Origin of the sequence: Pseudomonas sp. GD03875 (assembly GCF_029840585.1) — a bacterium.
Taxonomy (GTDB): domain Bacteria; phylum Pseudomonadota; class Gammaproteobacteria; order Pseudomonadales; family Pseudomonadaceae; genus Aquipseudomonas; species Aquipseudomonas paralcaligenes.
Genome location: NZ_JAOCCV010000016.1, coordinates 57672 through 111896, shown reverse-complemented (window position 1 = coordinate 111896; position 54225 = coordinate 57672). Strand labels below are relative to the sequence as shown.

56 protein-coding genes are annotated in these 54225 nt (G+C 66.8%); 31 read left to right on the top strand and 25 right to left on the bottom strand.

What is annotated here, in order from left to right:
- Positions 1 to 45 precede the first annotated feature (45 nt).
- The 3 genes from N5D30_RS15640 (at position 46) to N5D30_RS15630 (ending at position 1417) form a co-directional block, all read left to right on the top strand.
- Positions 46 to 603, top strand: coding sequence for a nitrous oxide reductase accessory protein NosL (locus tag N5D30_RS15640; RefSeq protein ID WP_279909681.1), 558 nt, complete (start codon positions 46 to 48; stop codon positions 601 to 603).
- A 29-nt stretch (positions 604 to 632) separates the two neighbouring features.
- Positions 633 to 797: a twin-arginine translocase TatA/TatE family subunit gene (tatA, locus tag N5D30_RS15635; protein WP_279909680.1), complete on the top strand. Its 165-nt coding sequence runs from the start codon at positions 633 to 635 to the stop codon at positions 795 to 797.
- 167 nt (positions 798 to 964) lie between these two features.
- Positions 965 to 1417 carry a transposase gene (locus N5D30_RS15630; protein WP_279909679.1) on the top strand — a complete coding sequence of 151 codons (453 nt, stop codon included), beginning with the start codon at positions 965 to 967 and terminating at the stop codon, positions 1415 to 1417.
- 92 nt (positions 1418 to 1509) lie between these two features.
- Here the strand turns inward: N5D30_RS15630 and N5D30_RS15625 are convergent, their stop codons facing one another.
- Together N5D30_RS15625 and nirK are read right to left on the bottom strand one after the other, a co-directional pair.
- A complete protein-coding gene (locus N5D30_RS15625) occupies positions 1510 to 2232 on the bottom strand; it encodes an SUMF1/EgtB/PvdO family nonheme iron enzyme (protein WP_279909678.1) in 723 nt (240 codons plus the stop codon).
- An 11-nt stretch (positions 2233 to 2243) separates the two neighbouring features.
- A complete protein-coding gene (gene nirK, locus N5D30_RS15620) occupies positions 2244 to 3329 on the bottom strand; it encodes a copper-containing nitrite reductase (protein WP_279909677.1) in 1086 nt (361 codons plus the stop codon).
- A 167-nt stretch (positions 3330 to 3496) separates the two neighbouring features.
- Here nirK and N5D30_RS15615 point away from each other — a divergent pair, with 167 nt between their 5' ends.
- From N5D30_RS15615 to N5D30_RS15605, 3 genes are read left to right on the top strand one after another with little or no spacing between them, the layout of a single operon-like run.
- Positions 3497 to 4204, top strand: a complete 708-nt coding sequence (locus tag N5D30_RS15615; RefSeq protein ID WP_279909676.1) for a Crp/Fnr family transcriptional regulator — start codon at positions 3497 to 3499, stop codon at positions 4202 to 4204.
- A 49-nt stretch (positions 4205 to 4253) separates the two neighbouring features.
- Positions 4254 to 4937: a Crp/Fnr family transcriptional regulator gene (locus N5D30_RS15610; RefSeq protein WP_220815379.1), complete on the top strand. Its 684-nt coding sequence runs from the start codon at positions 4254 to 4256 to the stop codon at positions 4935 to 4937.
- 4 nt (positions 4938 to 4941) lie between these two features.
- Complete coding sequence (locus tag N5D30_RS15605; protein ID WP_279909675.1) at positions 4942 to 5130, top strand: protein DnrP; 189 nt, start codon at positions 4942 to 4944, stop codon at positions 5128 to 5130.
- A gap of 25 nt (positions 5131 to 5155) precedes the next feature.
- On the opposite strand, the gene N5D30_RS15600 is transcribed toward N5D30_RS15605, so the two are convergent.
- Positions 5156 to 5968 carry a helix-turn-helix transcriptional regulator gene (locus tag N5D30_RS15600; protein WP_220815339.1) on the bottom strand — a complete coding sequence of 271 codons (813 nt, stop codon included), beginning with the start codon at positions 5966 to 5968 and terminating at the stop codon, positions 5156 to 5158.
- A 48-nt stretch (positions 5969 to 6016) separates the two neighbouring features.
- On the bottom strand, positions 6017 to 6937 hold the full coding sequence (gene glsB, locus N5D30_RS15595; RefSeq protein ID WP_220815338.1) for a glutaminase B: 921 nt from the start codon (positions 6935 to 6937) through the stop codon (positions 6017 to 6019).
- A 278-nt stretch (positions 6938 to 7215) separates the two neighbouring features.
- On the opposite strand from glsB, the gene N5D30_RS15590 reads away from it, so the two are divergent.
- Both N5D30_RS15590 and N5D30_RS15585 read left to right on the top strand, forming a co-directional pair.
- Complete coding sequence (locus N5D30_RS15590; protein ID WP_279909674.1) at positions 7216 to 8664, top strand: alanine/glycine:cation symporter family protein; 1449 nt, start codon at positions 7216 to 7218, stop codon at positions 8662 to 8664.
- Positions 8665 to 8781: 117 nt separating this feature from the next.
- Positions 8782 to 9774, top strand: coding sequence for an asparaginase (locus N5D30_RS15585; RefSeq protein WP_279909673.1), 993 nt, complete (start codon positions 8782 to 8784; stop codon positions 9772 to 9774).
- Here N5D30_RS15585 and N5D30_RS15580 read toward each other — a convergent pair.
- From N5D30_RS15580 to N5D30_RS15545, 8 genes are all read right to left on the bottom strand, one after another.
- Positions 9744 to 10880, bottom strand: coding sequence for an acyltransferase (locus N5D30_RS15580; protein WP_279909672.1), 1137 nt, complete (start codon positions 10878 to 10880; stop codon positions 9744 to 9746). The two genes, N5D30_RS15585 and N5D30_RS15580, sit on opposite strands and share 31 nt — an antisense overlap.
- 87 nt (positions 10881 to 10967) lie before the next feature.
- Complete coding sequence (locus N5D30_RS15575; protein ID WP_279909671.1) at positions 10968 to 12389, bottom strand: hypothetical protein; 1422 nt, start codon at positions 12387 to 12389, stop codon at positions 10968 to 10970.
- A gap of 8 nt (positions 12390 to 12397) precedes the next feature.
- Entirely contained in the window at positions 12398 to 13261 is an 864-nt protein-coding gene (locus N5D30_RS15570) for a class I SAM-dependent methyltransferase (RefSeq protein ID WP_279909669.1), read from the bottom strand.
- Positions 13262 to 13289: 28 nt separating this feature from the next.
- The gene (locus N5D30_RS15565) at positions 13290 to 14459 is read right to left on the bottom strand and encodes an acyltransferase (RefSeq protein ID WP_279909668.1); all 1170 of its coding nucleotides are present in this window, start codon (positions 14457 to 14459) and stop codon (positions 13290 to 13292) included.
- A 12-nt stretch (positions 14460 to 14471) separates the two neighbouring features.
- Positions 14472 to 15329, bottom strand: a complete 858-nt coding sequence (locus N5D30_RS15560) for a class I SAM-dependent methyltransferase (protein WP_279909667.1) — start codon at positions 15327 to 15329, stop codon at positions 14472 to 14474.
- Positions 15326 to 16774, bottom strand: coding sequence for a glycosyltransferase (locus N5D30_RS15555; RefSeq protein WP_279909666.1), 1449 nt, complete (start codon positions 16772 to 16774; stop codon positions 15326 to 15328). Before N5D30_RS15555 ends, N5D30_RS15560 begins: the two co-directional genes overlap by 4 nt.
- Entirely contained in the window at positions 16771 to 18222 is a 1452-nt protein-coding gene (locus N5D30_RS15550; RefSeq protein WP_279909665.1) for a glycosyltransferase, read from the bottom strand. Before N5D30_RS15550 ends, N5D30_RS15555 begins: the two co-directional genes overlap by 4 nt.
- 192 nt (positions 18223 to 18414) lie before the next feature.
- A complete protein-coding gene (locus N5D30_RS15545) occupies positions 18415 to 18978 on the bottom strand; it encodes a gamma carbonic anhydrase family protein (protein WP_279909664.1) in 564 nt (187 codons plus the stop codon).
- Between the two features lie 122 nt (positions 18979 to 19100).
- Here N5D30_RS15545 and prlC point away from each other — a divergent pair, with 122 nt between their 5' ends.
- Genes prlC through N5D30_RS15530 form a run of 3 tightly spaced genes read left to right on the top strand, consistent with a single transcriptional unit; the run spans position 19101 to position 22654 of the window.
- Positions 19101 to 21149, top strand: a complete 2049-nt coding sequence (prlC, locus tag N5D30_RS15540; protein ID WP_279909663.1) for an oligopeptidase A — start codon at positions 19101 to 19103, stop codon at positions 21147 to 21149.
- Positions 21146 to 21406, top strand: coding sequence for a YheV family putative zinc ribbon protein (locus N5D30_RS15535; protein WP_279909662.1), 261 nt, complete (start codon positions 21146 to 21148; stop codon positions 21404 to 21406). The genes prlC and N5D30_RS15535 overlap by 4 nt, the downstream gene beginning before the upstream one ends.
- Before the next feature lie 48 nt (positions 21407 to 21454).
- The gene (locus N5D30_RS15530) at positions 21455 to 22654 is read left to right on the top strand and encodes an acyltransferase (RefSeq protein ID WP_279909661.1); all 1200 of its coding nucleotides are present in this window, start codon (positions 21455 to 21457) and stop codon (positions 22652 to 22654) included.
- A gap of 2 nt (positions 22655 to 22656) precedes the next feature.
- Here the strand turns inward: N5D30_RS15530 and N5D30_RS15525 are convergent, their stop codons facing one another.
- A complete protein-coding gene (locus N5D30_RS15525; protein WP_279909660.1) occupies positions 22657 to 23457 on the bottom strand; it encodes a helix-turn-helix transcriptional regulator in 801 nt (266 codons plus the stop codon).
- 80 nt (positions 23458 to 23537) lie between these two features.
- On the opposite strand from N5D30_RS15525, the gene N5D30_RS15520 reads away from it, so the two are divergent.
- The 4 genes from N5D30_RS15520 (at position 23538) to N5D30_RS15505 (ending at position 27044) form a co-directional block, all read left to right on the top strand.
- Positions 23538 to 24533, top strand: a complete 996-nt coding sequence (locus N5D30_RS15520) for a bile acid:sodium symporter (protein WP_279909659.1) — start codon at positions 23538 to 23540, stop codon at positions 24531 to 24533.
- 54 nt (positions 24534 to 24587) lie between these two features.
- Positions 24588 to 25094: a hypothetical protein gene (locus N5D30_RS15515; RefSeq protein WP_279909658.1), complete on the top strand. Its 507-nt coding sequence runs from the start codon at positions 24588 to 24590 to the stop codon at positions 25092 to 25094.
- A gap of 65 nt (positions 25095 to 25159) precedes the next feature.
- Positions 25160 to 26221 carry a PA0069 family radical SAM protein gene (locus N5D30_RS15510; RefSeq protein ID WP_220815328.1) on the top strand — a complete coding sequence of 354 codons (1062 nt, stop codon included), beginning with the start codon at positions 25160 to 25162 and terminating at the stop codon, positions 26219 to 26221.
- 97 nt (positions 26222 to 26318) lie between these two features.
- Positions 26319 to 27044, top strand: coding sequence for a carbonic anhydrase (locus N5D30_RS15505; RefSeq protein ID WP_220815327.1), 726 nt, complete (start codon positions 26319 to 26321; stop codon positions 27042 to 27044).
- Positions 27045 to 27122: 78 nt separating this feature from the next.
- On the opposite strand, the gene N5D30_RS15500 is transcribed toward N5D30_RS15505, so the two are convergent.
- Positions 27123 to 27770 (bottom strand): hypothetical protein, encoded by a 648-nt coding sequence (locus N5D30_RS15500; RefSeq protein WP_220815326.1) that lies wholly within the window; start codon positions 27768 to 27770, stop codon positions 27123 to 27125.
- A 374-nt stretch (positions 27771 to 28144) separates the two neighbouring features.
- On the opposite strand from N5D30_RS15500, the gene coxB reads away from it, so the two are divergent.
- Genes coxB through N5D30_RS15480 form a run of 4 tightly spaced genes read left to right on the top strand, consistent with a single transcriptional unit; the run spans position 28145 to position 32359 of the window.
- A complete protein-coding gene (coxB, locus tag N5D30_RS15495; RefSeq protein ID WP_220815325.1) occupies positions 28145 to 29269 on the top strand; it encodes a cytochrome c oxidase subunit II in 1125 nt (374 codons plus the stop codon).
- Positions 29270 to 29273: 4 nt separating this feature from the next.
- Positions 29274 to 30866: a cytochrome c oxidase subunit I gene (ctaD, locus tag N5D30_RS15490; RefSeq protein ID WP_220815324.1), complete on the top strand. Its 1593-nt coding sequence runs from the start codon at positions 29274 to 29276 to the stop codon at positions 30864 to 30866.
- A gap of 13 nt (positions 30867 to 30879) precedes the next feature.
- Positions 30880 to 31458, top strand: coding sequence for a cytochrome c oxidase assembly protein (locus N5D30_RS15485; RefSeq protein ID WP_279909657.1), 579 nt, complete (start codon positions 30880 to 30882; stop codon positions 31456 to 31458).
- A 13-nt stretch (positions 31459 to 31471) separates the two neighbouring features.
- On the top strand, positions 31472 to 32359 hold the full coding sequence (locus N5D30_RS15480) for a cytochrome c oxidase subunit 3 (RefSeq protein WP_220815322.1): 888 nt from the start codon (positions 31472 to 31474) through the stop codon (positions 32357 to 32359).
- Between the two features lie 9 nt (positions 32360 to 32368).
- Here N5D30_RS15480 and N5D30_RS15475 read toward each other — a convergent pair whose 3' ends face one another.
- Entirely contained in the window at positions 32369 to 32572 is a 204-nt protein-coding gene (locus tag N5D30_RS15475; protein ID WP_220815321.1) for a twin transmembrane helix small protein, read from the bottom strand.
- A 77-nt stretch (positions 32573 to 32649) separates the two neighbouring features.
- On the opposite strand from N5D30_RS15475, the gene N5D30_RS15470 reads away from it, so the two are divergent.
- From N5D30_RS15470 to N5D30_RS15450, 5 genes are all read left to right on the top strand, one after another.
- A complete protein-coding gene (locus N5D30_RS15470) occupies positions 32650 to 33405 on the top strand; it encodes an SURF1 family protein (protein ID WP_279909656.1) in 756 nt (251 codons plus the stop codon).
- Positions 33380 to 33955 carry a hypothetical protein gene (locus N5D30_RS15465; RefSeq protein WP_279909655.1) on the top strand — a complete coding sequence of 192 codons (576 nt, stop codon included), beginning with the start codon at positions 33380 to 33382 and terminating at the stop codon, positions 33953 to 33955. The genes N5D30_RS15470 and N5D30_RS15465 overlap by 26 nt, the downstream gene beginning before the upstream one ends.
- A 282-nt stretch (positions 33956 to 34237) precedes the next feature.
- A complete protein-coding gene (locus N5D30_RS15460) occupies positions 34238 to 35308 on the top strand; it encodes a COX15/CtaA family protein (RefSeq protein ID WP_279909654.1) in 1071 nt (356 codons plus the stop codon).
- A gap of 14 nt (positions 35309 to 35322) precedes the next feature.
- Positions 35323 to 36222: a heme o synthase gene (cyoE, locus tag N5D30_RS15455; protein WP_220815317.1), complete on the top strand. Its 900-nt coding sequence runs from the start codon at positions 35323 to 35325 to the stop codon at positions 36220 to 36222.
- A gap of 59 nt (positions 36223 to 36281) precedes the next feature.
- Entirely contained in the window at positions 36282 to 36917 is a 636-nt protein-coding gene (locus N5D30_RS15450) for an SCO family protein (RefSeq protein WP_220815316.1), read from the top strand.
- A gap of 211 nt (positions 36918 to 37128) precedes the next feature.
- On the opposite strand, the gene N5D30_RS15445 is transcribed toward N5D30_RS15450, so the two are convergent.
- The 7 genes from N5D30_RS15445 to N5D30_RS15415 all read right to left on the bottom strand — a co-directional run bounded on the left by N5D30_RS15445 (position 37129) and on the right by N5D30_RS15415 (position 42939).
- Positions 37129 to 37911 carry a MetQ/NlpA family ABC transporter substrate-binding protein gene (locus N5D30_RS15445; protein ID WP_279909653.1) on the bottom strand — a complete coding sequence of 261 codons (783 nt, stop codon included), beginning with the start codon at positions 37909 to 37911 and terminating at the stop codon, positions 37129 to 37131.
- Positions 37912 to 37979: 68 nt separating this feature from the next.
- Complete coding sequence (locus N5D30_RS15440) at positions 37980 to 38648, bottom strand: ABC transporter permease (RefSeq protein ID WP_279909651.1); 669 nt, start codon at positions 38646 to 38648, stop codon at positions 37980 to 37982.
- Positions 38648 to 39655, bottom strand: a complete 1008-nt coding sequence (locus N5D30_RS15435) for a methionine ABC transporter ATP-binding protein (RefSeq protein WP_279909650.1) — start codon at positions 39653 to 39655, stop codon at positions 38648 to 38650. Before N5D30_RS15435 ends, N5D30_RS15440 begins: the two co-directional genes overlap by 1 nt.
- A 203-nt stretch (positions 39656 to 39858) precedes the next feature.
- Entirely contained in the window at positions 39859 to 40812 is a 954-nt protein-coding gene (locus tag N5D30_RS15430) for a hypothetical protein (RefSeq protein WP_279909649.1), read from the bottom strand.
- A gap of 50 nt (positions 40813 to 40862) precedes the next feature.
- Positions 40863 to 41651, bottom strand: a complete 789-nt coding sequence (znuB, locus tag N5D30_RS15425) for a zinc ABC transporter permease subunit ZnuB (protein ID WP_220815311.1) — start codon at positions 41649 to 41651, stop codon at positions 40863 to 40865.
- Positions 41651 to 42442 (bottom strand): zinc ABC transporter ATP-binding protein ZnuC, encoded by a 792-nt coding sequence (gene znuC, locus N5D30_RS15420; RefSeq protein WP_279909648.1) that lies wholly within the window; start codon positions 42440 to 42442, stop codon positions 41651 to 41653. Before znuC ends, znuB begins: the two co-directional genes overlap by 1 nt.
- Positions 42442 to 42939, bottom strand: coding sequence for a Fur family transcriptional regulator (locus N5D30_RS15415; protein WP_279904031.1), 498 nt, complete (start codon positions 42937 to 42939; stop codon positions 42442 to 42444). The genes znuC and N5D30_RS15415 overlap by 1 nt, the downstream gene beginning before the upstream one ends.
- A 64-nt stretch (positions 42940 to 43003) precedes the next feature.
- Here N5D30_RS15415 and N5D30_RS15410 point away from each other — a divergent pair, with 64 nt between their 5' ends.
- A complete protein-coding gene (locus N5D30_RS15410; RefSeq protein ID WP_279909647.1) occupies positions 43004 to 43912 on the top strand; it encodes a zinc ABC transporter substrate-binding protein in 909 nt (302 codons plus the stop codon).
- 37 nt (positions 43913 to 43949) lie between these two features.
- Here N5D30_RS15410 and N5D30_RS15405 read toward each other — a convergent pair whose 3' ends face one another.
- Both N5D30_RS15405 and N5D30_RS15400 read right to left on the bottom strand, forming a co-directional pair.
- A complete protein-coding gene (locus N5D30_RS15405) occupies positions 43950 to 44900 on the bottom strand; it encodes a homoserine kinase (protein ID WP_279909646.1) in 951 nt (316 codons plus the stop codon).
- A gap of 48 nt (positions 44901 to 44948) precedes the next feature.
- Positions 44949 to 45233, bottom strand: coding sequence for a DUF2782 domain-containing protein (locus N5D30_RS15400; protein WP_279909645.1), 285 nt, complete (start codon positions 45231 to 45233; stop codon positions 44949 to 44951).
- Positions 45234 to 45307: 74 nt separating this feature from the next.
- Between N5D30_RS15400 and polA the strand changes: the two genes are divergently transcribed.
- Positions 45308 to 48079, top strand: a complete 2772-nt coding sequence (polA, locus tag N5D30_RS15395; RefSeq protein ID WP_279909644.1) for a DNA polymerase I — start codon at positions 45308 to 45310, stop codon at positions 48077 to 48079.
- Positions 48080 to 48347: 268 nt separating this feature from the next.
- Here polA and yihA read toward each other — a convergent pair whose 3' ends face one another.
- Positions 48348 to 48986 (bottom strand): ribosome biogenesis GTP-binding protein YihA/YsxC, encoded by a 639-nt coding sequence (gene yihA, locus N5D30_RS15390; RefSeq protein ID WP_279904035.1) that lies wholly within the window; start codon positions 48984 to 48986, stop codon positions 48348 to 48350.
- 204 nt (positions 48987 to 49190) lie between these two features.
- Here yihA and N5D30_RS15385 point away from each other — a divergent pair, with 204 nt between their 5' ends.
- From N5D30_RS15385 to N5D30_RS15365, 5 genes are all read left to right on the top strand, one after another.
- Positions 49191 to 49490 (top strand): c-type cytochrome, encoded by a 300-nt coding sequence (locus N5D30_RS15385; RefSeq protein ID WP_220815303.1) that lies wholly within the window; start codon positions 49191 to 49193, stop codon positions 49488 to 49490.
- Positions 49491 to 49536: 46 nt separating this feature from the next.
- On the top strand, positions 49537 to 50160 hold the full coding sequence (locus N5D30_RS15380) for a c-type cytochrome (protein WP_220815302.1): 624 nt from the start codon (positions 49537 to 49539) through the stop codon (positions 50158 to 50160).
- 143 nt (positions 50161 to 50303) lie between these two features.
- The gene (locus N5D30_RS15375) at positions 50304 to 50933 is read left to right on the top strand and encodes a thiol:disulfide interchange protein DsbA/DsbL (protein WP_279909643.1); all 630 of its coding nucleotides are present in this window, start codon (positions 50304 to 50306) and stop codon (positions 50931 to 50933) included.
- A 10-nt stretch (positions 50934 to 50943) separates the two neighbouring features.
- The gene (locus tag N5D30_RS15370) at positions 50944 to 51789 is read left to right on the top strand and encodes an endonuclease/exonuclease/phosphatase family protein (protein ID WP_279909642.1); all 846 of its coding nucleotides are present in this window, start codon (positions 50944 to 50946) and stop codon (positions 51787 to 51789) included.
- 25 nt (positions 51790 to 51814) lie between these two features.
- Positions 51815 to 53683 carry a GGDEF domain-containing protein gene (locus N5D30_RS15365; RefSeq protein ID WP_279909641.1) on the top strand — a complete coding sequence of 623 codons (1869 nt, stop codon included), beginning with the start codon at positions 51815 to 51817 and terminating at the stop codon, positions 53681 to 53683.
- Positions 53684 to 54225: the final 542 nt, after the last annotated feature.

Here is a 54225-nt window from a genome sequence, read left to right as displayed (position 1 = left end):
CCCGCCAGACATAACCATCTACAACGACTCAAGGAACCGCATGCAATGAACCACCTGTACCGCACCAGCGCCACGGCGCTGCTCGCCACCGTCCTCGCCTTCGGCCTGGGCGGCTGTGGCGAGAAGGAGGAAACCCGGCAGTCGCTGGAGCCGGTGGCCTTCCACGCCAGCGACGAATGCCACGTTTGCGGCATGGTCATCGCCGACTTTCCCGGACCCAAGGGCCAGGCCGTGGCGAAGAACGGGGTGAAGAAGTTCTGCTCCACCGCCGAAATGCTCGGCTGGTGGCTGCAGCCGGAGAACCGGCACCTCGACGCCAGGCTGTACGTGCACGACATGGGGCGCAGCGTCTGGGAACACCCGGACGACGAGCACCTGATCGACGCCACCGGCGCCTACTACGTGATCGGCACCTCGCTCAAGGGCGCCATGGGCGCGTCGCTGGCCAGCTTCGCCAGCGAGCAGCAGGCGCAGCAACTGGCCGCCGAGCATGGCGGCCGCGTGCTGCGCTTCGCGGAGATCGACCAGGCGCTGCTGCAGGAGGCGGCGAACCAGCAACATGGCGGCGCCCCGGCGCATGGCCACGGTCACGCGGGTCACTGACCCGCCGTTCACCCAACGAGGTACGTGAAATGATGGGTCTCAGCGTCTGGAAAATCCTGATCATCGCCCTGCTGGTCGCCATGCTGTTCGGCACCAGCCGCCTGCGCAACCTGGGCTCGGACCTGGGCAGCGCGATCAGCGGCTTCCGCAAGTCGATGCGTGAGGGAGAGGAAGATACGAAGCGGATGAAGTAGGAGCGCACCCCCCACCCCTTGTGGGAGCGGCCTTGGCCGCGATGCTTTTCTGCTGGTCCTATTCGCGGCCAAGGCCGCTCCCACAATTGAAACTCTTGCTGGCTTGCCCGCGAACAAGCCCCCCTCTGTGCTATACCGAAACACCCACTTTCCCCTGAGGCAAAGGAATGCCCGCCGAATCCCACCGCCTGCGCCTTGGCCGCCATTCGGAGCCCGGCCGCCCCTACCTGCTGACCACCACCACGCATCGGCGCCAACCATTCTTCAGCGACTTCCATCTGGGCCGCCTGCTCGTAACGGAATTACGCGCCGCCAACGATGACGGTTGGGTCACTTCGCTGGCCTGGGTGGTGATGCCCGATCACCTGCACTGGCTGGTCGAACTGCACGACCGCCCGCTGGACAGACTCATGCGGCGGATCAAGAACAACAGCTCGCGACACATCAACCGGAGCATCGGATGCTCGGGTGTGCTGTGGCAGCAGGGCTTTCATGATCGGGCTTTGCGCCGGGAGGAAGACCTTCGAACAGTTGCCCGCTACATCATTGCCAATCCATTGAGGGCGGGCCTGGTAGAGCGTATCGGCGATTACCCGCTTTGGGATGCCTGTTGGCTCTGAGGCCATCGGCTGGAAGAGCATCGCGGACAAGTCCGCTCCCACAGGGAGTGTGCTCATGACTTGTGGGAGCGGCCTTGGCCGCGAACAGGCAATCACTCACGTACCAGACGAAACCCCAGATTGCTCGGCGGCACCCCCACCGAGCAGGCGCCACTGACGGGATCGCGGACGAAATCGGACAGGCCGCTTGGATGCTGCCCGGCGGCGACGCGGATGCCGCAGAACTCGCCCTGGCCGACGCAGCTGTCGGTCCATTCCCAGACGTTGCCGGCCACGTCGAGCAAACCGTTGTCGTTGCGGCCCTGGCTGCCGAATGCCAGCGGACGCGGGTCCAGCGGCTTGCGCCGGGACTCGCGGTCGTATTCCGCCAGCCAGCGTTGCGCCGGATTGCGGGCATCGTCGAAGACCTGGGGCGGCTCGTCCTCGAAGGCCTCGCCGGCCGCCAGCACCCACTCGGCATAGCGCGGCAGGCGATGCGCCACGCCCGTGCGCCGGGTCATCCACTGGGCGTAGGCGCTGGCGTCCAGCCAGCTGATGCCCACCGCCGGCAGGTCAACCGCCGCGGCCTCGCGCAACGCGCCGTCCAAGGGCATGCAGGCCTGCGCCGCGACGCACGCCGCGTACTCCGCCTGGCTGACCTGGCGGCGCATGATCGCGAAGCCGTCGCTGCGTTCCTCGATGGCGGCGCCGCTGGCGTCGACGGCCTGGTAATGGGCGGTGCCGGCGGCGATCCGCACCCATTCGCCCTCGTCGATGTCGGGGGCCGGCATACAGCCACCGAGCACCAGCAACCCGCCTGCCAGCAGCGCTCTCATCGCCATCGCCCCTACTGGGAAGTGATCGGGCCGGGGGCCTTGATCTGCTTCATCAGGTCGTCGTTCCACTCCCCCTCGACCTTGACGTGGCCGGCGGCGCCCAGCTCCATCGCCTCGATCAGGTTGTGGTTGACGTAGGCGTACACCCCGGGCTGCTTGAAGGTGTACAGCGCCGCGCCCGCCGAGCCGCCACGGATGAACCAGGTCTCCAGGTTCTTCTCCGGCGCGTTGGCGAACTTGCCGGTCTCCCAGACCCAGTCGCCGTGGCCGCCGATCAGGTGCGGACGGGTGTCGCGGTTGGCCTGAGAGTGGATGAACAGCACGGTCTCGCCGACCTTGGCGGTCATCGCGTTCTCGCCGGTCAGCGAACCCACCTTGCCGTTGAACACCACGTGGGTCGGGGTCAGGGTGCGCATCACGTCGCGGGTGTCGGCGTAGCTGGAGGCGAGGTCCGGGTAGTCCTTGTACTTGCCGTCGGCGTCCTTCGGGATGTACAGGTCGAACTCGCCGATGGTGTAGGCGCGGTCGTAGTGCAGCGGCTTGCCGTCCGGGTCCTTCAGGCCTTCGCGCGGCAGCACCATCAGGGTGCCGCTCATGCCGGCGACCACGTGCCAGGCGACCATGCCTTCCGGCGCGCAGTGGTAGACGAAGGTGCCGCTGCGGTCGGCCTTGAAGCGCAGCACCGCTTCCTCGCCCGGGGCCACCTGGGTAAGCTTGGCGCCGCCGAGGGCGCCGGTGGCGGCGTGGAAGTCGATGTTGTGCGGCATGGCGTTGGTGGCGGGGTTGACCAGGGTCAGCTCCACGTAGTCGCCCTCGTGCACCACCATGGTCGGGCCGGGCATGGAGCCGTCGAAGGTCATCGCCTGCAGGGTGGTGCCCTGGTTGTCGATCACCACCTTCTTCTCCTGGATGACCATGCGGAACTGCACGACCTTGGGCTTGCTGGTGGTGGCCTGCTCGTGGGCATGCACCTGCGGCGGCGCGATCAGATCGACCTTGATCCGCTGCAGGCCGTCGGTGGTGTCCGCGAGCAGCGAGGTGCTGGAGAAGCAGAGGGCGATGGCACTGGCGATCAGCAGGGGTTTGAAAGCTTTCATGGCGTCTTCCCTTTTTAGGTTGGCTGACACCATTGCAGGGCATCGCGACGCCGACTTCTTTGTCCTGGGACAAAGAAGGGGTGGGCAGCGACAACATACCGCACCGGTGCAGGCGAGCGGCGCGCTACGATCAGCTCATCCGCCGCATTGCCCCAATCTGGTGCCCTATGCCACCCGAGCTCGAGCTGATAGCACGCCTGCCTCTGTTCTCGCCACTGAGCGACAGCGAGCTCAGGGAAGCGCTGGCGCACGCGCAGGAATGCCACTTCCTCAAGGGCGAATTCGTCTTCCAGCAGGACGAGCCCGCCCGGCATTTCTTCTTCCTGCTCGGCGGCCACCTGCAGATCTCCCAGCTGACCCCGGCCGGCGAGCGCGTGGTGGTGCGCTACGTGTGCAGCGGCGAGCTGTTCGGCATCGCCCGGGCCATGGCGATGAGCCATTTCCCGGCGTCCGCCGTCGCCGTGGAGGACAGCTGCGCGCTGCGCTGGCCCTCGGCCCAGTGGGAGCCGCTGAGCCGGGTCTGCACGCACCTGACCGAGCACGTGGTGCAGGCCGTCGGCAAGCGCCTGCAGGATGCCCACCAGCGCATCCGCGAGCTGTCCACCGAGCGTGTCGAGCAGCGCCTGACGCATGCCCTGCTACGCTTGGCGCAGCAGTTCGGGCGCAGCACGGCAACCGGCGTCAGCATCGATTTCCCGCTGTCGCGACAGAACCTCGCGGAGATGACCGGCACCACCCTGCACACCGTCAGCCGCCTGCTCAGCGCCTGGAAGGAACGCGGACTGCTCGAACTGGGGCGCCAGCACGTGGCGCTGCTCGACCTGGACGGCATCGCCCGCTACGCCGAACCACCGGAGACCGACCATGCTCGATAACACCATCCCGACCCGGATGATCGCCACCTCGGGCGGCCAGGACCCGACCATGGGGCTGCACCGCGTGCACCACCAGATCCTGCGCAGCCACCACCTGTTCGAGCCGATGTCCGACGAACAGCTGGACGAACTGCTCGCCGACAGCCAGCTGCTCAACCTGGACAGGGGCGACATCCTCTTCATGCAGGGCGAGCCGGCGCACGCGTTCTTCTTCGTCATCGCCGGCGCGGTGAAGATCTACCGCCTGACACCGGACGGCCAGGAGAAGGTGTTCGAGGTCATCGGCGAGCGGCAGACCTTCGCCGAAGCGATGATGCTGATGGACACCCCCGACTACGTGGCCTCGGCCCAGGCGCTCGGCCCGGTGCAGCTGTACCGCTTCTCCAACACCACCTACATGCGCCTGCTGCAGGGCAACTCGCGGCTGACCTTCGCCCTGCTCGGCAAGCTGTGCATCCGCCTGCACCAGCGCATCAACGAGATCGAGACGCTGTCGCTGAAGAACGCCACCCACCGCGTGGTGCGCTACCTGCTCACCCAGCTGGCGCGCAGCCAGAGCGAAGAACCGGAACTGGAGCTGCCGATGGCCCGGCAGCTGATCGCCGGGCACCTGTCGATCCAGCCGGAAACCTTCTCGCGGATCATCCGCCGCCTGATCGACGAAGGCATCATCACCCAGCAGGCGAAGGTCATCCGCATCCTCGATCGCCAGCGCCTCGAGCAGTTCGAGTAGCGCCATGGCCACGCGCACCTGCCTGTACTGCCAGCGCTCGCAGCCGGAGCAGGCGGTCGCCTGCGACGGTTGCGGCATGCCCCTGCCCACCGACCGTCCCCAGCAGCGCCGGCAGCGGCGCTTCCTCTGGTTCTGCATTGCGCTCTCGGTGTTCTGCCTGGCGATGATGCTGTGGCTGCCGCGCAGCCTGTAAGCCGCGGCGGCCTACCTGTCCTGAGCTATTCGATCTCGAACAGACCGTCGCGGATATGCGCGCCGGACAGGCGCTGGCGGATGTCGTCGTCGATGCGCGCATCCTCTGGCGGGTAGAGCATCACCTGGCGATAGGCGTTGACCCGGTTGATCTCCTCGCCGAGGTAGTGCCAGACCACCCGGGTGCAGGCCGGGGTGCGCCGGTCGCCGCTGGAAACGCCGGTCTTCAGGCCGTTGAGGCGAGTGATGCGGCTCTTGAAGCTGGGGATGAGGATGGTCTGACTCATCTCGTTGCCGGTGAGCGACTCGTAGTCGATGAGGAACAGCCGGTCCTGCAGGTAGAAGGCCGCGCCCAGATAGCGGCAGCGCACCCAGTCCTCGGCGTCGCCGCCCCGCGCGCGTTCCTGCCTCTCCTGGCGCTCGAACACGTAGTTGCCGCGTTCCTCGCGCAGGTGCACCAGCGACAGCAGCACCTGGCCCGGTACCGACATGCAGTTGGAATACTCGAAGTAGTAGCCGCAGTAGCGCGCCAGCGAACTGGAGTGCTCGCGCAGCGGGGCGAACAGCTCCAGCAGGGGATCACTGGCGGCTTGCGCTTGGGCGCGGTCGGCGCGCACGCCGAGCAGCCGGGCGAACTGCTCCGGCGGCAGCATCAGCTCGTAGTCCTCGACGCCGAAGAAGTCGCAGATGCGCTTGAGGTTGTAGGGCGTGGGGCGGCTCTGGCCGCCGAGGTACTTGTTGAACTGGGCCCGGTTGATCGCCAGCTTGCGGCATACCTCCGCGATGGACCGGTAGTGGCTGCAGAGCAGCTTGAGGTTGTTGCCGAGGGCTTGCGACACGGGCCTCTCCTGATGATGCGCGCGGCGCGAGTCTAGCACCGACGCCGATCAGCCAAGCGGGGCGAACACCGACCAGCCGATCCGCGCGCTGAGGGCCTCCAGGGTCGCCATGCCGGCCAGGGAATTGCCGGCGGCGTTCAGCTCCGGCGACCACACGCACAGGCTGAAACGCCCCGGCACCACCGCGACGATGCCGCCACCGACACCGCTCTTGCCCGGCAGGCCGACCCGGTAGGCGAAATTGCCGGCTTCGTCGTACAGGCCGCTGGTCGCCATGATGGCGTTGACCTGCTGGGTCTGCCGGGCCGTCAGCACCCGCTCGCCGCTGCGCGGGCAGATGCCCTGGTTGGCCAGGAAGGCGCAGGCGCGGGCCAGGTCCACGCAGTTCATGGCCAGGGCGCAATGGTGGAAGTAGCTGCGCAGCACCGTTTCGACCTCGTTGTGGAAATTGCCGAAGGCCTGCATCAGGTAGGCCGCCGCGGCGTTGCGCGCACGGTGCTGGTATTCCGACTCGGCGACCCGCTCGTCCGACACCAGCAGCGGGTTGCCGGACAGGCGGCGCACGAGGTCACGCATGGACAGTGTCGGCGCGGCGAAGCGCGACTGGTTGATGTCGCAGATCACCAGGGCGCCGGCGTTGATGAACGGGTTGCGCGGGCGGCCACGCTCGAACTCCAGTTGCACCAGCGAGTTGAACGGCTGGCCGGATGGCTCGTGCCCCAGGCGTAGCCAGATGTCTTCGCCGCAACGCTGAATGGCCTGCACCAGGCTGAACACCTTGGAAATGCTCTGGATCGAGAACGCTTCGGCGGCATCGCCGGCCTGCCACAGACTGCCATCCACGCCCTGCACGGCGATGCCCAGGCGATCGGCCGGCACCTCGGCCAGCGCGGGGATGTAGTCGGCCAGCTCGCCCTGGCCCAGCAGCGGGCGCACCTGGTCCAGGATTTCGTTCAGCAGTGCCTGCATGCTCGGCTTCTCCGTAGGCGGGTGCCGACATAGACGCGCGCTTGCGGCGCATCATCACAGTTGTGTCGGGCCAGCTCGAAACACGCATGACAGACGGCTCCGCGCCCGTGCGGGTGAGCGCCCGATTGTGACGCTAGAGACGCTTTTTGAGCGTCAACTCGCGCCATATCGCCACAGTCCGCGAAATTGCCCGGGGTGGACGCCGGGTCGACCATGCCCGTCCACGGCAGTGCCGTGTTCTTCCGTCCAGTCGAACAATAAGAATCGAGGTCCTCGCCATGCTGGAAATGCTCAACGATTTCCTGTCCGGAAAACTGCTGATCGTGCTGATCGTGGGTCTGGGCAGCTACTTCACCCTCCGCTCGCGCTTCGTCCAGTTCCGCCACTTCGGCCACATGTTCAGCGTGTTCAAGGACTCGATCCGTGGCAGCGCCGGCCAGTTGAGTTCGTTCCAGGCCCTGATGCTGAGCCTCGCCGGCCGCGTCGGCGCCGGCAACATCGCCGGTGTGGGCGTCGCCGTGACCCTCGGCGGCCCGGGCGCGGTGTTCTGGATGTGGGTGACCGCCCTGGTCGGCATGTCCAGCAGCTTCTTCGAGTGCACCCTGGCCCAGGCCTACAAGCGCGCCGACGGCGACGGCCTGTACCGCGGCGGCCCGGCCTACTACATCCAGCACGGCCTGAAGCTGCGCTGGATGGCGCTGACCTTCGCCGTGCTCCTGCTGGTCACCTACGGCTTCGCCTTCAACGGCCTGCAGTCCTTCACCGTGACCCACTCGCTGGAGAACGCCTTCGGCTTCCCGGTGCAGTACACCGGCCTGGCCCTGGCCGTGCTGCTGGGCCTGGTGTTCATCGGCGGGATCAAGCGCATCGCCGCCGTCTCCGACCTGCTGGTACCGGTCAAAACCCTGGCCTACATCGCCGTGACCCTCTACGTGATCGTCAGCCAGATCGAGCTGGTGCCGGACATGCTGGTGACCATCGTCAAGAGCGCCTTCGGCCTGGAGCCGGCCTTCGCCGGCCTGCTCGGCAGCGCCATCGTGATGGGCGTCAAGCGCGGCGTGTTCGCCAACGAGGCGGGCCTCGGCAGCGCCCCGAACGTGGCCGCCGTGGCCGCCGTGAAACACCCGGTCGCGCAGGGCGTGGTCCAGGCGTTCAGTGTGTTCCTCGACACCTTCGTGATCTGCACCTGCACCGCCCTGCTGATCCTGCTGTCCGGCTTCTACACCCCGGGCTTCGAGGGCGACGGCATCGTCCTCACCCAGAACTCGCTGGCCGCCGTGGTCGGCGACTGGGGCCGGATCTTCGTCAGCGTGGCACTGAGCCTGTTCGTGTTCACCTGCATCCTCTACAACTACTACCTCGGCGAGAACGCCCTGCAGTTCCTCGTCGGCCGCGGCCGCACCCCGCTGCTGGTGTATCGCGGCCTGGTGCTGGCGCTGATCTTCTGGGGCTCGATGCAGAACCTGGGCACCGTGTTCGCCTTCGCCGACATCACCATGACCTGCCTGGCCTTCGTCAACCTGGCCGCCCTGGCCATGCTGATCAAGGTCGGCCTGCGCCTGATGCGCGACTACGACCGCCAGCGCGCCGCCGGCATCGCCACCCCGGTGTTCGATCCGAAGGACTTCGCCGACCTGGACCTCGACCCCGTCGCCTGGCCGGCCAACCCGCAGCCGGCCAGCGCCGACGAGCACGTCGCCCTGAGCCACAGCCTGCACCAGCGCTGAGTCATCCGGTGTAATAAAAAGGGGGCGCGCAGCCCCCTTTTTGTTTGCCCCGCCTCGACGCCCACGCCGTTACACTCGGGCTATCCAGACCCGTCCCGCTACTGTTGGAATAAGCGCATGACTCCTTCGCAGAACCTGCTGGTGCTCTACACCGGCGGCACCATCGGCATGGAAATGAGCGAGTCGGGCCTCGCCCCGGCGTCCGGCTTCGAGGCACGGCTGAAGGCCGAACAGGCCCTGCACCCGGAGCGTCCCGCGCCGGCCTGGCGCTTCCGCGAGCTGTCGCCGCCCATCGACAGCGCCAACATGCGCCAGGCCAACTGGCTGGCGATGCGCGATGCCATCGTCCAGGCGGTGGACGAGGAAGGCTTCGACGCCGTGCTGCTGCTGCATGGCACCGACACCCTGGCCTACAGCGCCGCGGCGCTGAGCTTCCTGCTGCTGGGCATCCAGGTGCCAATCGTGCTGACCGGCTCCATGCTCCCGGCCGGCGCCGCCGGCAGCGACGCCTGGCCCAACCTGTTCGGCGCCCTGGTCGCGCTCGACCAGGGCTGCCTGCCGGGCGTGCACCTGTATTTCGACGGCCACCTGCTGCACGGCGCCCGCGCCAGCAAGATGAAGAGCGAGGCCTTCGACGCCTTCGTCACCATGGCCAGGCCACGCCACGGCGTGCACGAAGAGACGCTCCCCGCCGCCCTGCACTACCGCCAGCCGCGCCGCGAAGTGACGCTGGCCGTGCAACCGCTGTTCCCCGGGCTCACCGCCACCCAGTTGCAAGCCGCCCTGGCGAACGGCGTCGAAGCCCTGCTGCTGGAATGCTACGGAAGCGGCACCGGTCCCTCGGACGACCCGGCGATACTCGCCGCCCTGCGCGAGGCCCGCGAACGAGGCGTGGTACTGGCCGCCATCAGCCAGTGCCCGCTGGGCCACATGGACTTCGAGGTCTACGCCGCCGGCAGCGCCCTCGCCGAGGCCGGCCTGGTCAGCGGCGGCGGCATGACCCGTGAGGCCGCGCTGGGCAAGCTGTTCACCCTGCTCGGCGCCGGCCTGCCCCGATCAGAGGTCGAGAGGCTGTTCGCTCATGATCTTTGTGGGGAAATGGCGGACTGAGGCTCGACGGCATCGGTGAGTGGCGCCTCCGCGGGAGCGGCGGGTGTCTCCAAAGGTACGAAGCGGCGGGACATGAAAGGACGCTCGACCCAGGTGTAGGTCAGGCTGGACAGCAGGAGAACGAAAGGCAGCACGATCAGTAGAAGGCTGCCTTCCCTGAAATCGGTATTCACCACAAGCAGCCAGATGATCGGCCAGTGCCACAGATAGATGCTGTAGCAGCGCTGCCCCAGGAATACGCTCAGCTTCCAGCTGAACGCTCGCTGGACGAAACCGCTGCGGGGCGACACCAGCAGGATCACCATGACAGCAGACAGCACCACCGCCGCACTCTGCTGCCAGTAGAAGTAAGCGATCTCCCGCGGTGTGCCGACATACAGCAGTACCCCCAGGGTCAGCACGCCCAGGGTCAGCAGCGTATGGGCCGCCGTGCCACGACTCCAGTCGCGCAGAGAGGGGTAGATCACCGCCAGTATGCCGCCGATGGCGAACGCATCCATACGGGTATCCAGGGCGTAGTAGAGTCGCGACCATGAGGCGCCCTCGGCGATCAGGTAGTAGCGCCAGGCCATGCATACCAGCGCCAGCGATACCAGAACGGTCACCGTCTGCGGCACGGTGAGGCGCAACTTGAGTGCGGCAAGGAAGATCAGCGGCCACAGCAGGTAGAACTGCTCCTCGATCCCCAACGACCATGTCTGGCCGAACAGCGTCGGATAGATGTAGCCATTCAGCTTGGTCCAGTTCGAGTAGTAGAGCAGTGTCGCCAGCGCATCCTTCAGTGAAGGGAGAGGGTCGTCGACCAGTGCGCAGGCAATCACCGTGCAGCTTATGACGACAAGCAACAAAGCAGGATAGAGACGCATCAAACGGCGCCTCCAGAAGCGCACGAGACTTATGCGCCCTTTCTTCCTGATGCTTCGCCAGAGGATGGACGTGATCAGGAAGCCGGAAATGACGAAGAACAGCTCCATCAGGATCATGGCGCCGGGAAACCAGGCCATGTTCACGTGCGCAACCAGAACTCCGATGGCCACCCATCCGCGCGCGCCGTCCAGCGCCGGATAATAGGCGGCCCTCGCCCTGTTCAAGACATGCTGGCTCATTGGTTTTTATCCTTGTCGCCATTTCATGTACCGGCCATCCGGCCAGGTGACGCCAGAAAATATCCGCAGGGCGGCTCGCCGTCGAGACTAATTCGTCAGTTTTATGATGCGGCACCCCGTATCGCCCCCCTCCCGGAGAGGGGATAGGTCCCAGGCGAAGAGATAGGTCGGGTACAGGGCGCTATCACAGACCACCCGGAAGTCGTCCTTTCGTATCGGCAACACCCGGGTCACGTTATGGCGGGTGCCGCTCCATGTCACGCCGGCCCGGTGCAACTCGTCGAAAAAAAACGGCTCGACTCCGGTATAACCAAAGGAAACACGCGTTCCCTCCGGCAGTTCGCCTATCCAGTGACGAATACGCTCGATTTCGGCAGGCGCCAGAAGGGAACGTGTGACCAGTTCTGTCCGCGGCCAGAGGGCAGCGAAGTACTCGCGCTTGCCATAGCCGTGCGCCAGCAGAATCAGCGACAGGACGGCAGTCAATAGCAAGCCGCATAACCGCAGCCACCTCCGATCCTCCCCTGCAAGAGTGGCCAGCACGCTCAGTACCAGCAGCCAGTCCGCCAGGACGAAGGCGAAGTCGTACCACATGCTCTGGCCATTCAGCGCCAGTGCCATGAAGGCCGCGCCGTAGAGCGAGAGCATCACACTTGTACCGAAGCGGCGAGAGTGCAGGAGCTGTCCACCCGCGAGCAACAGCGCCAGGCCCAGCTTCATCCATCCGGAGCGCCCACCCATGGGTTCGCCCAGGCTCTTGAAGGCGAACTGGAACTTCATGTCCTCGATGAAGCCCGCCAGATTGCCAGCCACCATCAGGCCGTAGCCGACCAGGGCTGCGACTGCCAGCACCAGCGCCAGCAGGTCCGTGGCGTGCAGGGTCAGCGTCTGCCGACGCAGGATGGTCCAGAGCACCAACACTGCGTAGGGCAACAGCATGTACACCGCATTGAAATGCACCGTGGCACTGACCAGCACCAGCGCCAGCCCGAGGCCGGGGCGCCCCTTGAGCAGAGCCAGCAGGGATGCCAGGAACAGCGCCGTATACAGCGCCTCCATCCGGGCGATGTTGCTGGCCGCCAGGGTATAGGGCGACAGGAACGCCAGCAGAGTGGCGGCCAGCGCCAGCCACAGGTATCTGCCAGGCAGCCCCAGCTGCCGAAGCAGCGCCAGGGCCAGCGCGGCGCTGGACAGATAGCACAGGGTCGACACCCAGCGCGCGGTATCGAAGCTGTAACCGAACACCTCGAACACACCCGCCAGCAGCAGCATGTAGCCGGGCGGCATCCACATCACCACCCGCTCGGCATTCAGCGCATCGACGAAGAAAGTGCCGTCGGTACTCAGCGCGTAGGCCTGAGCGATGAAGGCCGTCTCGTCGCGCCAGGGCACCGGGAACTCGAAGGGCATGCACAGCCGCACGACCAGCGCGGCCGACAGCAATACGACGAAAGCCAGCCAGAACGGTCCCGCACGACGCACGGCGGCAATGGCAGCCGACAGCGCCATCCGGCCGTTCACTCCGGCTTGCGGGCGATGATGGCCTGGCTCTTGGGCATCGCCTTGTCCAGCGCTTGCTTGATGCGCGGGCCGTCGGGCATGGACAGCAGCATGTTCCAGGTCTGCGTCCAGGTCTGCAGCAACGGGTGCCAGGGCGGACTCAGGTCCTGCTTGCAGGCCCAGAAGAAGAACCACCAGATCGACCAGTAGAAGCCGTAGCTGGTGCGCCGCTCGATGATCAGGCCCGACTCCACCACCAGGCGCTCGAACTGGTCGCGGTCGAAGACCCGGATATGGTTGGGCGCCTCGAAGTAGCTGGGCGGCGCCAGCTCACGCTGAACGCCCTCGCCCACCGGGTCCGGCACCGTCAACAGAAACTGGCTGCCCGGCTTGGCCACGCGCACGATCTCGCGCATGAAGGCCTGCGGGTCCTCGACGTGTTCGAGCACCTCCATGGCGATGACCTTGTTGACCCGGCCATCCTCCAGCGGGATCGGCTTGGCATCGGTCACCAGGGGCATCACCGCGCGCGCATTGGAGTCCTTGAGCATGGCGCTGACCGCCTCCACCTTGCCCGCGTCGATATCGGCGAAGATCACCTCGGCACCGCGCGTCGCGCAGAAATGAGCGAACGGCCCGTCGCCACAACCGATATCGAGGATCGAGTCCTCGGGGTCGATGCGAAAGCCCTCGAACAGCTCGCCGGTCTCGTGGCGGAACCATCCGCTCAGATAGGTATCCGTCAGCGTGGAGTCGTCCCGCTCGACCGTTTCCGCCACGGCGACCGGTTCGGCGGCAGGGGCCGGCTCCTGCTCGGGAGCAGACACGGAGGTTGGCGCAGGATCATCGCCTCGAAAAAGCCGCTTCAAGCCAGCCAGCATGTCATTCTCCTTGCATGTGATGGAGCCCTCAGACGGACAGCTCGCGCCGGCGCCTGTCCGCATCGGTATCGGCGTCGCTCGGTTCCTGCCGGGCGAATCGGGCAGCGATTCGCGCGCCGCGCCGACGCAACGGCGTTTCCACCAGGCGATAGTTCAGCTCACTGAGCAGCAGGATCAACAGGCCGGCCGTCAGGACGTAGGGATAGAAGAAGGTCTCGTCCACCGTCTGCCCCGGCGCCAGCCATCTCCAGATTTGCCGGGTCAGGGAGAAGGCCGGGATGTGGATCAGATAGATCGCATAGGAGCGCGAGCCCAACCAGGCGAATATCTCCCGCAGCGGCGAGAACAGGAACAGGTCATCGTTATAGGACGCCACCCAGACCAGCAATATGCTGAGCAAGGCCACCAGGCTCATGCGGTGCGACGCGATCTTCAGCACGTCCGAGCCCAGCAGGCCCATGAACAGGACGACGACCAGCAAGAGCAGGGTTCCTTTCGCAGGTAACCGCTGGAGGAAGACGGGCCGCGCCAGGGCATAGGTCGGATGGCGGCTCCAGATCGCCAGCAGCACGCCGAGCAGCAGGCCATCGCAGCGGAACACCATCATGGTCAGGGTACGCTCGGTCACCAGTTGCCAGGCCACGATCAGCAACAGGACCGGCACCAGCCAGCGGCGCAGCAGCAAGACCACCAGGGGCAGCAGCAGGTAGAACTGCTCCTCCAGCGACAGGGTCCAGTAGACGAAGCTCGCACCGTACTCGCTGCGGCCGAACGTCTCCAGAAAACGCAGGTTGGCGACCTGCAGCACCCCGGCTACCGTCGCCTCTATGTTGGCCCGGACGCTGCCGAACAATCCCGACTCCTGGAACACCACGGCGGCGACCAGAATCAGGGCCAACCACAACCAGGCCGATGGCAGGAGGCGCCAGGCGCGACGCAACCAGAACGCCAGGGTGATGCGGAAGGCGTCGATGCCGTCGCGGCTGGCCTGCAATTGCGGCAGCAGGCTGCGCGCGATCACGAAGCCGGAAATGGCGAAGAACAGATCGACGCCCACCCAGCCGCCGAAGTACACCGTCAGCCGCTCCAGACCTGGCGAGCTCCAGGGCAGCAGATTGTCCCTGGTGTGATGCACCACCACGGCCATCACGGCCACGGCGCGCAGGATTTCGATGTCGAGGATGCGTTCCCTGCTCATTTGGCGTCGACTTCAGGCGATGGGCTTGCGCGCAATGATGATCTGGCTTCTCGGCAGCGCCTCGTCCAGCGCCTTGCGCATGGGCGCGGCCTCGGGAAGGCTGATCAGGCGCCCCCATACCGAGGTCCAGGCATCCAGCAACGGGAAGTAGGGTGGCTGGGCGGCATCATGGGATACCTGCTCCGGCGTGCCGTCCACCGCCTTCTTGCAGATCCAGTACATGCACAGCCACAGGTTCCAGAAGAAGCCGTAGCTGGAGCGCTCCACGACTTCCAGGCCGGCCTCGGTGACCAGCCGCACCAGTTCGTCGCGCTCAAAAATGTGGATGTGGTTCGGCTTCTGGAAATACTCCGGCGGAGCGAAGGGAATCTGCATCCTTTCGGTCACGGCATCAGGCACCGAGATCAGGTACAGCGCGCCCGGCCGGCCGATGCGCGCCAGCTCGCCGAGCACGGAGGCGGGATCGTCGACGTGCTCGAGCATCTCCATGGAAACCACGCGCGAGGCGTAGTTGCTTTCCAGAGGCAGCGGAGAACAGTTGGTGACGATGCCCTCGCTGGCCCGCGCAGGGGTCTCGCGGACACGCTCGGAGAGCTGCTCGATATTGCGCTCGTTGACGTCGCAGTAGATCACGTGGGCGCCTCGCCTGGCGCAGAACAGCGTGGCGCCGCCGGCACCGCACCCCACATCCACGACGATGTCGTCGGCAGCGATCGGAAAGCCGCGGAACAGCTCGTCGCTATCGTTCTGATACCAGCCGGCGTTGACCGCATCGATCAACCCGACGTTGCGGGAGTCCAGGAAATCGGGCTCCAGCGTCTTCTGTTCCCACTGTTCCAGCGTGGGCATTCGCAGCCATTCGGGGATCATACTGGCTCCTTGGTCATCATCTGTTCCAGTAGGGTGGTGAGCCGCGGGCGCGCCGTTGCCAGCGAACAATGCTCACGCATTCGTTCTATGGCGTTCCGAACCATCTGCCGATATCGCTCGGGATCATCCCGGTAGCAGCGATACGCGGCCTCGAAGGCCTCGCAGAGCGACGACCAGTCCACCTGCTGGCGCAGGGTCCGGTAGGCCACCCGGGGATCGTGCGGCCAGGCGGTCGCATCGGCCCAGCTGTCAACGAGGAAGCCCACGCTTTCGTCCATATAGTCGGCCAGGGCCGAATGGCGAGGGGCCACCGCCGGCTTGCCGCAGGACAGGTACTCCATCAAAGGCAGACACTGGCCCTCGCCGTAGGAGGCGTTGACCACGAAATGGGTGGCGCGCAGCAGGTCGGCGTAGGCCTCGTCGCTCAGGTAGCCGTGCATGATCACGACCCGGCAACGGAACGTCTCCAGGCGCGGCAGCACCATCAGGATGCCCTGGATGGCGTCTTCGTAGCGATGATGGCCCAGCTTGAACACCAGCGTCGCGTTCGGCTCATCCTTGAACACGGTGCAGAACGCGGTAAGCATGTCGACCCAGTTCTTGCGCCCGTCGTGGGGGTTGAACAGGCTGGTGAACACCACACCACCCAGTTCGACTCTGCGCTTGCCGGCATGCCAGGGATCACCGATCAACACGTCGACGAGCGGCCGCAACAGCGACGGCAGGCTCGGAGCCAGCACCTGCCGGCACCAGGCCACCAGATGACGCTGGTTGATCGCCTTCACACTCTGGTGCTTGCGGCGATAACCCCTGCCCTCGTCGATGGGTATCAACCCGCGCGACTCCGCCACAGCGCGGATCATGTCTTCTTCGCTCGGCAGCCAGCGGGACAGCTTGGGATCATGGGTATCGAACACCACGCCCCGCTCGATGCAGATACGCGTGCGGGCCTTGCCAGGCGCGGCCGAGAGCTGCGCACGCATCGCGTCCAGACGATCCCACAACGGCGCGGGGATCGAGACCACCGGGAAGTCCTCGCCCATCAGCTCGCGCACCACCCGCACGCTCTGCTGCGAGTGGACGATGGCCGCGCCGCAATGCTGCAGGCTCAGGCGCCAGTCGTTCTCGGGACGGTCTTCCCACCAGGTCTCGCCGGGCATGCTGCTGAATTCCCAGGCGAACACCGGAATGGTCGGGCAGGCGAGATCGCGACGGGTCAGATGAGGCGGAGAGAAGCTGAGGAAGACGCAATCCTCCCCCCGCTCGACCGCCGCGTGATAGAGCGCGTCGACTTCTCGCGCCGGATCGGCGACCACCACCACCTCGCCCAGGCTGTGCAGCAGGGGCATGAACTCGCGCAGCACGAAGTAGTAGCTGTACTCCGGCTCGCCGAAGTTGTGCACCACCGTCTCGGCGTTCATCGCCGAATACACCAGAAACTTCATGCGCTCGCTCCCAGCCGCTCTTCGGCAGCCGGGACACCAGCCAGCGGCGTCAGGAACGCCTGGAGCTGATCCGCCACCACCGGCACGTCGGAGAAGTCGCGTAGGCGCTGCCAGGCTCGCAGCGACATGTGCCGGTAACCCTCGGCATCCTCGCGCGCCAGACGGTAGCAGGCACGGTAGCCTTCCATCAGTGACTGCCAGTTCAGCCGGTGGCGCCGGGTACGCATGATTCCGCAGGGGTCGTGCGCCCAGCAGGCCAGTTCGACGGAGGTCTGCACCACGCGGGCCACGTCATCATCCACGTAATCGAGCATCGCGGTGTGCCGCGGCGCCAGGGCCGGCTTGCCGCTGGCCATGAACTCCATCAGCGGCAGGCACAGCCCTTCGCCCGTCGAGGCATTCACATAGAAGTCGCTGACGGACACCAACTCGCGATACTGGCGGTCGTCGAGAAAGCCGTGCAGGACCAGCACGCGGCACTGGAACGGCGCCAGGCGCGACAGCAGGGTGAGGAGAATGATCCGGTAGTACTCCAGATCGTGGTGGGTCATCTTCAGGATCAGCGTGGCGTCCGGCGTATCGCGGAACGCCCAGCAGAACGCGGTGACGATGTCGATCCAGTTCTTGCGGCCGTCCCGGGGGTTGAGCACGGTGCAGAACACCACGCCGGACAGCTCGAAACGGCACGCTTGCACCGGCAGCACGCCAACTTCGCTGGGTGGCGGCTGCTCGCCCACCGGCAGCGCTGCCTTGCGGGCCTCATGACGCTTGCGCAGCTCATCGCGCCAGGAGCGATAGAGGATGCGCGTACGCTCCAGGCGCCCCACCACCGGCTTCTTCTCCGCAGTTGCCGGCTGGAAGGCGTCGGGGCGCGCCATGTGCTGTACCAACCCGTCGGCGGAAAGCCCCAGGATGGGACTGTCGATGGCGTAGCCGGTGAATTCGAACACACGCCCTTCCCGGCAGGATCGCCAGCCTTCTTCGGGCATCAGGTCCTGAAAGCGCGTCCATACCGGCGCCGGAATGGCTACCACCGGGTAATCCGGCCCCATGAACTTGCGCACGGCCTCGGCCGATTCGCGGCTGCAGGCGATGGCGCCGGCGATGCGTTGCAGCACGTAGCGCCAGTCGTTGCGCGGCTCGCCCTCCCAGGGCTGGTCCGGCACGTTTTCGAACTCCCAGGCGAACAGGCATACCGTCGGGCACAGCAGGCCCACCGGCGTCTGCTGCGGCGGGCTGACGCTGAGAAAGATGACGGCTTCGCCGTCGGCGCTGTACTGGCGGTACAACTCGTCGACTTGGTCGACCGATTCGACCGGGATGACGCTGGCGATACGCTCCAGGGCCGGGAGAAATTCCTTGAGCAGGAAGAAGTAGCTGTATTCCGGCTTGCCCAGGGATGCCTCGATGCTGGACTGGGTGATTTTCGAACTGACGAGAATGATCATGGATTTCGCTTGTAAGGCCGCAGTGCCGCTAGCAAGACGCACATTGTAATCTTCGTTGGCAGCCGACTGCGGGGCGGAGGCATCGGCCTCAGGAAATGGAGACTCGCCTGCGATGTCGGCGTGCATAGCAGCAGCATTTGCCAATCGTTGCAAGCTATGCGGTACGACAACTGCGAGTGACCTCCCGGTCAGTCACAAACGGATGCCTGTCTGGAGCGCGTCACCGGCCTCGGCCCTGTGCAACTCCTTGAGTTTCACGTAGTTCGCCGCGCTGTAGGCGAAGAAGGCACGCTCCTTGTCGGTCAGCGGTCGGGCCTGTTTCACCGGGCTGCCGACGTACAGATAGCCGCTCTGCAGCACCTTGCCCGGCGGCACCAGGCTGCCGGCGCCGATCACCACCTCGTCCTCGACCACCGCGCCGTCCATCACGATGCTGCCCATGCCGACCAGGATGCGGCTGCCGAGCGTGCAGCCGTGCAGGGTGACGTTGTGACCGACGGTCACGTCTTCGCCGACTATCAGCGGGTAGCCGTCCGGATTGAACGGGCCGGCGTGGGTGATGTGCAGCACGCTGCCGTCCTGCACGCTGGTGCGCGCGCCGATGCGGATGCGGTGCATGTCGCCACGCACCACGGCCATCGGCCAGACCGAAGCATCCTCGCCCAGTTCCACGTCGCCGAGGACCACGGCGCTGGCGTCGACGAACGCCCGTGCGCCCAGTTGCGGGACTTTGCCCTGGTAGCTGCGAATCGCCACGATAGTCTCCTTCAGGCTGCGGTTTGCCGGGATTGTAATTAACATTCGGATCATTCCGGTTGTGAAAGGTCGCTCGCGGCCCCATAACCTCTCTTCGAATCCGCGTCCAAAGGTGCCTTGCCGTGACCGCAGCCAACCCCCTCCTGCAGGACTTCGACCTGCCACCCTACTCGCTGATCAAGCCCGAACACGTCGAGCCGGCCGTCGACCAGATTCTCGCCGACAGCCGCGCGGCCATCGCCGAGCTGCTCAAGACTCAGGCCGGCAGCCCGAACTGGGACGGTCTGGTGCTCGCCCTGGACGAGCTGGGTGCGCGCCTCGGCCGTGCCTGGAGCCCGGTCAGCCACCTCAATGCGGTATGCAACAACGCCGAGCTGCGCAACGCCTACGAGGCCTGCCTGCCCAAGCTGTCCGAATACTGGACCGAGATGGGCCAGAACAAGCCGCTGTTCGAGGCCTACGACGCGCTGGCCAAGAGCCCGGCCGCCGCAGGCTTCGACGTGGCGCAGAAGACCATCCTCGAACACGCCCTGCGCGACTTCCGCCTGAGCGGCATCGACCTGCCGCCGGAGCAGCAGAAGCGCTACGGCGAGATCCAGATGAAGCTCTCCGAGCTGGGCAGCCGCTTCTCCAACCAGCTGCTCGACGCCACCCAGGCCTGGACCAAGCACATTACCGATGAGGCGGCCCTGGCCGGCCTCACCGACTCGGCCAAGGCGCAGATGGCCCAGGCGGCGCAGGCCAAGGAGCTGGACGGCTGGCTGATCACCCTGGAATTCCCCAGCTACTACGCGGTGATGACCTACGCCGACGACCGCGCTCTGCGCGAAGAGGTCTACACCGCCTACTGCACCCGCGCCTCCGACCAGGGCCCGAACGCCGGGCAGAACGACAACGGCCCGGTAATGGAGCAGATCCTCGACCTGCGCCAGGAACTGGCCCGCCTGCTCGGCTTCGCCCACTACAGCGAGCTGTCCCTGGCCAGCAAGATGGCCGAGAGCACCGACCAGGTGCTGCACTTCCTGCGCGACCTGGCCGTGCGCAGCAAGCCCTTCGCCGCCCGCGACCTGGACGAGCTCAAGGCCTTCGCCGCCGAGCAGGGCGTCAGCGACCTGCAGAGCTGGGACGTCGGCTACTACAGCGAGAAGCTGCGCCAGCAGCGCTACAGCATCTCCCAGGAGGAAGTGCGCGCCTGGTTCCCGATCGACAAGGTGCTGTCCGGCCTGTTCACCATCGTGCAGAAGCTCTACGGCATCGAGATCGCCGAACTGAAGGACTTCGACACCTGGCACCCGGACGTTCGCCTGTTCGAAATCCGCGAGAACGGCCAGCACGTCGGCCGCTTCTTCTTCGACCTCTACGCCCGCGCCAACAAGCGCGGCGGCGCCTGGATGGACGGCGCCCGCGACAAGCGCAAATCGGCGCAAGGTGAACTGATCAGCCCGGTAGCCAACCTGGTGTGCAACTTCACCCCTGCCGTCGGCGGCAAGCCGGCGCTGCTGACCCACGACGAAGTCACCACCCTGTTCCACGAATTCGGCCACGGCCTGCACCACCTGCTGACCCGGGTCGAGCACGCCGGCGCCTCCGGCATCAACGGCGTGGCCTGGGATGCGGTCGAGCTGCCGAGCCAGTTCATGGAGAACTGGTGCTGGGAGCCCGAGGGCCTGGCGCTGATCTCCGGCCACTACGAGACCGGCGAGCCGCTGCCCCAGGCGCTGCTGGACAAGATGCTGGCGGCGAAGAACTTCCAGTCCGGCCTGATGATGGTGCGCCAGCTGGAGTTCAGCCTGTTCGACTTCGAATTGCACGCCACCCACGGCGACGGCCGCAGCGTGCTCGAAGTGCTGGAGGGCGTGCGCGACGAGGTGGCGGTGATCCGTCCGCCGGCCTTCAACCGCTTCGCCAACAGCTTCGCGCACATCTTCGCCGGCGGTTACGCGGCCGGTTACTACAGCTACAAGTGGGCGGAAGTGCTGTCCGCCGACGCCTTCTCCAGGTTCGAGGAGGAAGGCGTACTCAACCCGGCCACCGGCCGCGCCTTCCGCGAGGCGATCCTGGCCCGCGGCGGCTCCCAGGAGCCGATGGTGCTGTTCGTCGACTTCCGCGGCCGCGAGCCCTCCATCGACGCCCTGCTGCGCCACCTCGGCCTGAGCCGGGAGGCGGCATGAGCGAGCCGAAAAAGCGCTTCATCGCCGGCGCCGTATGCCCGGCGTGCAGCGCCATGGACACCATCAAGATGTGGGACGAGGAAGGCACGCCGCACCGCGAATGCGTGGCCTGCGGCTATGCCGACACCCTCAACGCCCAGGGCCAGTCGGTGCCGAAGGAACTCGGCACCCGGGTCAACCAGGCCGCGCCCAAGCCGGCAACGAACAAGGGACAGACTGTGCAGTTCTTCCCCAATCCCAAGTTGAAGAAACACTGACGGTCCTTCCGGCCAGCACCAGCATCGACGTATCACAGGGAAGTGAACATGAGCAGAGACGGGAACACCGCGGCCCCCTCCCGCACCGCGGGTGGCAAGCACTTCTCGCACATCGACACGCTCAGGGCGGTCGCGATTCTCTTCGTGCTGCTGGCCCACCTGCCGGTCGATGAACGCATCTGGCCGACCAGCCTGCCTCGCCACATCGACCTGTGGAGCGGCGTGGACCTGTTCTTCGCCATCTCCGGATTCCTCATCACCCGCTCCCTGGCAGGCTTCATGCGCGCCCGCGCCCAGGACCGGAACTGGTGGCCGGAGCTGAGGACCTTCTGGATCAGGCGGGCCTTTCGCCTGCTGCCGGCGGCGTGGCTCTGGCTGCTGCTGCCGCTCCTGCTGTCGCTGCTCATCGGCCCGGCGCTGCTGTACCCGTCGACTTCCGGCATGGCCAACGACGCCCTGGCCGCCCTGCTCCAGGTCGCCAACCTCCATTCGGCCGGCTGCTGGGCCAGCGAGGCATGGCGCCAGCATTGCGGCAGCGGCCTCGGCGTCAGCCACTACTGGAGCCTGTCGCTCGAAGAGCAGTTCTACCTGCTGCTGCCCATCGTCTTGCTACTGCTCCCCCGAAGACTTCTGGTTCCGGCCGTTCTCCTGCTGATAGTCACGCTCGCTCCCTGGGACCGCCCCTTGTTCAGCGCCGGCTGGTTCTTCCGGGTGGACGGCCTGCTGTGGGGCGTGGTGCTCGGGATGCTCAGCCTCTATTCCCGAGACACCTTCCAGCTGCCTGGCAAGCTGGCCCGATATGGCCTGGGAAGCGCCCTGACGCTCGCCCTCATCCTGATGCTCGGCTGGTTGCCCACGCTCGGCGCCGAGGCCATCCCCGGCATCTCCACCGCCGCCGCACTGGCGCTGACCAGCGCCGCACTCGTCTGGCTGGCGGCCTGCAACGCCGGTATCGGCCCGGGGCCCGTGCTGGACTGGGTGAGTTCGCGCTCCTACGCACTCTATCTGGCCCACTTCCCGCTCTACGGCGCGATCCGTGCGCTGCTCTTGCCCGAGCCCCTGCTGTTGCGGGATTGGCTGGAGGTCGGCCTGTTCACCCTATGCGCCGTGCTGGTCGTCGGCCTCGCCGCGGAACTGACCTACCGTCTGGTGGAAACACCCTGCCGCCGCTACGGCAGACGGCTGGCCCGCACCCCTCCCGACGCGGAAACCACACTGCCGGCCGATTACCTCGAACCGGCGAGATAGCCTCAGTGCGCCTGCCTGCGGAAGAACTCGCCAGGCGTCGCGCCGAACTGCTGGCGGAAGGCGGCGATGAAGGCCGACAGGGAGTCGTAGCCGCAGGCCAGGGCCACGTCGGTGACCCGCTCGCCGCGCTCCAGCGGGGCCAGGGCGTCGAGCAGGCGCTGCCGCTGGCGCCACAGGCGGAAGCTCAGGCCGGTGTCGCGCAGGAACAGCCGGCTCAGGGTCCGCTCGGACACGCCCAGGCGCGCGCTCCACTCACCCAATCCCAGGTGCTGGTGGTCCGGGTCGGCCAGGCCGGCGCACACGGCGCGCAGGCGTTCGTCGCGCGGTAACGGCAGGGACAGGTCGACCGGCGGCGCGACGCGCAGCTGATCCAGCAGCACGGCGGCCAGGCGACCGGGCGCCCCGGCCTCGTCATATTCCGCCGGCAGGGCGCTGAAGCCGTCGATCAGCTCGCGCAGCAGCGGGCTGACCGCCAGCACCCGGCAATCCTCCGGGCCCCAGGGCACCACGTCGCAAACGATATACAGGCTGCGCATCTCGGTGCCGGGCGAGCTGAACACCCGGTGCTCGACGCCGGCCGGCACCCACACGGCCCGTTGCGGCGGGGCGAGGAAGCGGGCGCTGGCGGTCTGCACTTCCAGCACCCCGGCGATGGCATAGGACAGCTGCACCCAGGGGTGGCTGTGGACGAAGGTCAGCGCCCGGTTGGGCAGCGACTCGACCCGCCCGTATAGCGGCCGGGGCAGGCTGCGCAGGCCGGGCACCTCGCGCTGCACCACATCGTCTTGTCCGTTCGGCGACACTGGCTGGCTCTTTGGCGTTAGTCGGCAATGTTGCGGTCACGATAAGTTGACTCTCCCTGCCATCGCAAGCCGAGTCCGCCATGCTGCGCCGCTTTCTTCCCGATCCGTTCACCCAGGCCCTGCTCGCCGTGGTCCTGGCCGCCAGCCTGCTGCCGGCCCGCGGCCAGGTGGCCCTGGCCTTCGACTGGATCACCAACCTGGCCATCGCCCTGCTGTTCTTCCTCCACGGCGCCAAGCTGTCGCGCCAGGCGATCATCGCCGGCGCCGGGCACTGGCGGCTGCACCTGCTGGTGTTCGCCTGCACCTTCGTCGCCTTTCCCCTGCTCGGCCTGGCGCTGCGGCCGCTGCTGACGCCGCTGGTCGGCCCCGAGCTGTACCTCGGCATGCTCTACCTGTGCGCCCTGCCCGCCACAGTGCAATCGGCCATCGCCTTCACCTCGCTGGCGCGCGGCAACGTGCCGGCGGCGATCTGCAGCGCCGCGGCGTCCAGCCTGTTCGGCATCTTCCTCACCCCGCTGCTGGTGGCGCTGCTGATGGATGTGCACGGCGACGGCGGCTCGACCCTCGATGCCATCGGCAAGATCACCGTGCAGTTGCTGATCCCGTTCGTCGCCGGCCAGATCGCGCGGCGCTGGATCGGCACCTGGGTCGAACGCAACCGGCAATGGCTGCGCTTCGTCGACCAGGGTTCGATCCTGCTGGTGGTCTACGTGGCCTTCAGCGCCGCGGTGGTCGAAGGGCTCTGGCACCAGGTGCCGCTGCCGGCCCTGGCCGGCCTGGTGGTGGCCTGCTGCGTGCTGCTGGCCCTGGCGCTGCTCGTCTCCCTCGGCGCGGCCCGGCTGTTTGGCTTCGATCTGGAAGACCGCATCACCATCCTGTTCTGCGGCTCGAAGAAGAGCCTCGCCACCGGCGTGCCGATGGCCCAGGTGCTGTTCGCCGGCAGCAGCCTCGGCCTGCTGATCCTGCCGCTGATGCTGTTCCACCAGATCCAGCTGATGGTCTGCGCCGTGCTGGCCCAGCGCTACGCCCGGCGGCCGGAGTCGGTCGCCGAACTGATGGGCCGGGTCGACCCCTAGCCCGCCGGGCGCCTCTGCGCTACCGTGCCGGCGGCTATCGAGGAGTCAGGGACGATGAAGGGATATTCATGGCAGGGCCTGGGCGGCGCGATGCTGCTCGCGGCCTCGCTGGGCGCAGCCGTCGCCGAAGATTTCGGCCCGTCGATCTACGCTGGCATGAACGCGCGCTTCGACCCCGCCGAGGAGGCGCGCTACCGCCAGCCCGAGGCGGAACTGCGCCTGCTGCTGGCATACCAGGGCGCGAACACCAGGACCAACCACTTTTGCCTGCTGGGCTATCGCTGGCCCCACGGCCTCGAATTCGTCTCGGTGCACTGGCGCGAGGGGCGGATGATCCTGCGCTGGCACGGCGGTACGGACTGGGCCGAAGACCTCCTGGCGTCGGTGGTGAGCCAAGGCATCGATCTGGAAACCGGCGTGATCGACGCCGACGATGTCGGTGGCAGCACCTTCCTGGTCACCAAGCGCGGCGCCGAGGGCACGCTCGAAGACTGCCGCCGCCACGGCCGCGAATACGTGATCGGGCCCTTCACGCCTCCGCCGCCGGTCGAAGAGGAGTAACCGCCGCTGGCGTACGGGGGCAAATCCGAATACTGTTCATATATACAGCATTCGGAGCGTTTTCCATGTCCGTCACCTTGCCGCCCCGTGGCCGCGGCACCGCCAGCAACCCGCACAACCGTTTCGCTCCCACCCGCAGCGAGAACGAGGACGACGGCTGGTTCCAGGACGAAACGCCGCCCTGCCGCGCCACCGAGGTGCGCGTCGAGCGGGCCAAGACGGTGATCACCCGCAACCAGTCGCCTGACGTCGGCTTCGACCGCTCGGTGAACCCCTACCGCGGCTGCGAGCACGGCTGCATCTACTGCTTCGCCCGGCCGACCCACGCCTACTGGGACCTGTCGCCGGGCATCGACTTCGAGACCCGGCTGATCGCCAAGACCAACCTGGCCGAGCGCCTGGAAGAGGAGCTGAGCAGGCCCGGCTACACCCCGCAGCCGCTGGCCCTGGGCATCAATACCGACGCCTACCAGCCGATCGAGCGCGAGCAGCGCCTGACCCGCCAGGCCCTAGAAATCCTGCTGCGCTTCCGCCACCCGCTGCACATCGTCACCAAGAGTTCGCTGATCCTGCGCGACCTCGACCTGCTGCAGGAGCTGGCCAGCCGCAGGCTGGTCAGCGTGGCCTTCAGCCTGACCAGCCTGGACGACGAGCTGAAACGCATCATGGAGCCACGCACCGCCTCGCCCGGCGCCCGCCTGCGCGCCATGCGCCGCCTGCACGAGGCCGGCGTACCGGTGACCGCGCTGGTGGCGCCGATCATCCCGATGATCAACGACATGGAAATGGAGCGCATCCTCGAAGCGGCCCGCGACGCCGGCGCCCGTTCGGCCGGCTACGTGCTGCTGCGCCTGCCGCTGGAGATCGCCGAGCTGTTCGAGGAATGGCTGCGCAGCCACTTCCCCGAGCGGGCCGAGCACGTGATGAGCCTGGTGCGCCAGTCGCGTGGCGGCAAGAACTACGACGGCCGCTTCGGCAGCCGCATGCGCGGCGAAGGCGCCTTCGCCGACCTGCTGGCACAGCGCTTCGCCCTGGCGCGCAAGCGCCTGGGCCTGAACCACCGGGACGGCTTCGACCTGGACTGCAGCCAGTTCGCCCCGCCGGGCCGGCAGATGGCTCTGCTGTAAATGAAATGTGACTCACCGGAGCTGGCAACTGTCCGCATGCCAGGTCGATAATCCGCCGCGCGCGCCAGCGCGACGGTCCAGCACGAGGTGAGACGCCATGCCCTACAAGCACAACGCCATTCCCCTGCAGGCGCGCACCGCGCCAGAAAGCGCCGACGAGGCGCTGGGCGCCATCGTCGGAGGCTTCAAGCGCTTCCGCAACGAAGTCTTCCCGCAGCAGGAAGAATTGTTCAAGGCACTCGCCAGCGCGCAGAACCCGCGCGCCATGTTCATCACCTGCGCCGACTCGCGCATTGTCCCCGAGCTGATCACCCAGAGCGCGCCGGGCGACCTGTTCGTCACCCGCAACGTCGGCAACGTGGTGCCGGCCTACGGGCAGATGATGGGCGGGGTCTCCACCGCCATCGAGTACGCGGTGCTGGCCCTGGGCGTGCAGCACATCATCGTCTGCGGCCACTCCGACTGCGGCGCGATGAAGGCGGTGCTGGCGCCCGAGACCCTGGAGAGCATGCCGACGGTGAAGGCCTGGCTGCGCCACAGCGAAGTGGCGCTGCGGGTGGTCGAGGCAAACTGCGGCTGCGACGGTCATGACACCCTGGGCATCCTCACCGAGGAGAACGTGGTGGCCCAGCTCAATCACCTGTGCACCCACCCCTCGGTGGCGGCGCGGGTAGCCAGCGGTCAACTGTTCATCCACGGCTGGGTCTACGACATCGAGACCAGCGCGATCCGCGCCTACGACGCCGAGAGCGGCCGCTTCCTGCCGCTGGATGGCGACGTGGTGCCGATGGCCACGCCCAAGGCGCGCTACCAGGCGCAATGAAACGAAAAGGCCCGCGGATGCGGGCCTTTTACTGTGGGCCGGTAGCCCGGACGCAGTCCGGGACCAGCGGCGGCGAAGTCAGGCGCTGACCGGCAGGCCCAGCTCCACGCCCAACTGGCGCGACAGGCACGGCCAGTTCTGCCAGGCCGCCACGGTCTGCGGGTTGCTCAGGCGGGCGCGGTATTCCTGCACCGAATCCTGGTGGAACACCTGCTCGTCCAGCATCTCCTCGACCGCGTGATGCACCGCTTCGTCCAGCTGGTTGGCGAACGGCTCGCCGATCAGCTGGTGGGCGATCACGTTGGCGACGGTGGTATCCAGCGGGATCAGCGGCTGCCCCAGGTGGGCGATGTAGCGGTCGTTCACCTCCTCGACCAGGCGATGGGCTAGGTAGGCCTCGTCCAGCAGTGCGTCCAGGCCCTGGTGGCCTTCCATGATGCTCGGCGGGCTGAGGAAGAACTGTTCGGCCAGCTTCAGCACCGGTTTCACCTGCGCCTCGATGCCGGCCTCGCGGGCGACGGCATTGGCCGCATCGAGCACATCCGGCACCTGCTCCACATAGGCGGCGACGAAGCGTTCGAGCACACCCCGGGCATCGCGCTCGGGCAACTGGATGATCGGATGCAGCCGGTCGAAGCGGCCTTCGAGCTGGCGGGCCAGGTCACCGCTGCTGGCTTCATGAGAGAGGGCGCGCTGGATCTGTTCGCGCAGGGCGGGGGTATTCATGACGGCTCCGGATGGACATGAGATAGAAACGAAAACTCACCTTAGCTGGCGACGGGCCGGGACTAAGAACGGATTGTCATAATTATTTCATGGTTAGTAGCTGGAGCTATAAATCGCTCCGCCCGGTGCCGCTTCGCTGGACGCCATCCCGCAGCCGGCGCGGCCTGGACAAAAATCGGGCGTTATTTTTCTGGCTGCGTTGTGATGTCGCACTCCCTGTCTATACTCGAACTCGCAAGGCGTGAACCTGATGGAACCGGACGGGCTTCGGCACGGAGAGGTTTCGACAAGTGATAAGCCAGCAGTATCGGCAGTCGATCCCTTAGCCGCAGGCTTAGCCGGCGGGATAACAAGAACAACGAGGGGAACCCGCAATGATGCGACATCCACGAGTCTGGATGGGCCTCCTGCTGTGGTTGACATTTGGCTCGGCGCACGCCGAGTGGGCAGTGAACATGCTGCCGGGTGTCACCGAGGTCAGCCGTTCAGTCTTCGATCTGCACATGATCATCTTCTGGATCTGCGTCGTGATCGGCGTGGTGGTGTTCGGCGTGATGTTCTGGTCGATGCTGATCCACCGCCGCTCCACCGGCCAGCAACCCGCGCACTTCCACGAGAGCACGACGGTGGAAATCCTCTGGACCATCGTGCCCCTCGTCATCCTGGTGGTCATGGCCGTGCCCGCCACCAAGACCCTGATCGACATCTACGACACGTCCGAGTCCGAACTGGACATCCAGGTCACCGGCTACCAGTGGAAGTGGCACTACAAGTACCTGGGCCAGGACGTGGAGTTCTTCAGCAACCTGGCCACCCCGTCCGACCAAATCTACAACCGGGCGAACAAGGACGAGCACTACCTGCTGGAGGTCGACGAGCCGCTGGTGGTGCCGGTGGGCACCAAGGTGCGCTTCCTGATCACCGCCGCCGACGTGATCCACTCCTGGTGGGTGCCGGCCCTGGCGGTGAAGAAGGACGCCATCCCCGGCTTCATCAACGAATCCTGGACGCGCATCGAGGAGCCCGGCATCTACCGTGGCCAGTGCACCGAGCTGTGCGGCAAGGACCACGGCTTCATGCCCGTGGTGGTCGAGGCCAAGAGCAAGGAAGACTTCGCCGCGTGGCTGGCCACCCGCAAGGAAGAGGCCGCCAAACTCAAGGAGCTGACCAGCAAGGAATGGACCCGCGAAGAGCTGATGGCCCGTGGCGAGAAGGCCTACCAGACCAACTGCGCCTCCTGCCACCAGGCCAACGGCGAGGGCCTGCCGCCCATGTTCCCGGCGCTGAAGGGCTCGAAGATCGCCACCGGCCCGGTCCAGGACCACATCCACATCGTGGTCGAGGGCAAGCCGGGCACCGCCATGGCCGCGTTCGGCAAGCAGCTGTCGGAAGTCGACCTCGCCGCCATCATCACCTACGAGCGCAACGCCTGGGGCAACGCCGTGAACGACATGGTTACGCCGAAGGACATCCTCGCGTTCAAACAGGCTCAGGAGTAAGGACATGAGTGCAGTGATCGATCATAACGGTCATGCCGGACATGACCATCACCACGGCCCGGCCAAGGGGCTGATGCGCTGGGTGCTGACCACCAACCACAAGGACATCGGCAGTATGTACCTGTGGTTCAGCTTCGCCATGTTCCTGCTGGGCGGGTCCATGGCCATGGTGATCCGCGCCGAGCTGTTCCAGCCCGGCCTGCAGATCGTCGAGCCGGCGTTCTTCAACCAGATGACCACCATGCACGGCCTGATCATGGTGTTCGGCGCGGTGATGCCGGCCTTCGTCGGCCTGGCCAACTGGATGATCCCGCTGATGGTCGGGGCGCCCGACATGGCCCTGCCGCGGATGAACAACTTCAGCTTCTGGCTGCTGCCGGCGGCCTTCGGCCTGCTGGTGTCGACCCTGTTCATGGAGGGCGGCGGGCCGAACTTCGGCTGGACCTTCTACGCGCCGCTATCGACTACCTACGCGCCGGAATCGGTGACCTTCTTCATCTTCGCCATCCACCTGATGGGCATCAGCTCGATCATGGGCGCGATCAACGTGATCGCCACCATCCTCAACCTGCGCGCCCCCGGCATGACCCTGATGAAGATGCCGCTGTTCGTCTGGACCTGGCTGATCACCGCCTTCCTGCTGATCGCGGTGATGCCGGTGCTGGCCGGGGTGGTGACCATGATGCTGATGGACATCCACTTCGGCACCAGCTTCTTCAGCGCGGCCGGCGGCGGCGACCCGGTGCTGTTCCAGCACGTGTTCTGGTTCTTCGGCCACCCCGAGGTGTACATCATGATCCTGCCGGCGTTCGGCGCCGTCAGCTCGATCATCCCCGCCTTCGCCCGCAAGCCGCTGTTCGGCTACACCTCGATGGTCTACGCCACCGGCGCCATCGCCTTCCTCTCGTTCATCGTCTGGGCCCACCACATGTTCACCGTCGGCATCCCGCTGACCGGCGAACTGTTCTTCATGTACGCCACCATGCTGATCGCCGTGCCCACCGGGGTGAAGGTGTTCAACTGGGTGAGCACCATGTGGCGCGGCTCGATGACCTTCGAGGCGCCGATGCTGTTCGCCGTCGCCTTCGTCATCCTGTTCACCATCGGCGGCTTCTCCGGGCTGATGCTGGCCATCGCCCCGGCGGACTTCCAGTACCACGACACCTACTTCGTGGTGGCGCACTTCCACTACGTGCTGGTGCCGGGCGCGATCTTCGGCATCTTCGCCTCGGCCTACTACTGGCTGCCCAAGTGGACCGGCCACATGTACGACGAGACCCTGGCCAAGCTGCACTTCTGGATGAGCTTCATCGGCATGAACCTGGCGTTCTTCCCGATGCACTTCGTCGGCCTGGCCGGCATGCCGCGGCGGATTCCGGACTACAACCTGCAGTTTGCCGACTTCAACATGATCTCGTCGATCGGCGCCTTCACCTTCGGCGCCACCCAGTTCCTCTTCCTGTTCATCGTCATCAAGTGCATCCGCGGCGGCAAACCCGCCCCGGCCAAGCCCTGGGACGGCGCCGACGGGCTGGAGTGGAGCGTGCCCTCGCCGGCGCCCTACCACACCTTCAGCACGCCGCCGGAAGTGAAGTAGGAGGCACGCGGTCGTGAGCGAAGCCCTGGACAACCGTCGCCTGGTCACTCGCCTGCTGCTGGTGGTGGCCTGCATGTTCGCCTTCGGCTTCGCCCTGGTGCCGATCTACGACGTGATGTGCCAGGCCTTCGGCATCAACGGCAAGACCGCCGGGGCCTACCAGGGCGAACAGTCGGTGGACGAGCAGCGCCAGGTACGGGTGCAGTTCCTCGCCACCAACGCCGCCGGCATGTCCTGGGAATTCCATCCGACCACGGACGAGCTGACGGTGTCGGCCGGCTCGAGCAACGAGATGGTGTTCATCGCCCACAACCCCACCAGCAGTCCGATGACCGCCCAGGCCATTCCCAGCGTGGCGCCGTCGAAGGCCGCCGCCTTCTTCCACAAGACCGAGTGCTTCTGTTTCACCCAGCAGGTGCTGCAGCCGGGCGAGCGCATCGAGATGCCGGTGCGCTTCATCGTCGACCGGGATCTGCCGAAGGACGTGAAGCACCTGACCCTGGCCTACACCCTGTTCGATATCACTGCGCGCAAACCGCCCGTCGCGCAGGCGACTCTTGCCCAGACAGCCCCTACCGGGGCGGCTCCATAAGGAGAACAAGAAAATGTCGAGTCACGAGAACTACTACGTTCCCGCCCAGAGCAAGTGGCCGATCATCGCCACCATCGGCATGCTCACCACCGTCTACGGTATCGGCAGCTGGTTCAACGACCTCAAGGCCGACCGCGCGGAATCCAACGGCCCGCTGATCTTCTTCGTCGGCGGCCTGATCCTCGCCTACATGTTGTTCGGCTGGTTCGGCAACGTCGTCAAGGAAAGCCGCGGCGGCCTCTACAGCGCGCAGATGGACCGCTCGTTCCGCTGGGGCATGAGCTGGTTCATCTTCTCCGAGGTGATGTTCTTCGCCGCCTTCTTCGGCGCGCTGTTCTACATCCGCATGTGGGCCGGCCCCTGGCTCGGCGGCGAGGGCGACAAGGGCGTCACCAACATGCTGTGGCCGAACTTTGAATACACCTGGCCGCTGCTGAACAACCCCGATCCCAAGCTGTTCCCGGGGCCGACCGAAGTGATCAGCCCGTGGCACCTGCCGCTGATCAACACCATCCTGCTGATCACCTCCAGCTTCACCGTCACCTTCGCCCACCACGCCCTGAAGAAGGACAAGCGCGGCCCGCTGAAGATGTGGCTGGCACTGACCGTGCTGCTCGGCGTGGTCTTCGTCGTGCTGCAGGCCTACGAATACTACGAGGCCTACACCGAACTGGGCCTGACCCTCGGCTCGGGCATCTACGGCGCGACCTTCTTCATGCTCACCGGCTTCCATGGTGCGCACGTGACCATGGGCGCGCTGATCCTGACGGTGATGCTGGTGCGCATCATGAAGGGCCACTTCGACTCGGAGAAACACTTCGGCTTCGAGGCCGCCAGCTGGTACTGGCACTTCGTCGACGTGGTCTGGATCGGCCTGTTCATCTTCGTCTACGTGCTTTGAAGCCAGTCGCTACCAGGTGACGTGGGAGACCAGTTGGCCGCTGTAGAAGCCCCAGGCGATGAGCGCCAGGGTGACCGAGGCGAGGATCACGCGGAGCGTCAGGGCGTTGACCAGGCGCGAGCCGCGGCCCTCGTCCCTGACCAGGAAGAACAGGCCACTGAACAGGCTGGCCAGGGTGGCCAGCAGCAGGAGGATGATCGCGGCCTTGAGCATGCGTGACTCCGGAAATGGGGGAAGACGGTGTGCAGTTCCAGTATAGCCAGCCGCATTCCAGCCCCGGGCACAGGGGCATGAACGGTTTCCGTCCGGGGTTGCTGCCCAGCATCGTGGTCGCGCTGCTGTTGCCGCTGCTGGTCGGCCTGGGCTTCTGGCAACTCGCCCGCGCCGGGGAGAAGCGCCTGCTGCTCGCCGACTTCGCCGCCCGCGAGCACGCCGAACCCATGGGCGTCACCGACCTCGAACCGCGCGCCGACCTCGCCCACCTGCGCATCCGCCTGCACGGCCAGTTCGACGAACGCCACAGCCTGCTGCTGGACAACCGCCAGCGTGGCGGCCAGGTCGGCATCGAGCTGCTGCAACCCTTCTACGACCAGGCCTCCGGCCTCTGGCTGCTGGTCAACCGCGGCTGGCTGCCCTGGCCGGACCGGCGCACGCCGCCGCGCTTCGACACCCCCGAGCAGCCACTGGACCTGGTGGCGCGGGTCTACGTGCCGGTCGGCAAGACCTTCCAGCTGCAGGACGACCCGGCTGGCGGCGCCTGGCCGCGCCTGGTCACTGCCGTCGAGCCGGAACGCCTGTGGCGCCAGCTCGGGCGCGGCGGCATGGCCTACGAAGTGCGCCTCGAACCCGGCCCGGCCGCCTACCAGGCCGAATGGCCACTGGTGGCCATGGCCCCGGAAAAACACACCGGCTACGCCGTGCAATGGTTCGCCATGGCCGTCGCCCTGGTCGGCCTCTACCTCTATCTCGGCATCCACACAGCGCGCCAGACCGCGCGGGAGAAACAGCATGAGCCCAGCCATGAATCCGGCCCTTTCCACTCCTGAAGCGCCCAGGGCGCGCGGGCGCCTGCAGCTGATCCTGCTGCTGCTGGTGGCGGTCGGCCCGATGATCCTGGCCACCGCCATGTACCAGTGGCGCTTCTGGGTGCCGGAAGGGCGCAACTACCACGGCGCCCTGGTCGGCGACGGCACCCAAGTCGCCGACATCGGCGTGCCGGGCGCGAGCGAGGAACGCTGGCAACTGCTGGTCACCGCCCCCGGCGACTGCGCCGAGAACTGCCGCCAGCTGGTCTATGCCGCCCGGCAGATCCACATCGGCCTCAATCGCGACGCCACCCGCGCCGTCCACGGCCTGGCGGTGAGCCGGCCGCTGGCCGCCGACTACGACGAGCAACTCAAGCGCGAATACCCCCAGCTGGGCCGCTACCACCTCGACAACCTGCGCTACGACAAGGCGGTGCCGGCCGGCCAGGGCGCCCTGCTGTGGATCGTCGATCCCAAGGGCAACCTGGTGCTGCGCTACGACGCCACCAGCAAGGGCAAGGACATCCTCAACGATCTGCGGCTGCTGCTGAAGCTGTCGCAGATCGGCTGAGAACCGCCCATGATCGGCTGCGCGTCGGCCAGCCCGCGTTGGAAGCGGGCTCGGCATGCTCATTTACCGCTTCTGAGCTGCGTTGCTTCGCCCGCCTCCGCCTTGCCTGGCTCCAGAGACGGTACTGAGATGGTCGTCATTCCCGCGCAAGCGGGAATCCAGAAGCTCCGCGACACTTGGGCTCCCGCTTGCGCGGGAGTGACGAGGACTTTTTCAGCGTCCCTGGCTCGCAGGATCATGAGCAGATGCTGGCACCCCCTATAAGAACAAGAGAGGCCCCGGATGAGTGACCGCAAGACCCTGCCCGGCTACCGCCTAGCCCTGTTCGCCACCCTGCTGACGGTGGTGGTGGTACTGCTCGGCGCCTACACCCGCCTGACCCACGCCGGGCTCGGCTGCCCGGACTGGCCGGGCTGCTACGGCTTCCTCGGCGTGCCGATGAGCGAGCACAAGCAGGCCCTGGCCGAGGCGCGCTTCCCCGAGGCGCCGGTGGAGGTGGAAAAGGGCTGGAACGAGATGGTCCACCGCTACTTCGCCGGCACCCTCGGCCTGGTCATCCTCGGCCTCGCCGTGCAGGCGCTGCGCCGCCGCGACGAACCCGGCAGGCCGCTGAAGCTGCCCCTGCTGCTGCTCGGCGTGGTGGTCGCCCAGGCCGCCTTCGGCATGTGGACGGTGACCCTGCAGCTGTGGCCCCAGGTGGTCACCGCGCACCTGCTCGGCGGCTTCACCACCCTGGCGCTGCTGTTCCTGCTGACCCTGCGCCTGTCCGGCCGGCTGCCGGTGCTGGCAAACGTATCGGCGCGCCTGCGCCTGCTCGCCGTCGCGGCGCTGTGCCTGGCCGTCGGGCAGATCGCCCTGGGCGGCTGGGTCAGCTCCAACTACGCGGCGGTCGCCTGCGTCGACCTGCCGACCTGCCACGGCGAATGGTGGCCGGCGATGGACTTCGCCAACGGCTTCCACCTGACCCAGCACATCGGCCCCAACTACCTGGGCGGCCAGCTCGACAGCGACGCCCGCACCGCCATCCACATGACCCACCGCCTAGGCGCGGTGGCGCTCAGCCTGGTCCTCCTGCTGCTGGCCTGGCGCCTGCGCGCCGCCGGCCTCGGCCGCCTGGCCGGCCTGCTGCTGCTGGCCCTGGCCGTGCAGGTCAGCCTCGGCGTGAGCAACGTGCTGCTGCACCTGCCGCTGGCCGTGGCGGTGGCGCACAACGGCGGCGGCGCCGCGCTGCTGCTGGTGCTGGTGCTGATCAACTACCGACTGCGTACCCCTGCGGGAGCGGCCTTGGCCGCGATGGCCCGGCCTTCACGGCCAAGGCGGGATGCCGCCCAACCGCTTCCCCAGCATAACTAGAAAGGAGAAACGCCATGGCTACAGTGCTGCGAGCCCACTCCGAACACGCCACCTGGCGCGACTACCTGGAGCTGACCAAGCCCAGGGTGGTCCTGCTGATGCTGATCACCTCGCTGGTCGGCATGTTCCTCGCCACCCGCGCCGGCGTGCCGTGGACCGTGCTGGTGTTCGGCAACCTCGGCATCGGCCTGTGCGCCGGCGCCGCGGCGGCGGTGAACCACGTGGTCGACCGACGCATCGACTCGATCATGGCACGCACCCACAAGCGCCCGGTCACCGCCGGGCGCGTCTCGGTGCCGGCGGCGCTGGGCTTCGCCCTGCTCCTGGCCGTGGTCGGGCAGGGCCTGCTGCTGGCCTTCACCAACGAGCTGACCGCCTGGCTGACCCTGGCCTCGCTGCTCGGCTACGCGGTGCTCTACACCGGCTTCCTCAAGCGCGCCACACCGCAGAACATCGTGATCGGCGGCCTGGCCGGCGCCGCGCCGCCGCTGCTCGGCTGGGTCGCCACCACCGGCCACCTCAGCGCCGAGCCGCTGCTGCTGGTGCTGATCATCTTCGCCTGGACGCCGCCGCACTTCTGGGCCCTGGCCATCCACCGCAAGGAGGAGTACGCGAAAGCCGACATCCCCATGCTGCCGGTGACCCACGGCGAGCACTACACCAAGGTGCACATCCTGCTGTACACCGCCGTGATGTTCGCCGTGACCCTGCTGCCCTACGCCATCCACATGAGCGGTCCGCTCTACCTCGCGGCCGCGCTGGTGCTCGGCGGGCGCTTCATGTTCTGGGCCTGGGTGCTGTACCGTGACAGCCGGCCGCACGCCGCGATCAACACCTTCAAGTACAGTATCTGGTACCTGTTCCTGCTGTTCATCGCCCTGCTGGCGGACCACTACCTGTTGCTCAACCTCTGAGCGGCCCGCGCGATACCGGCGGGCACGCCACGCTGCCCGCCGAACCGAAGAGAGATTCCATGAGCCGTACCCAGAAGACCGTCCTTGTCCTCGCCGCCGTCGTCGCCCTGGTGGTGGGCCTCACCGTCAACAAGGTGCTCAACAGCAAGGGCGACGGCACCGACAAGGTGGCGCTGCTCGACGCCGGCATCGTCCTGCTGCCACAGAGCCGCAGCCTGCCGGACCTGACCCTGACCAACCAGGAAGGCCAGGCGGTGACGGCGAACCAGCTCGAGGGCAAATGGAGCCTGCTGTTCTTCGGCTACACCTTCTGCCCGGACATCTGCCCGGCCACCCTGGCGCAGATGCGCCAGCTGCAGGGCATGCTGCCGGCCGAGGCCAAGGAGCGCCTGCGCGTGGTGCTGGTGACGGTGGACCCGCACCGCGACACCCCGGAGCAGTTGAAGAAGTACCTCGCCTACTTCGACCCGGGCTTCCAGGGCCTGACCGGCAGCCAGGAGGACATCCAGAAGCTGGCCAGCGCGGTGAGCATTCCCTTCATCCCGGCCGACACCAGCAAGGAAAACTACACCGTCGACCACAGCGGCAACCTGGTGATCATCGGCCCGGACGGCAGCCAGCGCGGCTTCATCCGCGCGCCGGTGAACGTCGACAAGCTGGCCGCCCAGCTGCCGGGGTTGCTCGGATCAAGGTAGGGCGGGTGCAACCCGCGTAATCCCCGGTGGCGCGGGTTGCACCCGCCCTACGGGGAAGCCGAAACGAAAAAAAGCCCGCTCAAGAGCGGGCTTTTTGTTGGCTACGTCCTCGTACGGCCACAGCATGTAGGGTGCGCCGTGCGCACCAGCAAGCCCGTACATGGCTCCGGTGCGCACAGCCCCCTCACGAGAGCCAGCGACTGGCAGGCAATCAGAACGCCGGCACCACGGCGCCCTTGTACTTGTCCTCGATGAACTTCTTCACTTCCGGGGTGTGCAGGGCCGCTGCCAGTTTCTGCAGGGCGGGGCTGTCCTTCTTCGCGGCGGTGGTCACCAGGATGTTCACGTACGGCGAGTCGGCGCCTTCGATCACCAGGGCGTCCTTGGTCGGGTTCAGGCCGGCTTCCAGGGCGTAGTTGGTGTTGATCAGAGCCAGGTCGACCTGACCCAGCACGCGCGGCAGGGTGGCCGCTTCCAGCTCACGCACCTTGATGGACTTCGGGTTCTCGGCGATGTCCTTGACGGTGGCGGTGATGCCGGCGCCTTCCTTCAGCTTGATCACGCCGGCCTTCTGCAGCAGCAGCAGGGCACGACCGCCGTTGGTGGCGTCGTTGGGAATCACCACCTGGGCGCCTTCGCTCAGCTCGTCGAGCTTCTTGATCTTGCTGGAGTAGGCGCCGAAGGGCTCGACGTGCACGCCGGCGATGCTCACCAGCTGGGTGCCACGGGAGGCGTTGAACTCGTCCAGGTACGGCTGGTGCTGGAAGAAGTTGGCGTCCAGGCGGCCTTCGGCGACCTGCACGTTGGGCTGCACGTAGTCGGTGAAGACCTTGACCTTGAGGTCGACGCCTTCCTTGGCCAGGGCCGGCTTGACGAATTCGAGAAGCTCCGCGTGCGGCACGGCGGTGGCGGCGACGCTGATCGAGTCGGCGGCCTGGGCGGCGGCGGAAGTGAGGGCCGCGGCGGCGGCCAGGGCAGTCAGCAGTTTCTTCATGTTCAACTCCTTGTGGGACGTGGCGCGGGGTCCGGCGGGTGGCCGGTCGCCCGCTGTTCTAGGTGGATTTACTTGCGTGAGAAATGGATGACCAGCCTGTCGCCGACCATCTGCAGCACCTGCACCAGCACCAGCAGCAGGATGACGGTCACCGCCATCACATCCGGCTGGTAGCGCTGGTAGCCGTAGCGCACGGCCAGGTCGCCCAGGCCGCCGCCGCCTATCAGGCCGCTCATGGCGGTATAGGAGACCAGGGTGATGGCGGTGACGGTGGTGGCCGCGATCAGCCCCGGCAGGGCCTCCGGCAGCAGCGCGCGGAAGATGATCTGCAGGGTGCTGGCGCCCATCGCCTGGGTCGCCTCGATGATGCCCCGGTCTACTTCGCGCAGGGCGGTCTCCACCAGGCGCGCGAAGAACGGCGTGGCGCCCACCACCAGCGGCGGGATGGCGCCGGCCACGCCCAGCGAGGTGCCGGTGATCAGCACGGTCAGCGGGATCATCAGGATCAGCAGGATCACGAACGGCACCGAGCGCAGGATGTTCACCACCAGCGACAGCACGGCGTACAGCGCGCGCTGCTCTAACATCTGGCGCGGGCCGGTGAGGAACAGCAGCACGCCCAGCGGCAGGCCGAGCAGCACGGTGAACAGGGTGGCGCCACCGAGCATGTTGAGGGTGTCGAGGCTGGCGTAGCCGATTTCCTGCCAATCGACGTTGGGCAGCAGTTGCTCGAGCATCAGCGCAGTACCTCCAGATGCACGTCGGCGGCCCGGAAGCGGCCGATGGCGCTCTCCACGTCGCCGCCGGTCAGGGCCAGGGTGAGCTGGCCGTAGGGGGTGTCCTTGATGCGGTCGATGCGCCCGGCAAGGATGCTGTAGTCGACGCCCGTCTCGCGGGCCACGGTGCCGAGCAGCGGCGCGTAGGTGGCCTCACCCTGGAAGGTCAGGCGCAGGATGCGGCCGCTGACGTTGGCGAAGTCGTCGCGCTGCTCGCTCTCGTCGATGTGCTCGTCCTCCAGCACGAAGCGGCGGGTGGTGCCGTGCTGCGGGTGGAGGAACACCCGGGCCACCGGGCCCTGCTCGACGATGCGGCCGTCGTCCATCACCGCCACCTGGTCGCAGACCCGGCGGATCACGTCCATCTCGTGGGTGATCAGCACGATGGTCAGGCCCAGCTCGCGGTTGATCTCGGCCAGCAGCTGCAGCACCTGGGCGGTGGTCTGCGGGTCCAGCGCGCTGGTGGCCTCGTCGCACAGCAGAATCTTCGGCCGGGTGGCCAGGGCGCGGGCGATGCCGACCCGCTGCTTCTGGCCGCCGGAGAGTTGCGCGGGGTACTTGTCGGCATGGCCGCTGAGGCCGACCCGGGCCAGCAGCTCGTCCACGCGCTGGCGGATTTCCGCGCGGCCCAGTTCGCCGGCCAGTTCCAGCGGCATGGCGACGTTGGCCGCCACGGTCTTGGACGACAGCAGGTTGAAGTGCTGGAAGATCATCCCGACCTGGCGGCGGAAGCGGCGCAGGCCGTCGGCGTCGAGGGCGGTGATGTCCTCGCCGTCGATCACGATGCGCCCGCCGGAGGGTTCCTCCAGGCGGTTGATCAGGCGCAGCAGGGTGCTCTTGCCGGCGCCGGAATGGCCGATCAGGCCGAACACCTGGCCCTGCTCGATGCGCAGATCGGTGGACTGCAGGGCGGGAATGTCCCGCCCGGAGACCCGATAGGTCTTCTGGACGTGGTGGAACTCGATCACTGAGCGAACCTTGTGGGTACGTGGGAATGCTGGTCGCGATCCGGTGAGGTGCGACGACTCCCCTCTAGCCTAGGCGGTTAGCCGAAAGCCGCGCATTCTAGCCGTTTTGTTTATGCGCTCTTAGTCTTTGTTGGCCTGGGTTTCCTTCATAAAGGCATAAGCCGCAGGGCGGATGCGACCCGCCCTGCGGCGCTTCCATGGCCTCAGCCGTTGCGCTGCGGGCTGAGCACCAGGCGCGGTTCCTGGTCGGGCTTGTACACCGGCGACAGGCGCGGCGCGAAGCCCGGGTCGAGCTTCTTGATCCGCGCCGAGAGCAGCGCGGCGACGAAGGGATAGTCCTTGGCCTCGCGCACTTCCAGGCTCACCGCGCAGCCGAAGGCCACCACGTCGGCGGCGACCCGGTCGAGCAGATCGCGCAGCGCCTCGCGGTCGCCGGCATCGAGCATCGGCAGCGGCACGATGCTGCTGGGCGCGGCGGGGTCGATCAGTTGGGCGCGCGGCGCCACCGGCTCGGCGATCTTGGCCGCAGCCACCGGCGGCGGCGGTGCCACAGGCTCCGGGCGCTTGGCGGCGGCCTGCTGGGCGCGCGCCTCACGCTCGGCGGCGGCCTTCTCTTCCGCCAGTTGCTGCTGGCGGGCCCGTTCGGCTTCCTTCCTGGCGAGGGCAGCCTCGGCTTCGCGCAGGCGGCGTTCGGTTTCCTGGCGGCGCGCTTCGGCGTCCGCCGACTCGCTGACCTTCGGCTGGGCCGGCTGCGCCTTGGCCGCAACCTGGGGGGCCGGGCTCGCCACGGAGGCGGCCTGGCTGTACTGCTGTTTCAGTGCCGGCGAGGCCGCGCCCAGGTGGCGCTCGCCCTTGGCCAGGGTGGCGCTGGCGGCCGCCGTGTCGCCGGCCTGCAATTGCTGGCGACTGCGTTGCAGGTAGGCATTCGCCAGTTCGCGCTGGTACTGGCCCAGGCGCACGTCGTTGCCGGGGGCCCGCTGACGCAGGGCTTCCAGCTTGGCTTCCGCGGCCTGCAGGTCGCCCTGGGAGATCTGCGCGGAGACCTGGTTGAACTCCTTCACCAGCTCGTCCACCGTCCAGTATTCGGCATGGGCTTCGCCCAACAGCAAGCCGAGGCCGAGCGCGGCGATATAGCGATACGCTCTGTTGTTCATCATGTGACCCATGGGTTCCGCTTGGTTTTGATCTGAGCAAAAAACGCTCAATGCTACCGGGCCTGGCGGGGCAGAGCAAAGCCAATCAGGAAAATCGCGGCGGCGCAGACCACGATGGAGGGTCCGGCGGGCGTGTCCTGGAACCAGGAAAGGCTCAAGCCCGCGGCTACCGCGAGCATACCCAGGAAGCTGGCACCGATCGCCATCTGTTCCGGGGTGCGCGCGTGGCGCTGGGCGGCGGCCGCCGGGATGATCAGCAGCGAGGTGATCAGCAGCACGCCGACGATCTTCATGGCCACCGCGATGACCACGGCGATCAGCAGCATCAGCGCCAAGCGCAGGCCGGCCACCGGCAGGCCCTCGACCCGCGCCAGCTCCTCGTGCACGGTGATCGCCAGCAAGCGGCGCCACAGCGGTAGCAGCAGGGCCAGGACCAGGGCGCAGCCGCCGAGGATCCACGCCAGGTCGTTGGCGCTCACTGCCAGCAGGTCGCCGAACAGGTAGCCCATCAGGTCGATGCGCACCTCGTCCATGAAGCTGAGGACCACCAGGCCCAGCGACAGGGTGGTCGGCGCCAGGATGCCCAGCAGGGTGTCCGAGGCCAGCGCCTGGCGCTGCTGCAGGGTCACCAGCAGCACGGCCAGCAGCAGACAGCCGGCGGTCACCGCCAGGGTCGGGCTGAGGTCGAGCAGGAAGCCCAGGGCCACACCGAGCAGGGCGGCGTGAGACAGGGTGTCGCCGAAATAGGCCATGCGCCGCCACACCACGAAGGAACCGAGCGGGCCGGCCACCAGGGCCAGGGCCAGGCCGGCGAGCAGCGCGTTGAGCAGGAAATCGGGCATCAGTGCTTGCATCCGGGACCGTGCACATGGGCCGGACCATGGATGGTCAGGCCAGCGCCTTCGACCACCTCGCCGTGCAGGTCGTGGCTATGGTCGTGATGGTGGTGGTAGACGGCCAGGCTCTTGGCGTCCTGGCCGAACATCTCGAAGAACACCGGGTCGTTGCTGACCTGTTCCGGGTGGCCCGAGCAGCACACGTGGCGGTTGAGGCAGACCACCTGGTCGGTGGTGCTCATCACCAGGTGCAGGTCGTGGGAGACCATCAGCACGCCGCAGCCGTAGCGGTCGCGCAGGCGGGTGATCAGGCGGTACAGCTCCGCCTGGCCGGTCACGTCGACGCCCTGGACCGGCTCGTCGAGCACCAGCAGCTCCGGCTGGCGCAGCAGGGCGCGGGCCAGAAGCACGCGCTGCAGCTCGCCGCCGGAAATGCTCTGCAGCGGGCTGTCGAGCACTTGCCCGGCGCCCACCTCGTCCAGCGCCGCGATGGCCGCGGCGCGGTCGACACCTGGCACCAGGCGCAGGAAGCGCAGCACCGACAGCGGCAGGGTCGGGTCCACGTGCAACTTCTGCGGCATGTAGCCGACGCGCAAGCGCGGCTTGCGCTGCACGCTGCCGCGATCCGGCCGGAGCAGGCCGAGCACGGTGCGCACCAGCGTGGTCTTGCCGGCGCCGTTAGGGCCGATCAGGGTGACGATCTCGCCGGGGCGCACGGTCAGCTGCACGTCCTGCAGCACCGACTGGCCGGCGAAGCCGACGCCCACGCCGTCGAGGCGGATCAGCGCATCGCTCATCACGCGCCCTGGCAGCCGGCGCAGAGGCCGACCACTTCGACGGTCTGGCTCTCCACGGCGAAACCCACCTGGCTGGCGCCGGCGACGATGGCCGCGCTGATGGCGGGCTGCTCCAGCTCGATGGCCGTGTGGCAGGTACGGCAGATGAGGAACTGGCCCTGGTGCAGCTCGCCCGGGTGGACGCAGCCGATGAAGGCGTTGAGCGAGGCAATGCGGTGCACCAGCCCGTTTTCCAGCAGGAAGTCGAGGGCGCGGTAGACGGTCGGCGGCGCGGCGCGGCGGCCGTCCTCGTCGCTGAGCACGCCGAGAATGTCGTAGGCCCCGAGCGGCTTGTGGCTGGCCCAGACCAGCTCCAGCACGCGCTTGCGCAGCGCGGTCAGGCGCGTGCCCTGGCGGGCGCACAGCGTCTCGGCCTCGGCGAGGGCGTCGGCCACGCAGCGGGAATGATCGTGTGGCAGGCAGGCCAGCGGCGTGTTGTCGGTCAGCGGCTTGAACATGACGAGGGACGTCCGGGTGAAGAGACGTTATTCTATTACTCTTTTGCCTCAGAGTCTTGCCGTCGTGTCGCGCCTGTTCGCCGTTATCGCCCTGTTCCTGCTCAGCCTGGCCGCCCAGGCCGAAGTGCGGGTCCTCACCAGTATCAAGCCGCTGCAACTGATCGCCGCCGCCGTGCAGGGCGAGACCGGCCGGCCCGAGGTGCTGCTGCCGCCCGGCGCCTCGCCGCACCACTTCGCCCTGCGCCCTTCCGATGTGCGCCGCGTGCAAGGCGCCGACCTGCTGTACTGGATCGGCCCGGACATGGAGAGCTTCCTGCCGCGCGTGCTGGATGGCCGTGGCAAACCCAGCGTGGCCGTGCAGTCCCTGCCGGGGCTGACCCTGCGCCACTTCGGTGAAGGCGCTGGCAGCGAAGACGAGCATCACCACCACGATGCCGACGAGCACGACCACGATCACCGGCCCGGCAGCCTGGACGCGCACCTCTGGCTGCTGCCCGCCAACGCTAGGGTGATCGCCGCGAAGATGGCCGCCGACCTGGCCGCCGCCGACCCTACCAATGCCGCGCGCTACCAAGCCAACCTGGCCGCCTTCGAGCAGCGCCTGGACGCCCTGGACGGCGAGTTGAAGACCCGCCTGGCGCCGCTGGCCGAAAAACCCTTCTTCGTCTTCCACCAGGCGTTCGACTACTTCGAGGCCGCCTACGGCCTGCAGCACGCCGGGGTGTTCACCGCCGCCAGCGAGGTCCAGCCGGGCGCCCGCCACGTGGCGGCGATGCGCGAGCGTTTGGCGGCGGCCGGCCCGTCCTGCGTGTTCAGCGAACCGCCGCTGCGCCCGCGCCTGGCCGAGACCCTGTCCGCCGGCCTGCCGGTGAAGCTGGCGGAGCTGGACACCCTGGGCGCCGGCGCGAAGAGCTACGAACAGCTGCTGGGCGAACTGGCTGGCCAGCTCGCCGGCTGCCTGGAAGGGCTATAGGGCGCACGCCGGTGCGCGTGGCCTAGGCGGCCCCGCGCTACAGGGCGAAGGGTAGCGGCAACGCCACCCGCTGACGACGGGCCAGGCGGCGCTGGAACTCGGCGGGGTCCTTGACCAGCACGTCGCGGTCCTGGAAGCGGCGCGCGGCGATCAGCCGGGACAGCCAGAAGCGCAGGCAGGCGACCCGCAGCATCGCCGGCCACAGCTCGGCCTCGGCGCGGGTGAACGGGCGCAGCGCGGCGTAGGCGCCCAGCAGGGCGCGGGCCAGCGCCGGGTCCAGATCGTCGTCGGCACCGGAGCACCAGTCGTTGAGGGTGATCGCCAGGTCGTAGAGCATCGGCCCCGAGCAGGCGTTGTAGAAGTCGATCACGCCGGCCAGGTGGTTGCCGTCGAACAGGGCGTTGTCGCGGAACAGGTCGGCGTGCAGGTTGGCGCGCGGCAGGGCGAGGATGTCCGCCTTCAGCTCGGCCACTTCGTTGAGGCTGTCGCGCAGCAGCGGCAGCTGCTCATCGTGCAGCTCCAGGGCCAGCACCGTGCCCTCTTCGAGCATCCAGTCCAGGCCCCGGTCGCTGCGCCGTTCGAGGATGTCGTCGCGGGTCGCCACGTGCAGGCGCGCCAGCCAGCCGCCGATCTCCGCGCAGTGGTGGGCGTTGGGCGAGGCAACATGGCGGCCGGCCAGCCGTGGCTGCAGGATGGCCGGCTTCCCGGCCAGTTCGCGCAGCGCCTCGCCGCTCGCGGTCGGCACCGCGTAGGGCACCGGCAGGCCGGCCCGGTGCAGGCGTTCGAGCAGGGCGACGAAGAACGGCATGTCCGCCCGCGGGCCGCGCTCGACCAGGGTCAGGACGAATTCGCCACCCTCCAGGCTGACGAAGAAGTTGCTGTTCTCGGTGCCCGCGGCGATGCCCTGGAAGTCCTTCAGGCGGCCGAGGCCGTAGGGCTCCAGGAAGACTTCCAGTTCATGGCGTTCGAGAGGCGTGAAGACCGACATGGCGGGAGGTCCGTAGTGCGGGCGCGGCGGCCGGGGCCGCCACGCGGGTTACCACTTGAAGATTTCCCAGGCGGGAATGAGCATGTCCGGCTGGTCGGAACGGACGAAGTTGCCCTCGCTGCCATCGGCACGCACCAGGAAGTACGGCTTGCCGTTCTTCGGCGTGACCTTGATGGCGTAGAGGAAGCCGTTCTGGCGGTATTCGGTGATGGTCTTGTCGCCGTCCTGGCGGATGGTGACGTCCGGATCGCCGGTGACCGCGTCCTCGGCCATCGCCCCCAGCGTGCTCGCGGCCAGCACGGCGGCCAGCATCAGGCGGTTGAATGCGCGCATGATAACCTTGTCCTTTTCTCGTCAATGGTCGGTCCATTCTAGCGCCGGCCCCATGGAAAAGGTTGATCCCTCGCATGTCTAACGCCCCCTTGGTCCTGGTCGACGGTTCCTCCTACCTGTACCGCGCCTTCCACGCCCTGCCCCCGCTGGCCACCTCCAAGGGCCAGCAGACCGGCGCGGTGAAGGGCGTGCTGAACATGCTCAAGAGCCTGCGCAAGCAGTATCCGGACAGCCCCTTCGCGGTGGTGTTCGACGCCAAGGGCGGTACCTTCCGCGACGAGATCTTCGCCGAGTACAAGGCCAACCGCCCGCCGATGCCGGAAGACCTGCGCGGCCAGGTCGAGCCGCTGCACGCCAGCGTGCGCGCCCTCGGCTACCCGCTGCTGTGCGTGGACGGGGTGGAGGCCGACGACGTGATCGGCACCCTCGCCCGCCAGTGCGCGGCGCTCGGGCGCGACGTGGTGATCTCCACCGGCGACAAGGACATGGCCCAGCTGGTGTGCCCGCACGTCACCCTGGTCAACACCATGACCGGCAGCGTGTACGACATCGAGGGCGTGAAGGCCAAGTTCGGCGTCGGCCCCGAGCTGATCATCGACTACCTGGCCCTGATGGGCGACAAGGTGGACAACATCCCCGGCGTGCCGGGCGTCGGCGAGAAGACCGCGCTGGGCCTGCTGGTGGGCGTCGGTGGCGGCCTGGAGGTGCTCTACGCCAACCTGGACAAGGTGCCCGAGCTGCCCATCCGCGGCGCCAAGACGCTGCCGGCCAAGCTCGAGGAACACCGCGAGATGGCGTTCCTGTCCTACCTGCTGGCCACGATCAAGACCGACGTCGAGCTGGACGTCCGGGTCGAGGACCTCTACCCCGGCGAGCCGGACCGCGAGGCCCTGCTGCGGCTCTACACCGAGCTGGAGTTCAAGAGCTGGCAGGACGAGCTGATGCGCGAGAAGGCCAAGAACCCGCCGGCGCCTCCGATCAGCGGCGGCCTGTTCGACGAAGGTCCGCTGAGCGAGGAGCCGGAGGTAGCCTCCTGCTACGAGACGGTGCTGGAACAGGCGCAGTTCGACGCCTGGCTGAAGAAGCTGGAACAGGCCGAGCTGATCGCCTTCGACACCGAGACCACTAGCCTCGATGCCCAGCAGGCCCAGGTGGTCGGCGTGTCCTTCGCGGTCACCGCCGGCGAGGCGGCCTACGTGCCGCTGGCCCACTCCTACATGGGCGTGCCCGAGCAGCTCGACCGCGACGCCGTGCTGCGCGCGCTCAAGCCGATCCTCGAGGACCCAGCCAAGGCCAAGGTGGGGCAGCACGCCAAGTACGACATGAACGTGCTGGCCAACGCCACCACGCCCATCGACATGCAGGGCCTGGCCTTCGACACCATGCTCGAATCCTACGTGCTGGACTCGACCGCCACCCGCCACGACATGGACAGCCTGGCGCTCAAGTACCTGGAGCACAGCACCATCCGCTTCGAGGACATCGCCGGCAAGGGCGCCAAGCAGCTGACCTTCGACCAGATCGCCCTCGAACAGGCCGGCCCCTACGCCGCCGAGGACGCCGACGTCACCCTGCGCCTGCACCAAGCCCTGTGGGCCAAGCTCTCGGCTACCCCGGCGCTGGTCAAGGTGCTCAAGGACATCGAGATGCCGCTGGTGCCAGTGCTCGCACGCATCGAGCGCAACGGCGCGCTGGTCGACGCTAAGCTGCTCGGCCAGCAGAGCCTGGAGCTGGGCGAGAAGATGATCGCCCTGGAGCGCGAGGCGTACGCCATCGCCGAGCAGGAATTCAACCTAGGTTCGCCCAAGCAGCTCGGCGCCATCCTCTACGAGAAGCTCGGCCTGCCGGTGCTGAGCAAGACCGCCACCGGCCAGCCGTCCACCGCCGAGAACGTGCTGGCCGAACTGGCCGAGCAGGACTACGCCCTGCCCAAGGTGATTCTGCAATACCGCACGCTGAGCAAGCTCAAGAGCACCTACACCGACCGCCTGCCGGAGCAGATCAACCCGCGCACCGGGCGCATCCACACCAGCTACCACCAGGCGGTGGCGGCCACCGGGCGGCTCTCCTCCACCGACCCGAACCTGCAGAACATCCCGATCCGCACCGCCGAGGGCCGACGCATCCGCCAGGCCTTCGTCGCACCCACCGGCTACAAGCTGATGTCGGCCGACTACTCGCAGATCGAGCTGCGCATCATGGCCCACCTGGCCAGGGACGAAGGCCTGCTGGACGCCTTCCGCCACGACCGCGACGTGCACAGGGCGACCGCGGCCGAGGTATTCGGCGTCGAACTGGAGCAGGTCACCGCCGACCAGCGCCGCAGCGCCAAGGCGATCAACTTCGGCCTGATCTACGGCATGAGCGCCTTCGGCCTGGCCAAGCAGATCGGCGTCGACCGCAAGCAGGCGCAGGCCTACATCGACCGCTACTTCGCCCGTTACCCCGGCGTGCTCGCCTACATGGAGCGCACCCGCGAGCAGGCCAGCCAGCAGGGCTTCGTCGAGACCCTGTTCGGGCGCCGCCTGTACCTGCCGGACATCCACGCGAAGAACCCGGCGCTGCGCAAGGGCGCCGAGCGCACCGCGATCAACGCGCCCATGCAGGGCACCGCGGCGGACATCATGAAGCGCGCCATGGTGGCCGTGGACCGCTGGCTGCCGGAATCCGGGCTGGACGCGAAAGTCATCCTGCAGGTGCACGACGAACTGGTGCTGGAAGTGCGCGAGGATCAGGTCGAGGCGCTGAAGGCCGGCCTGCTGCCGCTGATGAGTGGCGCCGCCGAACTGGCAGTGCCCCTGGTGGTGGAAGCGGGCGTGGGCGACAACTGGGACGAGGCGCACTGAAACGCTGCGGCATAAGGTCGCATCGTTTATGCGATTTTATGCCTTCTGGTTATTTACTTATGACAACGCGATTTAAAAAAAACTGAACTAACCGTCAAAGTGGCCGGTCAGAGAACACGAATGGCACGCAAGCCCTTCGATGCTCCTAGCTGTGTTTTAGTGTTGGCAGATCTCTGAACCCCGCCCTAGCGGTTCAGAATTGAACCCCGGACTTCTCCCTCCCCATACGAAGCCCGGGGTTTTTTTTGCCTGCGATTCAGCCCCGAACTCACTCGGCCTCGTCGTCTTCCAGCAGACCCAGCCACTGCGCCAGCACCAGCTGCGCCTCCTCGACGCCCATGCGCTTGGGCGCGGAGAACAGCTGGATGCTGGCCACATCGTCGCCCCACTCCTTGCGGATCTCCTGGCGCACCTTGAGCAGGGCGTTCTTGGCGGCGCCGAAGGTCAGCTTGTCGGCCTTGGTCAGCAGGATGTGCAGCGGCATGCCGCTGGCCTTGGACCAGTCCAGCATCATGCGGTCGAACTCGGTCAGCGGATGGCGGATGTCCATCAGCAGCACCAGCCCGCACAGGCTCTCGCGGCTGCCCAGGTAGGCCTCCAGGTGCTTCTGCCAGTGCTGCTTGAGCGGAATCGGTACCTTGGCGTAGCCGTAGCCCGGCAGGTCGACCAGGCGGCGCTCGTCGTCCAGGCGGAAGAAGTTGAGCAGCTGCGTGCGCCCCGGTGTCTTCGAGGTGCGCGCCAGGCTGGCATGGGTCAGGGTATTCAATGCGCTCGACTTGCCGGCGTTGGAGCGTCCGGCGAAGGCCACTTCCAGGCCGCTGTCGTCCGGGCACTGGTCGACCTTGGCGGCGCTGATCAGGAAAGTTGACTGCTGGCACAGGCCGAGAATGGGGTTCTTGGATGACATGGGGAGTCCGTATGGGCGGGGTAGCGGAAGCGCTCGCCAGCGGCCGGGAGAGCCCGGGGGCGCGGCATGGTGTCGCTTCCGTTTCAGCGACTCCAGTATATAATGCCGCAGATTTTGTGTGCGCTTTGTCCTTCCGCCGGGAGCGAGACATAACCGCTGCGCGACCAGACGCAGGCCGTTCCCATCCCTGATGAGGTCTGGCCAATGGAGAAAATGCTGATCGCCGGCGCAGCGTTGTTGTGGTTGTCGGCGGCCGCGAATGCCAATGCGGTACAGGATCCCGAAGCGGTTTATGCCAAGGCCTGTTCGGCCTGCCACAATGGACAGCTGCCGATGGCACCCAAGCGTGGCGACAAGGCCGCCTGGGAGCCGAGAATGGCCAAGGGCATGGACGCGATGGTACTGAGCGTCACCAAGGGTTTGAATGCCATGCCACGCGGTGGCCTGTGCATGGATTGCAGTGCCGAGGACTACCAGGCCGTCATCAAGGTGATGAGCGAGTAGTCCCGTAAGAAAACCTTATTACCTCTAGCCGTTATTGGATTAGCTGATGAACAAAGTACTCGTGAGTCTCCTGTTGAGCCTGGGTGTCTCCGTGGCAGCACACGCCGCCGACGCTGGGAAAATCGTCGGCGATGCCGAGGCCGGCCAAGCCAAGACCGCAGTCTGCGGCGCCTGCCACGGCGCCGACGGCAACAGCCCCGCACCCAACTTCCCCAAGCTGGCCGGCCAGGGCGAACGCTACCTGCTGAAGCAGCTGCATGACATCAAGGGCGGCAAGCGCGTCGTGCTGGAAATGACCGGCATGCTGGACCCGCTCAGCGAGCAGGACCTGGCCGATATCGCCGCCTATTTCGCCAGCCAGAACATGAGCGTGGGCGCCGCCGACCCCAATCTGGTCCAGCGTGGCCAGGAACTGTTCCGCGGCGGCAAGCTGGAAGAAGGCATGCCCGCCTGCACCGGTTGCCACTCTCCCGACGGCGCCGGCCTGGCCGCGGCCAGCTTCCCGAAACTGGGTGGCCAGCATGCCCAGTACGTCACCAAGCAGCTGACCGATTTCCGCGAAGGCAACCGCACCAATGACGGCGATGCCATGATCATGCGCGCCATCGCCGCCAAGCTGAGCAACAAGGATATCGAAGCCGTGTCCAGCTACATCCAGGGTCTGCACTGAGCAGCGCTGACAAGCCGAAACAAAAGGGTGGCCATGGCCACCCTTTTTCTTGGGTGCTGCCGCTACAATGCCGGAACCCGTCGCCGTGACGCCGGTCGAATCGAGCCGCCGCATCACGCGGCCCCATCGTCAAGGAGCTCCGCATGCGTAACCTGATTCTCAGTGCCGCCCTCTTCAGCCTCAGCTTGTTCGGCCTGAGCGTCCAGGCCGACAGTATCGAGGCCGGCCGCCAATACACCGAGCTGAGCAGCCCGGTCCCGGTTTCCCAACCGGGCAAGATCGAAGTGGTCGAGCTGTTCTGGTATGGCTGCCCGCACTGCTATCAGTTCGAACCGACCCTCAACCCCTGGGTCGAGAAGCTGCCGGGCGACGTCAACTTCGTGAGAGTCCCGGCCATGTTCGGCGGTATCTGGGACGTGCACGGCCAGCTGTTCATCACCCTCGAATCCATGGGTGTCGAAAGGCAAGTGCATGACGCCGTGTTCGAGGCCATCCACAAGGAGAAGCGCAAGCTGGCCACTCCCGAGGAAATGGCCGAGTTCCTCGCCGCCCACGACGTGGACAAGGGCAAGTTCCTGAGCACCTTCAACTCGTTCGCCGTGAAGGGTCAGATGGCCAAGGCCAAGAAGCTGGCCATGTCGTACCAGATCACCGGCGTGCCGGTCCTGATCGTCAACGGCAAGTACCGCTTCGACATTTCCTCGTCCGGCGGTGAGAACCAGGCCCTGGAAGTCGCCAACTTCCTGATCCAGAAAGAGCGTACCGCCAACTGAGTCCCTGCCCATGCTGCGCCGCTGGAGTTCCGGGCGTTCCGCGGGCCTGCGCCAGGCGCAGGTCAACGGCTTCTGCACGGAATCCAACGGCCACTGCGGCGATGGCCGCCTGCGCTTGCTCAGCTTCAACATCCAGGTCGGCATCAGCACCGAGCGCTATCACCACTACCTGACCCGCGGCTGGCAGCACCTGCTGCCGCACCCCGGCCGGGCAGGCAACCTGCAGCGCATCGGCGTCCTGCTCGGCGACTACGACCTGGTCGCGCTGCAGGAAGTGGACGGCGGTAGCCTGCGCTCCAGCTACGTCAACCAGGTCGAGCGCCTCGCCGAATTGGGCGCGTTTCCCTACTGGTACCAGCAGCTCAATCGCAACCTCGGGCGCCTGGCCCAGCACAGCAACGGCGTGCTCAGCCGGTTGCGCCCCGACCAGCTGGAAGACCATCCCCTGCCCGGCCCTCCCGGCCGTGGCGCCATCCTGCTGCGTTTCGGCGAAGGCGCCGATGCCCTGGCCGTGGTGATGATGCACCTGTCCCTCGGCGCCCGTACACGCACCCGCCAGCTGGCCTATGTACGCGAGCTGATCGGGAGCTACCGACACGTGGTATTGATGGGCGACATGAACACCCACGCCGTCGACCTGCTGCAGCATTCGCCCCTGCGCGATCTCGGCCTGGTGGCACCGCAGATCGAGGCGACCTTTCCCAGCTGGCGCCCACAACGCTGCCTGGACCATATTCTGCTGAGTCCCGAGCTGGTGCTGGAGCGGGTCGAGGTGCTCAGCCAGCCGATTTCCGATCATCTGCCGGTGGCCGTGGATATCCGCCTGCCGACCGGCTCCAACCTGCCTATGCTGTAGTGGCTTTGCCACTGGATTGCCACTAATGACCAACGACGCCCAGCGCTGGAAAGACAAGTATCTGGCAAGCCTCGAACAGCAGGAGCTGGAAGAGAAGCGCTGGAACGAACGCCTAGACCTGCTGCGACGCGGCCTGGTGCGCAGCTCCCTGGCGGCCGAGGGCAGCGACAAGGCGGTGGACCAGTGCATGCAGGAGCTGCGCGAACTGATCCGCGGCGAGCAGATGGACGCTGGCCTCGCCGCACTGATCCCGCGCCTGGAGAAGGCCGTGCTGGATTCGGAGCAGCGCCGCCAGCAGCGCGTCGAACAGAACATCGCCGGCATCACCGGCCTGACCCAGCAACTGCTGGCCCTGGAGCCGCCGCGCGAAGTGCGCAAGGCGCTCAGGCAGTTCGCCAAGCGCATCGACGAGCGCGCCAGCCAGCCGCGCGAGCTGCCCGCCCTGCTGGCCGAGCTGGGCAGCCTGCAAGGCAAGGCACTGAGCGTGCTGGGCAGCGAGCCGGTGGAACGTCCCGGGCTGCTGCGGCGCCTGTTCGGCGGGCGCGAGGACATGCCGGCGGAGGACGCTTCTCTCCCGCCGCCATCCCAGCCCGCTCCCCCGATCGATATCGACGAGGAAGACGAGCAGGACATCCCGACTGCCCTGGCCCCTGCCGAAGCCGATGCGCCGGCCATCCCGACGACCGCGAGGGAGAGCGCTGCCGGATCTCCGCCTCCGCCAGCCGCCGCCGGCCCGCAGCCAACGCCTCCACGCCTCGCCCCCAATCTGGACAGCCTGCCGCTGGACGCCCGCATCATCACCGGCGACGGCGATCCCGCCTACGAGCTGCCCGAACGCTCCGAGCCCGGCTACAGCGCGGTGGCGCCGCATATCGCCGAGAGCCTGCTCGGCCTGCTCGCCGAACTCGAACTTCCCGACTATCACCAGCCCCAGGGCGAGGCCCTGCGCGAGCGCCTGCAAGGCGGGCTCAACTGGTACGAACTGGTGCCCCTGCTGGACGATCTGGCAGTGCTGGTGCTGGCCGTCACCGACAACGGGCAGCGCGAGTTCGCCGGCTACCTCAAGCAGCTCAACGAACGCCTGGCCGCCTTCCTCGACACCCTCACCGAGGCCCACGAGGGCTACAGCGAATCGGTGGAGAGCGCCCGCAATTTCAACCAGGAGCTGCGCGACCAGGTCAGCGGCCTGCAGGCCAGCGTGCAGGACGCCATCGACCTGCCCAGCCTGAAGCGTGCCCTGGAGCAGCGTCTCGAGGGACTGCTGAGCACCGTCAGCGAGCACCAGCACCAGCGTGAAGGGCGGGAGGAGGAAGTCTCGGCACGCCTGCAGGCGCTGACGCAGAAGGTCGCCGAGATGGAGCAGGAGGCTCAGGGCTTCCGCGAGCATCTGGAGGAACAGCGGCAGAAGGCCCTCGTCGATCCCCTGACCGGCCTGGCCAACCGCGCGGGCTGGGCCGAGCGCCTGGACCTGGAAATGGCACGCTGGCGCCGGTATGGCGGCGACCTGTTGCTGGCAGTGCTGGACGTCGACCACTTCAAGCGGATCAACGACAGCTATGGCCACCTGGCCGGCGACAAGGTACTGAAGATCATCGCCGGCGAGCTTGCCAAGCGCCTGCGCAAGACCGATTTCCTCGCCCGTTTCGGCGGTGAGGAATTCGTATTGTTGATCCCCGGCACCCCGCTGGAGGGTGGGCAGCAGTTGCTGGAAACCCTGCGTGGAGCCGTCGAGGCCTGCCCGTTCCACTTCCGTGGTGAACCCGTGACCATCACCTTCTCGGCGGGACTCACCGCGTTCGCCGGCGAGGACAACAGCGAAACGACCTTCAGCCGTGCCGACCAGGCCATGTACAAGGCCAAGCGCGAAGGTCGCAACCGCATCGAGCTAGGCTAGCCGCCTGCGGATGGAATCCGGGATTGCAGGGTTCGCCTCCTGTGGGATGCAAATAAAGTTTCATCCTAACTCTAAAAACAGAGAGAAACGTCGCGCGCTCTCCTATTCATAAAAAATCCCTTTTATATCAGTATGTTGTGAGCACTTACACCCGAGACTGGATCGTTTTGCCTTTCATGGGAGAATGATTAAGGGCGCTAAAGTATCATCCTAATTTTCGCCCAGGCTCGAAAAATACGGTAAATGGTGAAAATAAAGATTCATCCTTTTCCGATGTTGCCCGTTCCAACACGTAAGCAGTCAGTCAGAAAAAACACATAGATCCAATCCCTAGCGAGCATTGAGCTCTCTCATCCGTGCCAACTGCTCCAACCCTTGGACGCCCTAAATGCTTACCCAAAAAAATCAACACCTTCTTTTAAAAACACAATCAAAAATGACTCCCTTATATCCATTTAACCTAAACAGCCTTCCCCCCACTGCACTAGCTAGGGCTCGTAGTTCGGCGCAAGGCTGAAGTCGCTTGGCTGCTTCGCTGTGCA

What these genes read in the sequence shown, in the direction of transcription:
- N5D30_RS15460 (WP_279909654.1), top strand. Translation starts at nt 34,238, where the DNA reads ATGAGTGACCGCAAGACCCTGCCCGGCTACCGCCTAGCCCTGTTCGCC.
- N5D30_RS15370 (WP_279909642.1), top strand. Translation starts at nt 50,944, where the DNA reads ATGCTGCGCCGCTGGAGTTCCGGGCGTTCCGCGGGCCTGCGCCAGGCG.
- N5D30_RS15445 (WP_279909653.1), bottom strand. Translation starts at nt 37,911, where the DNA reads ATGAAGAAACTGCTGACTGCCCTGGCCGCCGCCGCGGCCCTCACTTCC.
- N5D30_RS15475 (WP_220815321.1), bottom strand. Translation starts at nt 32,572, where the DNA reads ATGCTCAAGGCCGCGATCATCCTCCTGCTGCTGGCCACCCTGGCCAGC.
- N5D30_RS15625 (WP_279909678.1), bottom strand. Translation starts at nt 2,232, where the DNA reads ATGAGAGCGCTGCTGGCAGGCGGGTTGCTGGTGCTCGGTGGCTGTATG.
- N5D30_RS15550 (WP_279909665.1), bottom strand. Translation starts at nt 18,222, where the DNA reads ATGATCATTCTCGTCAGTTCGAAAATCACCCAGTCCAGCATCGAGGCA.
- N5D30_RS15405 (WP_279909646.1), bottom strand. Translation starts at nt 44,900, where the DNA reads ATGTCGGTCTTCACGCCTCTCGAACGCCATGAACTGGAAGTCTTCCTG.
- N5D30_RS15570 (WP_279909669.1), bottom strand. Translation starts at nt 13,261, where the DNA reads ATGCTGGCTGGCTTGAAGCGGCTTTTTCGAGGCGATGATCCTGCGCCA.
- N5D30_RS15385 (WP_220815303.1), top strand. Translation starts at nt 49,191, where the DNA reads ATGGAGAAAATGCTGATCGCCGGCGCAGCGTTGTTGTGGTTGTCGGCG.
- N5D30_RS15375 (WP_279909643.1), top strand. Translation starts at nt 50,304, where the DNA reads ATGCGTAACCTGATTCTCAGTGCCGCCCTCTTCAGCCTCAGCTTGTTC.
- N5D30_RS15590 (WP_279909674.1), top strand. Translation starts at nt 7,216, where the DNA reads ATGCTGGAAATGCTCAACGATTTCCTGTCCGGAAAACTGCTGATCGTG.
- tatA (WP_279909680.1), top strand. Translation starts at nt 633, where the DNA reads ATGATGGGTCTCAGCGTCTGGAAAATCCTGATCATCGCCCTGCTGGTC.
- N5D30_RS15630 (WP_279909679.1), top strand. Translation starts at nt 965, where the DNA reads ATGCCCGCCGAATCCCACCGCCTGCGCCTTGGCCGCCATTCGGAGCCC.
- N5D30_RS15520 (WP_279909659.1), top strand. Translation starts at nt 23,538, where the DNA reads ATGCTGCGCCGCTTTCTTCCCGATCCGTTCACCCAGGCCCTGCTCGCC.
- N5D30_RS15415 (WP_279904031.1), bottom strand. Translation starts at nt 42,939, where the DNA reads ATGTTCAAGCCGCTGACCGACAACACGCCGCTGGCCTGCCTGCCACAC.
- polA (WP_279909644.1), top strand. Translation starts at nt 45,308, where the DNA reads ATGTCTAACGCCCCCTTGGTCCTGGTCGACGGTTCCTCCTACCTGTAC.
- N5D30_RS15585 (WP_279909673.1), top strand. Translation starts at nt 8,782, where the DNA reads ATGACTCCTTCGCAGAACCTGCTGGTGCTCTACACCGGCGGCACCATC.
- N5D30_RS15555 (WP_279909666.1), bottom strand. Translation starts at nt 16,774, where the DNA reads ATGAAGTTTCTGGTGTATTCGGCGATGAACGCCGAGACGGTGGTGCAC.
- N5D30_RS15640 (WP_279909681.1), top strand. Translation starts at nt 46, where the DNA reads ATGAACCACCTGTACCGCACCAGCGCCACGGCGCTGCTCGCCACCGTC.
- N5D30_RS15560 (WP_279909667.1), bottom strand. Translation starts at nt 15,329, where the DNA reads ATGATCCCCGAATGGCTGCGAATGCCCACGCTGGAACAGTGGGAACAG.
- N5D30_RS15610 (WP_220815379.1), top strand. Translation starts at nt 4,254, where the DNA reads ATGGGGCTGCACCGCGTGCACCACCAGATCCTGCGCAGCCACCACCTG.
- N5D30_RS15480 (WP_220815322.1), top strand. Translation starts at nt 31,472, where the DNA reads ATGTCGAGTCACGAGAACTACTACGTTCCCGCCCAGAGCAAGTGGCCG.
- ctaD (WP_220815324.1), top strand. Translation starts at nt 29,274, where the DNA reads ATGAGTGCAGTGATCGATCATAACGGTCATGCCGGACATGACCATCAC.
- N5D30_RS15430 (WP_279909649.1), bottom strand. Translation starts at nt 40,812, where the DNA reads ATGATGAACAACAGAGCGTATCGCTATATCGCCGCGCTCGGCCTCGGC.
- nirK (WP_279909677.1), bottom strand. Translation starts at nt 3,329, where the DNA reads ATGAAAGCTTTCAAACCCCTGCTGATCGCCAGTGCCATCGCCCTCTGC.
- yihA (WP_279904035.1), bottom strand. Translation starts at nt 48,986, where the DNA reads ATGTCATCCAAGAACCCCATTCTCGGCCTGTGCCAGCAGTCAACTTTC.
- N5D30_RS15400 (WP_279909645.1), bottom strand. Translation starts at nt 45,233, where the DNA reads ATGCGCGCATTCAACCGCCTGATGCTGGCCGCCGTGCTGGCCGCGAGC.
- coxB (WP_220815325.1), top strand. Translation starts at nt 28,145, where the DNA reads ATGATGCGACATCCACGAGTCTGGATGGGCCTCCTGCTGTGGTTGACA.
- N5D30_RS15615 (WP_279909676.1), top strand. Translation starts at nt 3,497, where the DNA reads ATGCCACCCGAGCTCGAGCTGATAGCACGCCTGCCTCTGTTCTCGCCA.
- N5D30_RS15505 (WP_220815327.1), top strand. Translation starts at nt 26,319, where the DNA reads ATGCCCTACAAGCACAACGCCATTCCCCTGCAGGCGCGCACCGCGCCA.
- N5D30_RS15565 (WP_279909668.1), bottom strand. Translation starts at nt 14,459, where the DNA reads ATGAGCAGGGAACGCATCCTCGACATCGAAATCCTGCGCGCCGTGGCC.
- cyoE (WP_220815317.1), top strand. Translation starts at nt 35,323, where the DNA reads ATGGCTACAGTGCTGCGAGCCCACTCCGAACACGCCACCTGGCGCGAC.
- N5D30_RS15450 (WP_220815316.1), top strand. Translation starts at nt 36,282, where the DNA reads ATGAGCCGTACCCAGAAGACCGTCCTTGTCCTCGCCGCCGTCGTCGCC.
- N5D30_RS15535 (WP_279909662.1), top strand. Translation starts at nt 21,146, where the DNA reads ATGAGCGAGCCGAAAAAGCGCTTCATCGCCGGCGCCGTATGCCCGGCG.
- N5D30_RS15510 (WP_220815328.1), top strand. Translation starts at nt 25,160, where the DNA reads ATGTCCGTCACCTTGCCGCCCCGTGGCCGCGGCACCGCCAGCAACCCG.
- N5D30_RS15440 (WP_279909651.1), bottom strand. Translation starts at nt 38,648, where the DNA reads ATGCTCGAGCAACTGCTGCCCAACGTCGATTGGCAGGAAATCGGCTAC.
- N5D30_RS15380 (WP_220815302.1), top strand. Translation starts at nt 49,537, where the DNA reads ATGAACAAAGTACTCGTGAGTCTCCTGTTGAGCCTGGGTGTCTCCGTG.
- N5D30_RS15575 (WP_279909671.1), bottom strand. Translation starts at nt 12,389, where the DNA reads ATGGCGCTGTCGGCTGCCATTGCCGCCGTGCGTCGTGCGGGACCGTTC.
- N5D30_RS15605 (WP_279909675.1), top strand. Translation starts at nt 4,942, where the DNA reads ATGGCCACGCGCACCTGCCTGTACTGCCAGCGCTCGCAGCCGGAGCAG.
- glsB (WP_220815338.1), bottom strand. Translation starts at nt 6,937, where the DNA reads ATGCAGGCACTGCTGAACGAAATCCTGGACCAGGTGCGCCCGCTGCTG.
- N5D30_RS15365 (WP_279909641.1), top strand. Translation starts at nt 51,815, where the DNA reads ATGACCAACGACGCCCAGCGCTGGAAAGACAAGTATCTGGCAAGCCTC.
- N5D30_RS15515 (WP_279909658.1), top strand. Translation starts at nt 24,588, where the DNA reads ATGAAGGGATATTCATGGCAGGGCCTGGGCGGCGCGATGCTGCTCGCG.
- N5D30_RS15470 (WP_279909656.1), top strand. Translation starts at nt 32,650, where the DNA reads ATGAACGGTTTCCGTCCGGGGTTGCTGCCCAGCATCGTGGTCGCGCTG.
- N5D30_RS15580 (WP_279909672.1), bottom strand. Translation starts at nt 10,880, where the DNA reads ATGAGCCAGCATGTCTTGAACAGGGCGAGGGCCGCCTATTATCCGGCG.
- N5D30_RS15500 (WP_220815326.1), bottom strand. Translation starts at nt 27,770, where the DNA reads ATGAATACCCCCGCCCTGCGCGAACAGATCCAGCGCGCCCTCTCTCAT.
- znuB (WP_220815311.1), bottom strand. Translation starts at nt 41,651, where the DNA reads ATGCCCGATTTCCTGCTCAACGCGCTGCTCGCCGGCCTGGCCCTGGCC.
- znuC (WP_279909648.1), bottom strand. Translation starts at nt 42,442, where the DNA reads ATGAGCGATGCGCTGATCCGCCTCGACGGCGTGGGCGTCGGCTTCGCC.
- N5D30_RS15530 (WP_279909661.1), top strand. Translation starts at nt 21,455, where the DNA reads ATGAGCAGAGACGGGAACACCGCGGCCCCCTCCCGCACCGCGGGTGGC.
- N5D30_RS15465 (WP_279909655.1), top strand. Translation starts at nt 33,380, where the DNA reads ATGAATCCGGCCCTTTCCACTCCTGAAGCGCCCAGGGCGCGCGGGCGC.